This is a genomic window from Flavobacterium sp. LHD-85 (assembly GCF_030929595.1).
Classification (GTDB): Bacteria; Bacteroidota; Bacteroidia; order Flavobacteriales; family Flavobacteriaceae; genus Flavobacterium.
The window spans coordinates 288,358-346,028 of sequence record NZ_JAVFVR010000003.1; the positions used below are offsets into that span (position 1 = coordinate 288,358).

Sequence of the window (57,671 nt, forward strand, 5' to 3'; positions counted from 1 at the left end):
AAGAAAAGTTTAATATTTTTGATTTTCAAATCCAAACCAATCATTAACAGTATGGAAGAACACGAATTAGACCTGCTGGAAGATTTATTTGAGTATTTGGATTTAGATGGCCCTGATAAAGACCAAATGTTTCAGTTGTATGGTATTTTCAAACAAGATATGATTACAGAACCCATTTTCATTGGAAGTCAGCAGGTGGGTTATGATAATCGAAAATCAACACATCCCTTATTTAAAGGTAAACCTGTAGGTTTTGAACATATTTGTACTCGAGAAAGTAAATATTCAGGAAGAAGAAATTTTGATCCTGAACGCACTAATAAAATCCATTGGATAAAACCCGTAATCCATAATCAGGCGGATAATAGAGTTAAATATTTTGAAAGGTTACATTTTAACGGTCAAAACCAACGGTATTTTTGGTTAGAAACCAAGAGTTATGTAGTAATCGTAAGAGAAATAACTCTAAATTTACAATTGGTTACTGCTTTTAAAGTTGATAAAACAAATGAAAACAGCTTTAAAAAATGGTATCAAGAATACAAAAAGGCATAAAAAAACCCCACTTCGTAAGTGAGGCACGTATCTTTAGGCAATACGACTGATGCAACAATTGTGCTAAGCCAAGTCCTTTACCCTTTGGGTATTGACACCACAAATGTAGTACATTTTTATAATAAAAAACAAATATTTTGTTTTTTAAATAGAATAATGCCTAGTTAATCTAACAAAAAACAACAATGAATGGGATTTACAGAAGATAATATTTCGCAACTTCCAGTACTTAAATTACTAATTAATTTAGGGTATCAATACCTTGAATCATCTCAAGCTTTGGCTTTGCGTGACAATCGCGAAAGTAGTGTGATTTTAACTAATGTGCTACGTGAGCGATTGACGCATATTAATGAAATCAAAATAGGGAGTAAGAAGACTAAATTTGATCCATCTAATATTGAAAAGGCAATTCAAAAACTTCAAGATATACAGTTATCCCAAGGTTTAATACAGGCTTGTAATCAAACTTATAATTTATTACTGTTTGGTCTAGCGTTAGAACAATCAATTGAGGGTGATAAAAAAAGTCATACCATTCAGTATATTGATTGGAATAATCCAGCAAACAATCATTTTCATGTTACCGAAGAATTTACAGTATTGCGCACCGGTCGTAAAGACACTTACAGACCAGATGTTGTTTTATTTGTAAATGGTATTCCGTTAGTAGTTATCGAATGTAAAAGCCCAACCATTAAAGAACCAGTCAAACAAGCCATTTCCCAGCATATCCGTAACCAACAAGAAAACGGAATCCGAAATCTCTATGTGTACAGCCAAGTGTTAATTGCTACTTCTTTACTGGAGGCCAAATATGCAACAACCAATACTAAAGAAGAGTTTTGGGCAGTTTGGAAAGAAAAAGAAGCTTCTTATCTCGATAACATTGAAGAATTAGTTAACCGTTCATTAGAGAAAGAAACCGTTTCACTTTTATTTAAAAATTCAGATAGCAGAACGCATGCAGATAAAGTTGCCTTTAATGAAAAGTTTCGGGATCATGTTTCGGTTACGGAACAAGATATTGTAGTATACGGCATCTTAAATCCTGAGCGATTGCTGCCTTTTATTAAAGACTTTGTGTTGTTTGAAGGTGGTCTTATTAAAAAAGTAGCACGTTTTCAGCAATTTTTTTCCATCAACAAAATTATCGATCGAATCAAACCAATCCGTAACGGAAAACGAAAAGGAGGTGTAGTCTGGCATACCCAAGGTAGTGGTAAATCCTTAACCATGGCCATGCTGGCACGCAAAATCCAAAACACGATTAAAAATCCTCAAATTATTCTCGTTACAGATAGAATTGATCTTGACAGGCAAATCACCAATACCTTACGTAAAGTAGAAGTCGATGTAATTAATGCAGCTTCAGGTAAACAGTTAATTAGCCTGCTCAAAGGCAATGGGGATTTAGTGATTACAACCATTATCAACAAATTCGAAGCGGCTGTAAAAAGTTTGTCTGATAATCAATTAGATAGCCCTAATATTTTTGTATTGATTGATGAAGGACATAGAACGCAACATGGGGTATTTAATGTAAACATGGAAAGAGTATTGCCTAATGCCTGTTTTATTGTCTTTACAGGAACTCCATTAATGAAAAAACAAAAAAACACAGCTAGTAAATTTGGGGGTATTATTGATGAATATTCAATTAAGGAAGCAGTTGACGATGGTGCAATTAGACCCATTTTATATGAAGGGCGTTTGGCAGTGCAAGATGTAAACAAATCAGCTCTCGACAAGAGTGTCGATATTGTAATGGAAGAACTACCCGATTACCATAAAGTAGATCTTAAAAAGAAAATGAGTCAGGCTGGTTTAATTACTAAAACAGATCAGAATATTTTTCAGACAGCTTTAGATATTAGTAAACATTTTCAAAGCACCTGGGGTAAAGATGCAACAGGAATCCATTCTGGATTTAGAGGGATGGTGGTTTGTCCCGATAAACTAACCGCTGTTAAATACAAAAAAGCTTTTGACCTTATCGGCAAAGTAACTACCGAAGTGGTAATGTCTGCTCCTGATACCAGAGAGAATAATGAAGATGTGCACAGTTCAGAAGCTCCCGAGGTCAAACAGTATTATGATTTGCTCAAATCAAAGTATGGTAATGAAATCGACAATATGATTATCCAACAATTTGAATATGGAGAAAATATTGAATTGCTAATTGTTATAGATAAACTCTTAACTGGTTTTGATGTGCCTCAAACCATTGTGATGTATTTATGTCGTAAACTTCGTGAACATACTTTACTGCAAGCCATTGCAAGGGTTAACAGGGTGTATCCGGGTAAAGATTTTGGATATATCATTGATTACGCTGGAGTCATGGAAGAATTGCACGAAGCGATTGAAACCTATTCCGGTGCTACAGATAGTTTTGATACCACCGATTTACAAGGTACTATGACGGATATACAGGAAGAAATTAGCAAATTACCGCAAGCGTATGCTGATTTAGTAGCTATTTTTAAAACCGTTAAAAACAAGCAAGATATAGAAGCATATATCCGTGTCTTAGCTGATGAAGCAATTAGAGAAGAATTTTATAATAAGTTTAATGCATTTGCACGTATTTTAAAAATTGCTTTAGCTACAGTATATTTTCATGATAACACGTCTTTATCTGAAATACAACGACATAAAGACGAACTCAAAAAATATGCTGACATACGTGTGGCAGCCAATGCAACATACCTTGATACTATAAGTTTTTCACAGTACGAAAAACAACTTCAAAAATTGCTAGACCAACATGTTATTACCGAAGAAATAATACGTTTGGTAGACCCCGTAAATATTTTAGATGGAGATACTTTTGAAGAAGAAGTCGAAAAGCTAATTGGTCCCAGAGCAAAAGCAGAAAAAATAGCGGCAGCCACCTCAAAATACATCTCAATTAATATCGACACCGATCCTGTATTGTTCAAAAAATTATCAGAACTCATTACGGCAACTATTTCCGATATGCGTGCCAACAGACTTTCGGAATTAGAGGCCTTAAAGAAATTAAAAGCACTTAAAGACCAGGTTTTAAATGGTAATGGCAATAATATCCCTGAAGAATTACAGGACAAAAGGCGCAAAGTCGCTATATATCACTTGTTCCAGAATGAAAAGGATTTACAAGGAAAAAATCTAGAAACAACCTTAGTTTTTGATAAGCTTTTATCAAATTATGAAGTGGTCGATTGGGAAAAACGCTCCGATATCATAAATAAAATCGAGTTAGATTTTGGTGATTATTTGATGGACGAAATGCATTTATCATTGGAACAAGCGGACGAATTAACTAAAAAAGCTATAGAAATTGCTATTGCAAACAAAGGATAAGATGAAAGAGCAAATAGTATTTGGTACACATACTATTGATTTCGACTTAAAATACACCAATCGAAAATCATTAGGCATCAAAGTGCAGCCCGATACTTCAGTAACGGTAACCGCACCTGAGAACGCCCCTATGGCTAAAATTAAAACAGCAGTATCCAAAAAAGCCATGTGGATTTTAAATCAAAAATCCTATTTTCTTTCCATGGACACTATAAGTAATGATGTAATTATAAAATCAGGTTATACTGTTCATTATCTGGGCAGACAGTATAAAGTTGTTGTTGAAGTTACTTCTAAAAATGAAGTTTCCTATAAGGGAAATTTATTTCTTATAAGTGTTACAAAAAAAGAAAAAGCACAACAAGTTTTTGAAACCTGGTTCAATGAAAGAGCTATTCTTAAAATTACAGAAATAGCGCAGCCTATCATTAAAAAATTTACTTTAAAGCACTCTACTTCAGTTGTTGTATTCTTTCAGGACATGCCCACTCGTTGGGGCAGTTGCACTATTAAAAACAAACTGATTTTAAATCCCAAATTAGTCCATACCCCAAAACGATGTATTGAATACGTGGTGATGCACGAATTATGCCACACAATACACAAACACCATAATAGTGATTTTTTCAATCTCCTTACCCTTATGATGCCTGATTGGGAAAAAAGAAAAATGAAGTTAGATACATATTTGTAATCTAGTAATTTAGAATAAAAAAATGATAGGTTTTTTCATTTGTGATTTTTAAACTGTTGTATGAAAAATGACTATCCAAAATAAGCAACATTATGAATACACATTTTGAAATATTAATAGATGCTTCAGGAAGTATGGGGTATATGACAGGGGCTGGTTGCAATAAGTACGACCTCAGTTAAAAAAAATGGCTAATTAATGGAAAAGTAATCCTGTTGCACCATGGCCAAAAGTACCATTGGAAAATTGCGAAATCAGAAAAAGAAAACAAAGCTTTTTTCGTTAAATTAGTAAATTAGCAAGTAACTAAAAAGAACAAACAATGAGCGGAGGAGCTTTTGATTACAAACAATATCATATTCGTGAAATTCATGAAACCATACAAAGTGAACTTGAAAGAATGGGCAAACCTAAACCAAAAGAAAATCTTTGGAGTGATAAAGAATATTACGAAAAACATCCTGAAGAATTAAATTGGCCAATAGAAAGTGACGAGGTTGTGAATACCTATAAAACAGCTATTGCTTTACTCAAAAAAGCAGAAGTTTATGCACAAAGAATTGATTGGTATATATCGGGAGATGATGGTGAAGAAAGTTTTTTGCGAAGATTAAAAGAGGATTTAGAAAAGTTATAAAATTTTACTTTTCATTAGTTCAGATAACCTATCTGAGCTCTATCGACTTAGGTTTTTTGTTTCAGCAAAAAAAAAAACAATTTAGCAGTCTCACTACGGTCGTTTGCTTTGTTCCGTTCGGCTGTTCCAGTCGGTCGTACCTCCCTCCGTTCCACAGACACGGCGCAGCTACAATAAAAACAGCAGCTTGAAAAACAGCAGCTGTTTTTATTGCGCTGCTTGTTCCTCATCTTCACACGCACTCTACCCTTCGTTCGTCGGGGCTACTGCATCCACAATACCGCTTCATTCCGTTTCACTCTGCAAGCTACGTTCCACTGCATTCCAGCCGTATTATGTCTGTCGCCCCTGGTTGTTTCAGCTGTTGCTCCTTCGCAAGGCCATCGGAAAACAAGAGCACCAGTCTTCTAAAAAAAATAAAAAAGAAAGTAAAGGTAAGTTCCGGTTTCAAAAAGTAAAGTTCAAGCCCTCTGGGTTTTTGAAAAAATCTCCACCCTTACATTTTTATAACAACCATCGATTTCACCAACACTTCCGATTCTTAAAAACTATTGGGTAGTATTTTTTCAAAAAAACTTGACTTCTTTTGAAACCTCCACTAATACTGACGACTTTCTTTTTTCTCTTTTTCTTTGTTTTGAAAATTATAAAAAAACGTGGATTGATAATCATCTCGTGTAAAGAAGCCTGTTTATCGGAAACTACTATTATATTGGCAAAAGATGAAGTTTTGTATTTTAAAGTTGAACTAATTTTTAGATTAAATTTTCAAAGGCAATGTTCAATTCTTCTGTACTAAAATCTTCCAAATATGCTTCAGTTGTTTTAATAGATTGATGTCCTAATCCTTGCTTTATCATTACTGTGCTTAATCCTTTCTTTAAAGATAGTGTTGCAAAAGTGTGTCTAGCAGTATAAAAAGTCACTTTTGTTTTAATGCCGCATTCAAGCGATATGGTATTAAGAAGTTTGCCGTAATAATTTAGTACGCTTTTTTTGCGATCTCTGAGTTCTGTCTTAGTATAATGGTTTTTGTCTTTTTCTAAAATTGGGAAAATATAATCAGTATCAAAAGGGCGATAGATTTTAAAGTATTGTAAAATTTCGGTCATGTATTTATTATCCGGAATTTTTACATTTAATTTTACCAGAGTCTTATTTCTAACATATGAAAAACTACTTAAGTCTACATCATTCCATTTTAATTCAGCTAAATCAGTAAAATTCATGCCACGACAGTAGAAACTGAACAAATAAGTGTACAATGCTTTAATGCCCTCTTTATTTGTTGAAAAATCGTAATCCAATAGTAATTGTAAATCTTGTTTGCTTAACGCTTTTTTTACTTTGCTAGATTTCAATTTTGAAATTATGTAGTCTCGGAAGGGATATGTTTCACTTAATGCAATTTTTGATTTAATAGCCGAATTATAAACGGATCTAATATTACGCATATATACTCCAATTCCGCCATCGTGACAACCTCTTGAGCGCAAATGAGCCTCAAAAGCTACTAAGAAAGTATAATTAATTTTTGCGAATGAGTAGGTTGAAAGTTCAGGCTGGAATCGCATAAGAGCAGAAATGGTATCACGATAAGAACAACTAGAACTTATTTTTCCAGACTCTTTGAGCTGTAATTTTCTCTTTTCGAAATAAGCAATGAAATTTATTTTTTCTACTTCTTGCGGTCTAAATAAAGCATCAAATGCTTCAATTGAATATTCGTGCTCTTCTTCAATCAGTTTATTTAAAATTTTAGAAGCATCATGTTTTATCGAATTCAATATCCGATTAGCTTGTAAATAATTTGGGAATTGTGATTTAAATTCACTTGCTTTGTCGTTCCAAAATTTTGGAAATACGTTATAAGGAGTTTTATAGAATTTGGATTTTCTATTAATAGTAATTCTTAAGTTTATTGGATATGTTCCATCACTTAACTCTGTTTTTTTTAGTATAATTTTTAAACTAGCTTTCATTCTTACATATTTTTAAGTACAACATCCGTACAACAAATGCATGTGTTTTATGAAGTTGAATGAAACAAAAGTATTTTTAAAAATTCATAAGTAGTTGATATATAGCTACTTTGAAGCTAAATGCAATTAAGTGCAAAGGCTATTTATCTATCTCATAATCAGGTGGTCCCTGGTTCGAGCCCAGGTGGGACCACTTCTTTTAGAACAGAAGCCTTTGCAGAAATGTAAAGGTTTTTTTGTTTTTAGGCATTTTAAAAATGTAAAAGTTGAAACTTTTGACACTTAATAATTGAATCCCTATTTCTGTAAAATACCTTAACTTTATCCGTCCAAAACAAATTTAATCTTCAGATGGATAGATTGACTCCCGAACAAAGGAGGAGAACTATGCAGGCGATAAAAAGCACTGCTACAAAAGGTGAAGTAAGGCTTGCAAAAGCTTTATGGAAATTGGGTCACAGATACCGAAAAAACAATAAGAAAGTATTTGGGAGGCCTGATCTTACTTTTGCCAAATATAAAATTGCCATTTTTGTTGACAGCGAATTTTTTCATGGAAAAGATTGGGAAACTGAGCAACTAAGAATTAAAACGAATCGCGAATATTGGATTCCGAAAATTGAAAGGAATATTCAACGGGACGAAGAGGTTAATGCTTTTCTTATTTCTGAAAATTGGACGGTTTTGAGGTTTTGGAGTAAAGAAATTGAAAAAAATATGGAAGTTTGTCTTGCCAAGATTGAAGGGGCAATTATGCTTTTAAGTATTTAAAAATTTTCAGCTTTTAGCTGTCTAGCTTCTGCTTTCTCGATGCATTTGGATATTTCGGCAGCAAGTCTTTTGATGACAGGCATGCTTACCGAATTTCCTGCTTGCTTGTAAAGGCTAGAATTGGAAATTTTAGGTAATTTGTAACTGTCAGGAAAACCTTGAAAACGAAAACATTCTCTTGGAGTTAATTTTCTAAAACCAAATTCAGTTGTGATAATTGGAACATTGTGGCCGCCAGTTCCCATATTGGCTGTTAAAGTAGGGCAGACTTCTTTTTTGTTTTCTCGTACATATTGTCTCCTGAATTGATAAATTCTGTCTTCTCTCACAACCGCTTCTTTCAGCATGTTGTACATGTATTTATCTTCGGTGTAATAGAATTTCTTATCGACTTTTTCTTTTGTGATTAAATCGGTGACCTTTTTTGTTAATTCTTCTTTTTCAGGAAAACTGAATTTAAAGCCTTTTTTAACGTAGTCCTTGTCAAAAGCTACCATGAAAATTCGCTCCCGATTGTGCGGAATATTTCCGAAATCTTTAGTATTTAAGATTGCAGAATCAAATGTGTAATTGCGTTTTTTGATTTCGCGCTGAATTACTTTCATGGTATTTCCTTTGTCGTGTCCTTTTAGGTTTTTTACATTTTCAAGAAATACCACTTTTGGCCGCATTTCGTCAATAAAATCTAATATTTTAAAAAAGTGGTTTCCTCGGCTGTCGTTAAACCCTTTTCTATGGCCAGCGAGAGAAAAAGGCTGGCATGGAAATCCTGCGGTAAGGATGTCGATTTTGTTAAGATCTTTTACGTCAAGCTGCATTACATCGCCTTCGATAAGAGTGTGTTCGAAATTGTTTCTATAGGTAATGCAGGCTTTTTTGTCAAATTCATTTGCCCACTCTAATTTAAAACCAGCATTTTCAAATCCTAAGCAAATACCTCCAACACCCGCATATAAACTTCCGACTGTATATTGGTTTTTCATCTTATTAATTGAGGTTGAAAATAGATTTGGGTTTGTATTATCAAATTTAACTATGCAAATATATTAATTTGAGAACATTCTCGTTTATGTAGTTAGTTGGATCCAAGATTCTTTTTTTTAACGTAAATTGTAGTAAGAGAGTTTGTTTGTAATATGCAAAAGATTATTTCCTGTTAAAATCAGGAAATTCTTATAAGCTTCTAGGGCTTGTGAATAGTGGAAAATAAATGATTTTGCGCTCTGGAGCGTTTTGTGAAAAGGATTGACGGAGTCTTAGAAAAAAAATGTTAAAATTTGTCTTGCCTTTTTTAGTTTAAAAGTTGGTTTTGAGCAAAAAACTTATACTTTTGTTCAAGATTTTGGAGGTAGAAATTCATTTGTGTGAAATTTCTATCAAAGAATATTTATCGATAATTATCTAGACTTGCAATTTGCAATAGCTTGAATTTATGAAAAATCTAAAAGCCCCATTTTTAGTAATTGCCTTATTTTTGAATATTTTATTAGTGTCTGCAGAAACTTCTTCGCATCCACCTACTCCAGTAACTGCAGATTCAAGTACTGCAAAAACTATGGCTGATGGTGATTGTGATCCGATATTTCCTGAATGTGAAGATGCTTTTCCAATAAATCAAAATATTATATTTCTAGTTGTTGGAGGTTTGGCTTTAGGTCTTGCCGTCATATATAAAAATCAAATAAAAAAAGCTTCAGTTTAAACTGAAGCTTTTTTTATGGAAATTTATCGGATTTTATTTGTTTATCGAATAAAGTCTAGAAATATACTTTCCTACTACATCAAATTCAAGGTTGATTTTTGTTCCTACTTTGAAATCTTTAAAATTAGTGTGTTCGTAAGTATACGGAATAATCGAAACACTAAATTCGTTTGTTTTCGAATTTACAACCGTAAGACTAACTCCGTTTACTGTAATTGAACCTTTTTCGATTGTGATGTTGTTTTGGTTTTTGTCATACTCAAAAGTATAATTCCAGCTTCCGTTTGCTTCTTCAATTTTAATGCAGGTTCCGGTTTGGTCTACATGACCTTGAACGATATGTCCGTCTAAGCGGTCTCCAAGCTTCATTCCTCTTTCAAGATTTACAATATCGCCTGTTTTCCAATCGCCTATATTGGTTTTTAAAATTGTTTCGTCAATCGCTGTTACGGTGTAAAGAGAATCGTTAATAGCGACTACTGTAAGGCATATTCCGTTGTGCGAAACGCTCTGGTCTATTTTTAATTCGTGAGTTATGGATGAGTCAACTGTTATGTGAAGATTGTTTTGATCTTTTCTGATTTCGTGAACCTTGCCGAGTGTTTCTATAATTCCTGTGAACATTGTGGTTTTATTTTACTAAATTTGCACATCAAAATTAGTAATAAATAAACTGAGCTCATGAATAAAAAAGCAGAAAATATAGTTGTTGGAATTTCAGTTGGAGATTTAAACGGTATTGGAAGCGAAGTTATACTGAAAACATTCGAAGATTCTCGTATGTTGGAATTGTGTACGCCGGTTATTTTTGCAAATGCTAAAATTCTTTCTTTCGTTAGAAAAAATTTTACATCGACAGTTCAATTTCACGGAGTTGATAAATTGGAGCAGATTATTCCTGGAAAAGTAAATGTTCTGAATCTTTGGAGAGAAGGAGTTGATATAAATTTTGGTGTAAATGATCCTAAAATAGGAGAGTATGCCATTAAATCTTTTACAGCGGCTACAAAAGCTTTGAAAGATGGTGAAATTGATGTTTTGGTTACGGCACCTATTAATAAATATAATATACAGTCTGAAGATTTTAAATTTCCAGGACACACCGATTATTTAAATCAGGAATTAGAGGGCGATGCACTTATGATGATGGTTCAAGATAATTTACGAGTAGGTTTAATTACAGATCATGTGCCGCTAAACGAGGTTGCTTCTCATTTAACAGAGGAATTAATTACAAAAAAAATAGAGACTATTAGGAAATCTTTAATTCAGGATTTTAGTATAGTAAAACCGAAAATTGCAGTTTTAGGATTAAATCCGCATGCAGGTGATGGTGGAGTGATAGGAAAAGAAGACGATTTGATTTTAAAACCAGTATTAAAGAAAATATTTGATTCTGGTACAATGGCTTTTGGTCCATTTCCAGCTGATGGTTTTTTTGGTAGCGGTCATTATGAAAAATATGATGCTATCGTAGCAATGTATCACGATCAAGGATTAATTCCGTTTAAGACACTGTCTTTTGGAAAAGGAGTTAATTATACAGCAGGTTTAAACAAGGTTAGAACTTCTCCAGATCACGGTACAGCTTATGATATAGCAGGAAAAGACATGGCAGATTACAATTCGTTTAAAGAAGCAGTCTATCTTGCAATTGATATTTTTCGCTCGCGTAATCAGTATGAGGAGATTAGCCAAAAACCTCTTAAAATAAAAGAAAAACAGTTATAAATAAAAAAAGGTGAATAAGATTATTAGATTTGTAATAATTTTATATCTTTGCACCCCAATTCAGATATCTAGTTTTAGAATCGAATTGATCAAATTGATGTTGAAATGAGCAAAACAAAAGAATTTTTAATTCCTTTCGTAGGATTAAAACTAGGAAAACACCATTTTGAGTATCAAATAAATAACACGTTCTTTAAGAACTTTGAGTACGATGAGTTTCAAAGTTCAGATATTAAAGTCAATTTACTTTTCGATAAGAAAAGTAATATGTTAGAGTTAGAATTCAAGCACAAAGGAACGGTAAACGTGCCTTGTGATCTGACAGGCGAAGATTTTGATTTACCTATAAAAGGGAAAATGAAACTGATTGTTCGTTTTGGAGAAGAATTTAATGATGATAATGAAGAGTTGTTGATTTTACCACATGGTGAGCATGAAGTAGATATTGCACAATATATTTATGAAATGATCGCGCTTTCTGTTCCGCAGAAGAGAATTCATCCAGGTGTTAAAGATGGAAGTCTGCAAACAGAAGCTTTAACAAAACTGAATGAGTTAAGTGTAAAAGAACAAAAGGAAGAGAGTAACAAAGAAGAAGATATTGACCCGCGTTGGGAAAAATTAAAGAAACTATTAACGGATAAATAATATAGTAAAATGGCACATCCTAAGAGAAAAACCTCGAAAACAAGAAGAGATAAGAGAAGAACACATTACAAAGCTACTGTAGCTCAAATCGCTACATGTCCTATTACAGGTGAGGCGCATTTATACCACAGAGCTTACTGGCATGAAGGTAAAATGTACTACAGAGGGCAAGTTGTTATCGATAAATCTGAAGCGGTTGCTTAATACGTTTTTGTAAATTATACTAGAACTCTCACATAGTGAGAGTTTTTTTTGTTGGTTATAATTTTCGTTTTTTAGGAAAATATAGACAAATTCGTTACGTTTTTTTTTGTAATTTTCGGGTCTTTTAAAAATTTTTCAAATTAATCATAATTTGAAAAGAAAATAATAGAATATAATGAATACAATCACAGCCGCAATTACCGCTGTTGGAGCTTATGTTCCTGACTTCGTTCTTTCGAACCAAGTACTAGAAACAATGGTTGATACCAATGATGAGTGGATTACCGCTCGAACAGGAATTAAAGAAAGAAGAATTCTTAAAGATGCTGATAAAGGTACATCTTACCTTGCGATACAAGCAGCAAAGGATTTGATTGCAAAAGCTAATATTGATCCGCTAGAGATTGATATGATTATAATGGCAACTGCAACACCAGATATGATGGTGGCTTCTACAGGAGTCTATGTTGCTACAGAAATTGGAGCAACAAATGCATTTTCATACGATTTGCAGGCTGCATGTTCAAGTTTCTTATACGGAATGTCAACGGCTGCAGCATATGTTCAGTCAGGACGTTACAAAAAAGTACTTTTAATTGGTGCCGATAAAATGTCATCAATTGTAGATTATACAGACAGAGCAACTTGTATTATTTTTGGTGATGGAGCTGGAGCAGTTCTTTTTGAACCAAACTATGAAGGTTTAGGTTTGCAAGATGAATATTTAAGAAGCGATGGTGTAGGACGCGACTTCCTTAAAATTCCTGCAGGAGGTTCTTTGATTCCGCCTTCAGAAGATACTGTAAAAAACAGACAGCACAATATTATGCAAGACGGTAAAACTGTTTTCAAATATGCTGTTACTAATATGGCAGATGCCAGCGAATTGATTTTGCAAAGAAATAATTTGACAAATCAAGATGTTGATTGGTTAGTGCCACACCAAGCTAATAAACGTATTATTGATGCTACTGCTGGAAGATTAGAATTAGACGATTCTAAAGTTCTAGTAAACATCGAAAGATACGGAAATACTACTTCTGGAACTTTACCATTAGTATTGGCTGATTTTGAAAATAAACTTAAAAAGGGAGATAACATTATCTTTGCCGCTTTTGGTGGTGGATTCACTTGGGGATCTATCTATTTAAAATGGGCTTACGATAAGAAATAAATTAAAACTAAAAACGAATCATTATGGATTTAAAAGAAATTCAAAACCTAATCAAATTTGTTGCAAATTCGGGCGTTGCAGAAGTGAAGTTAGAAATGGATGATGTGAAAATCACTATTAGAACAACTTTAGAAACAAATGTAACTGAAGCAACTTATGTACAGCAATTGCCAACTCAGGCAGCTTTACCTCAAGCGGCAGTTCCGCAAGTAACAGCTCCAACAGTTGTAAATGTAACTCCAGAAGCACCAGCTGCTAACGATTCTAAATATATTACTATAAAATCTCCAATCATTGGAACATTCTATAGAAAACCATCTCCAGACAAACCAGTTTTCACTGAAGTAGGAAGTACTGTATCTAAAGGTGATGTTCTTTGTGTAATTGAAGCAATGAAATTATTCAACGAAATCGAATCTGAAGTTTCTGGTAAAATTGTAAAAATTCTAGTTGACGATATGTCTCCAGTAGAATTTGATCAACCTTTATTCTTAGTAGATCCATCATAAATAAATTTAGATTTTAGATTTTAGATTTTAGATTGATCTGACAGAATTAATACATCAGACATCTAAAATTATCTAATTATCAAATTGTCTAATTATCTAATTAAAATAAGATGTTTAAAAAAATATTAATTGCGAATAGAGGAGAAATTGCACTTCGTGTAATTCGTACATGTAAGGAAATGGGAATCAAAACTGTTGCAGTTTACTCTACAGCCGATGCAGAAAGTTTGCATGTTAAATTTGCAGACGAAGCGGTTTGTATAGGTCCTCCTCCGAGTAACTTATCGTATTTGAAAATGTCAAATATTATTGCAGCTGCAGAAATTACAAACGCAGATGCAATTCATCCAGGTTATGGATTTCTTTCTGAGAATGCTAAATTCTCTAAAATCTGTCAAGAGCACGGAATTAAATTTATTGGTGCTGCTCCAGAAATGATCGACCGTATGGGAGATAAAGCTTCTGCAAAAGCTACAATGAAAGCGGCAGGAGTTCCTTGTGTGCCAGGTTCAGATGGATTATTAGAATCTTACGAACATGCACAAAAAGTAGCTAAAGAAATTGGTTATCCAGTTATGATGAAAGCTACTGCTGGTGGTGGTGGAAAAGGTATGCGCGCTATCTGGAAAGAAGAAGAGCTACAAAAAGCTTGGGAAAGCGCACGTCAAGAAGCTGCTGCAGCATTTGGAAATGACGGAATGTACATGGAGAAACTTATTGAAGAGCCACGTCATATCGAAATTCAAGTTGTTGGAGATTCTTACGGAAAAGCATGTCACCTTTCTGAAAGAGATTGTTCTGTTCAAAGACGTCACCAAAAACTTACTGAAGAAACACCTTCACCTTTCATGACAGATGAACTTCGTACACGAATGGGAGAAGCTGCTGTAAAAGCTGCTGAGTTTATTAAATATGAAGGAGCTGGAACTGTAGAGTTTTTAGTGGATAAACACAGAAACTTCTACTTCATGGAAATGAATACTCGTATTCAGGTAGAGCACCCAATCACAGAACAAGTTATCGATTACGATTTGATTCGTGAGCAAATTATGGTTGCTGCTGGAATTCCAATTTCTGGTAAAAACTACCTTCCACAATTACACGCTATTGAGGTTCGTATTAATGCTGAAGATCCTTATAACGATTTTCGTCCTTCACCAGGAAAAATTACTACGCTTCATATGCCAGGAGGACATGGAGTTCGTTTAGATACTCACGTATACTCAGGATATAGCATTCCGCCAAACTACGATTCTATGATTGCTAAGTTAATTACAACGGCACAATCTCGTGAAGAAGCTATCAGCAAAATGCGTAGAGCTTTGGATGAGTTCGTAATCGAAGGTGTGAAAACTACAATCCCTTTCCACAGACAATTAATGGATGATCCAAAATATATTGCAGGAGATTATACAACTGCATTTATGGATACATTTAAAATGAATAGTCCAGAATAACTAGAAGGCTTCCAAATTTGGAAGCCTTTTTCTTTTATAAACCTTTATTAATTCCAATATTCAAATCCCAAATTCCAATATTGGAAACCTAAACTTTAAATTAGGAGTTTAAAATCTCACTGTAAACTTTGGGATTTGGAATTTTAAAAAAAATTGGAATTTCTTCCAAGGTTACACTTTAAGTGTTTACTTATTACACACCATTTTTCTCTTTTACACATCTTCATAGTATTCTCTTTTTTTGCTATATTTGATGTAAGGTCTTTAAAAACAGGTTTTTATGTTCTTTGGCATGGCTCTTTTCTTTTACGGCATAATAATTTCATTACTCTAAGCGTAAACAACTATTAATTTAAATATATACGTTATGAAAAATTTATTTTTATCAGCCGCAATTGTTTTAGGAGGTTTAACTTCATTCGCTTCAACTACGCAAGTAACAAACACAATCGTAAAAACGATTTCTATCGAAGACGAATACACTGAAATCAAATTAGAAGAATTACCTGCTGCAATTACAGACGCTTTGAAAAAAGCATATCCAGAAGCAGTAATTACTAAAGCATACAAAAACGAAAAAGCACAGTATAAACTTGATGTAACTGTTGGCGACAAAGTTGGAAATCTTTTCGCAAATGCAGACGGAACTTGGATCAAACAATAATCTAAATCTTAGATTTTGTGAAAATCCGAATCAAGAATACGAAGATCAAATTAACTATATTAAAAAAGAACTATCATGAAAAATTTATTTTTATCAGCCGCAATCGTTTTGGGAGGTTTAACATCATTTGCTTCAACTTCGCCAATTTCAAATACAATCGTAAAAACAATCTCTATCCAAGATGATTATACAGAAATTAAATTGGAAGAGCTTCCAACAGCTATAACAGACGCTTTGAAAAAAGCATATCCAGATGCTGTGCTTTCTAAAGCATTTAAAAACACAAAATCTGAATACAAACTTGAAGTAACTGTTGGAGATAAAACAGGAAATCTTTTTGCTAATGCAGATGGAACTTGGATTAAAAAATAATTAAGTCTAACCCTTAAAAGCTATTACTATGAAAAAGTTAATCTTATCGGCAGCAATTGTTTTAGGCAGTTTGTCGATGAACGCAGAGACCCCTGTTGCAACCAATCAAATGGTGCAGACAGTAAATGATCAGGATGGATATAAAGAAGTAGATGGAGTTCCGGCAGCCGTAAAAAAAGGCTTAGATGCAGCTTATCCTGGTGTAGTGCTTGAAAAAGCATGGGTAAATGAGAAAAAGGAGTATAAAATTGAGATAACCGTTCGAGGCGAAAAATCGATCGTTTATACAGATGCTTCTGGTAATATTCTTAAAAAATAATTTAAACCACAAATATTATGAAAAAGTTAGTTTTATCAGCAGCGATTGTTTTAGGAAGTCTTTCAGTAAATGCTGCAGTTCTTCCAGCAATCTCAATTACTCAATCAGCAATTTTTCAAGATGCATTTACTGAAGTAGCTGCAGACCAAATACCGGCAGCTGTGAAGTCTACGGTTGAAAAATCGTTTCCGAATACTAAGCTAGAAAAAGCTTATAAAAACGATAAGAACGAGTATAAACTTCAAATTTCAAGCGGAGACAAGAAGTATACTATTTTCACAGATGCTTCTGGTAACATCATCAAGAAATAATTAAAAAATCAGCATTATGAAAAAGTTAATCTTATCGGCAGTAGTTGCTTTAGGAACCATGTCAATTCAAGCAAATGAATTGCCTGTTTCTCAAAAAACTCATGCAGCTGTGGCTATTCAGGCAGAATACACAGAAGTTACTGCAGATGCTGTACCTGCAGCTGTAAAAACAGCCTTGCAGACTGCTTATCCAGGAGCAAAATTGGATAAAGCATTTGTAAACGAAAAAAAAGAGTATAAACTCGAAATATCAGTTGGAGACCAAAAGGCTACTGTATACTCAGATGTCAATGGTAACTGGTTGAAAATATAATTAGGTGAATTTAGATTTATGTTTTTGGTGAAAAAGAGATTGCGTCGTGCAATCTCTTTTTTTTTACATATTTTACATATTTTTATGAAATAACAAGTTTAATAATATTATTTTAGCAAAAAGTCCCTAAAAGCAGATGCCGAAGATATTAGTAATAGAAGATGATATTGCGTTTTGTAAATTATTAGAAAAATTTCTAATCAAAAAAGCGTATGATGTAACGATAGCTTTCTCCGCCGTAGAAGCACGTGAAGCAGTTAAGAACGAATCTTTTGATTTGATTTTGACAGATCTTCGCCTGCCTGATTCTGACGGTATCGGACTTATGTCTGAATTTAAAAATTCCCACCCTCATATTCCTGTTATTTTAATGACTGGATACTCTGATGTAAATACCGCTGTTAAAGCCATTAAAAATGGAGCAGCAGATTATATCTCCAAACCATTTAATCCAGACGAAGTTCTTTTGGTTATTACCAATGCGCTGCAGACTCCAAAAGCCGAAGCTGAAGAACAGTCGGAAACTCCAGAAAAAAAGAAAAAAACAGCTAAAAAGCCAGTTGCGACAGAAAATGAATTTGTTAGAGGAATTTCTGTGGCATCCAAAAAACTTCTAGATCACATTCAGTTGGTGAGCCCAACGGATATGTCTGTTTTAATTATTGGCGAAAGCGGAACAGGAAAAGAAATCATTGCCAAAAGCATTCACCAGCAGAGCAGAAGAAAAGATAATAATTTTATTGCCGTAGATTGCGGTGCAATTCCGAAAGAATTGGCGGCGAGTGAATTTTTCGGCCATTTAAAAGGATCTTTTACAGGAGCAATCAATGATAAAAAAGGATATTTTGAAGCGGCCAATGGAGGAACTTTATTTTTGGATGAAATTGGAAATCTTTCATACGAGAATCAAATACAATTGTTAAGAGCGCTTCAGGAACGAAAAATTAAACCTGTTGGAAGCAATAAAGAAATAAACGTCGATATACGCATTATTACGGCCACCAACGAAGATTTGCGCGAGGCAGTAAAAAACGGCGATTTTAGAGAAGATTTATACCATAGAATCAATGAATTCTCGATTCAGTCACCATCTCTAAAAGATCGCGGTGAAGATTTAATGGTTTTTGCCGATTATTTCCTAGAAAAAGCCAATCAGCAGTTGGATAAAGATGTCATCGGATTTTCTCCAGAAGTGGTTTCTATTTTTCAGAACTACAGCTGGCCAGGAAATTTACGAGAATTGCAAAACTGTGTAAAACGTGCAACACTTTTAACTCGTGGCGAATTTATAGAAAGCGATGTGCTTCCGGCAGAATTTTTTCAGATTCAAAAACAAGAATCTTCAGCAAATGAAGTTTTTTCATTATCTGAAAATGAAAAAGAAACAATTATTAGTGCTCTATCAAAAACGCAGAATAATAAATCTGAAGCGGCAAAACTGCTTAAAATTACGAGAAAAACACTTTACAATAAATTGAAACAATATAATATTGAGTAAAAAAGTACTTTTCTAGAAAGCAGCATTTTAAATTTCTTGTTTCAATTTCTTAAAAAGAATTTTTATTTTTCCGTCTAAATCAGAAAATGTAGCTTTAAGATCAATCGTGTTTAGATCTTCTTTTTCCAAATCTTTTAAAAGTTCACCAATTTCGTTCGACTGGATTTGTTTGAACATGGGAGCAATACGATGCGCTATAGATTTTATTTCATCATGATTTTGCTCTCGTACAGCAGTTTTCAAAAGCTCGATATTTTCTACAGTGGTTTCTATAAAAGATTTTAATACTTCTTTCAAGGCAGATTCGTCCTGGCCTAAAAAGTCTCTCAAAGTTTCTAAAGAATACAATTGAGAACTGTTTTTGTTTACAGTCTCTGTAGATTCGGTTACAGGAACTTCTTCATGATCTAAAATATGCTGAATAGTTTCCAGTAAAATTTTTGGCGAATAAGGTTTTTTTATAACTGTAGTAAAACCAGCATTTTTATAAACTGAAAGATCCAAATCGGTACGGCCAGTCAAGGCGATTACAGGCTGATTTTTAAAAACTGTTTCTGGAAGCTCGCGAAGTTTTTCTAAAAATAGAAATCCGTCTACTTCTGGCATTTGAATATCGGTAATAACAAAATCAAAAGGAGTGGTTTGAATTGTTTCTAAGGCCTTCACAGGATTAGTAAACGAAAATACTTGATGTTGTTCTTGTTTTAAAACACCGCTCGTCAGATTCAAAAGATTGATGTCATCGTCTACAACAATAAAAGTTTGTTTTTTTGTGCTTTTTGATGGTTTGTTTTTAGCATCATTTAAAGCAATATTTCCCTGACTGCTATCAAACAATAATGGCAGCTGAATTGTAAATGTACTTCCTTTTCCAAAAATACTTTCTAAGCTTAAACTTCCACCAAGAATAGAAATAATCTTTTGGCAGATTGATAAACCTAAACCTGTTCCACCATATTTTTTTTCAATCCCTTCATTGGCTTGAGCAAATTCTTCAAAAACCAATTTCTGATTGGCTTTTTCTATCCCAATTCCAGTATCTTGAATAGAAATGGTAAAAAACTGCTCGTCATTTGCGTAAGCAGCAATCCGAATATGACCTTCTTCGGTAAACTTATAAGCATTTCCAATAATGTTGGTTAGGATTTGCTTTAAGCGAAAAGGATCGCCAACAATTCGTTTCTGAAACTGGTCGTCTACATTGATAATAAGATCAATGTCTTTTTGTTTGTAAACCGTTTGAATATTTCGGGCAACATCTTCAATAATCTCAGGTAAAGAAAACGGAACTTTTTCTATAGAGATTTTTCCCGCTTCGATTTGAGAGAAGTCTAATAAATCTTGAACAAGCTGCGTAATATATTCAGAAGAATTTTTAATGTTTTTAACGAAATAAGATTGCTTGGTATTAACGTCTGAATTGCCTAAAAGTTCGGAATAACCCACGATAGTGCTCAAAGGTGTTTTCAAATCGTGACTTACGGTCGAAATCAATTGTTCACGGCTTTTGAGCAGATTTTTGGTTTTAAAATTAGCAATTTCAAGCTGTTTCTTATACAGTTGAGATTTTGAATAATCGCTGACAATTAGAATCGAGAAAAATACCGTAAGTAACAAACCGATCACAGCAGAAGCCGTTACAATTTCGTTAACTCTTTTTAATGATTTTTCTTTTAATGAGTTGTTTTTTATCGAATTAATGATAATCTCTCGTTCAATAATTCGAAGTATTTTTCTAAGCTGATCAGAAATCGCAATTTCATTTTGAAGCAGTTTGTTTTCTTCAAAATTCAAAGATTCTTTCTTCTTTTCGGCTTTTAATTTTACGGAACTCAGAAGTTTTTTTGAATTTGCTAAAATCGAATCAGATGCTTTTTTACTCAGCGTATTGGTGCTGTCATCAGGAATATTCGAATTCAAATAATCCACGTATCGTTGTAAAACACTTCGCTGGTAACTTCCAAGCTGATTTGGGTTTCTGGTGAAATCCTGAAGTTCGAGTTTCCTTAGGTTAAACTCCATTTTTGTGATTTCATCAATAGCGTTATTTACAGAAGTTTCATCGTCTGCTTTATTCTTTATTTCTCGCAACTGCTTGATGTTTTCTGTTTTTTCTGCTAAGAAATAAGTAACACTATCCAAAAGTGTTTTCTGGTATTCTGTTGTAACTATTTGTTTTAGAGTGTCGATTCGTTTACGAAGCGAATCGGTTTCGATCAGATAATTTTTAAAATCTTTTTCGGAGTTATTTTGAATCGTTTGTCTGGCAAGACTTTCAGTCTTGTAAACATTAGAGTATAATCTGCTGACTCTTATGATTTTGGTTTTTTCTAAAGCAATTTTGTCTTCTAGCTTATTGTAAACGACATTTTCAGAATAAAGAAACCACCCAACTGTAACAACCAAAGCCAATAATGCAACATAGCTGAATAAAACTTTGATTGCGGTGTAACTTCTTTTGGTCTCCATATTTTGCTGAAAGATTTGAGGGAATTGGGGTATTATTAAAACATTGCAATTTATCTAAAAAAATCTGTTTTACGAAGAGTAAAACTGCCCAATATGTTACATAATTGTAAGGTCTACAAAGAAAAACAGCCGTAGATTATGTAAATCTACGGCTGTCAAAATATCATTTTATGAATTACAAAGTCTCATCTAACCATTTGAAGAATTCACCTTGCCAAACTTGAGCGTTCTGTGGTTTTAAAACCCAGTGATTTTCGTCTGGGAAATAAACAAAACGGCTTTTGATTCCTCTTAACTGAGCAGCCTGAAAAGCTTCTTGTCCTTGTCCAATTGGCACACGGAAATCTTTTCCTCCTTGGAAAATTAAAATTGGCTTATTCCAGTTTTGTACCAAAGTTGCAGGGTTGAAAGTAGTATACGCTTTTTGCGCTACTGCGTTATCTTTTTCCCAGTAAGGTCCACCGAAATCCCAGTTGTTGAAGAAAACTTCCTCGGTAGTTCCTAACATAGAAACGGTATTGAAAACTCCATCATGAGCGATAAAAGTTTTAAAACGGTTTTTGTGAATTCCTGCTAAATAAAATACAGAATATCCTCCATAACTAGCACCAACGCATCCTAAACGGCTTTTGTCAACATAGCTTTCTTTTGCTACATCATCAATTGCAGAAAGGTAATCGTCCATAACTTGTCCGCCCCAATCTTTACTGATTTGTTCGTTCCACTCAACTCCGTGTCCTGGCATTCCGCGACGGTTTGGAGCTACTACTACATAACCTTTGGCAGCCATTAAAGAGAAATTCCAACGGAAAGAATATGATTGTGTCAACGCACTTTGAGGGCCACCTTGGCAGAATAATAAAGTTGGATATTTTTTCGAAGCATCAAAGTTTGGAGGAAGAATTACCCAAACCAACATTTTTTTACCGTCAGTCGTCGTAACATAACGTTTTTCGGTTTTGCTTAATGCTAAAGTTTTATAAGTATCTGTATTTACATTTGATAATTGTTTCCAAGTATTTTTCTTCAAATTGAAAGAATAAATCTCACCAGCATGATTCATGTCTGTTCTTGTAACGATAATATCATCACTAGAGAAACCAATTAAATCATTTACATCAAAATCTCCATTTGTCAATTGACGAACATTGATTGCGATTTTAGTTAAACCTGGAAAATTAACAGAGAAAAGTTGTTTTGTTCCGTCAATTGGAGCCACAAAAAATACCGTTCTTCCGTCTTTGCTCCAGATGAAATTATCTACAGTTCCGTCCCAGTTTGCAGTTAAGTTTGTTTTGATTCCTTTAAACTCAACAATAATGTCGTTTTTATCAGATTCGTAACCGTCACGTTTCATTTGCAACCAAGATAAATTTCCTGTTGGCGAAAATTGCGGAGCAGTATCGTAACCTAAATTACCTTCTGTTTTATTAGTTGTTTTTTGAGTTTCTAAGTTGTACTCATAAATATCTGTGTTGGTAGAAATTGCATAAGCTGTTCCTGCTTTTTTCTTGCACACATAAAAAATGCTTTTGCTGTCTGGAGACCAGATATAATCTTCGTCACCGCCAAAAGGTTTTTGCGGAGAATCGAAAGTTTCACCTTTTAAGATGTCGATTCCTTTTGCTCCTTCTTTATTTTCTTTATAAAAAACGTGATTAAATTTTCCTTCGTTCCAAGTATCCCAGTGACGATAATCCAATCCGTCATAAATTTGAGCATCAGATTTTGTTAGACTCGGATAGAAATCTTTACCTAAAACTTTATCAATTTTTACTTCTTCATTGTAAACGACAAATTTTCCGTCAGGCGAAATATTTTTATCAGCCAAAATTTCTTTAGTGTCTTTAATTTCGGTTGCAGTTCCTCCGTTTACAGGAATCGTGTAGATTTTAGAAGTCGATTTGTTATCGGCCACAGAAGGCGTTGAAACTTTAAAAACGACATTTTTTGCATCTTTAGAAATGCCAAGAGGTGTCACTCTTCCTAATTTCCATAACAATTCTGGAGACATTACATTTTGTCCGATAGCATTTAAACTCATCATTATTAAGGTTGTTAATACTACTTTTTTCATAATCAAATTATTCTATTTTTTGTGGTGCTAAAAATACAACATTTAAATTCCAAGTTGTTAAATTCCAAATCCCAAATTTTGTTAAAGTTTATTACTGTCACCCTAAGCGAAGTCGAAGGGCGCATAGTTGAGAGGCTTCGACTCCGCTCAGCCTGATAAAGATTTTAAATGAACTTTAATTACTTATATGGTTCAAAAAAATTATTATTTTTATAAAAACTCTAAAAGATGGAACTAAGCTATTGGGAACTTAAAAACTGGTTTACAAATGTAGATTATACTATTGTTGGTAGCGGAATTGTTGGTTTGCATTCAGCATTACGCTTACGCGAAAGATTTCCGACTGCTAAAATTCTGGTTCTTGAGCGCGGAATGCTACCACAAGGCGCAAGTACAAAAAATGCAGGTTTTGCCTGTTTTGGAAGTTTGTCTGAAATTATGGATGATTTGAAAACGCATTCAGAAGATGATGTTGTGGCACTTATCGAAAAACGTTGGAAAGGTTTACAATTGCTTCGTAAAAGACTTGGAGATTCGGCAATCGACTTTAAACCGCACGGTGGATATGAATTGTTTTTGAAAGAAGATGAATTTGGATTTAATGAGTGTGTTTCTAAAATTCCGTTTATCAATGAAGTTTTAAGACCACTTTTTAAAGCCGATGTTTTTTCGAAAGAAGTAGATCGATTTGGATTTGAAAATATTCATGACTATTTAATTTTTAATCCTTTTGAAGGACAAATTGATACTGGAAACATGATGCAAGAATTGTTGAAGCAGGCCGTTTCGGCAGATATTTTAATCTTAAATCAGCAAACGGCGACTTCTTATGTCGATGCAGGAAATCATGTCGAAGTAGTTTTAAATGATTTTAGTTTTAAAACACAAAAACTGCTTTTTGCAACTAATGGTTTTGCTGGTTCTTTAACAAACGGAGCTGTAAAACCTGCAAGAGCGCAAGTGCTTATTACAGAGCCAATTCATAATTTAGATATCAAAGGAACGTTTCATTTAGACAGAGGCTATTATTATTTCAGAAATATTAATGATCGTATTTTATTAGGCGGCGGACGAAATCTTGATTTTGAAGGGGAAACAACAACCGAATTTGGACAGACGAAAATTATTCAAAATAGATTGGAAGATTTACTGAAAAATGTAATTTTACCAAATCAGGATTTTCAGATTGCGCACCGATGGAGCGGTATCATGGGAATCGGAAATAGTAAGAATCCTGTCGTAACTCAGCTTTCTGAAAATGTGTTCTGCGGAGTGCGTTTAGGCGGAATGGGAGTCGCGATAGGAAGTTTAATAGGAACAGAATTAGCAGATTTAATATAATGGCAACAACCAAAAAACCGGCACCAAAATCAACTACAAACAAACCAAAGCCGAAGACTTCATCTTCTAAAAAATCGAATCGTTCTTTTGGCGAAAAAGTAAAATGGTTTTTTATTAAAGCGGCTTTATGGTTTTTTGGAATCTCAATCGGGTCGGTTATATTTTTTAAATATGTTCCGGTGCCGTTTACACCATTAATGCTTATTCGTGCTATCGAAAATAAAATGGCTGGAAAAGAAGTTTATTTTGACCACGATTGGGAACCGATTGATAAAATCTCAATGAATTTGCAAAAAGCGGTTATTGCCAGCGAAGATGGAACTTTCCTTACGCACAATGGTTTCGATTTTAAAGCACTTCAAAAAGCTTATAAAAGTAACGAACGCGGACGTAGAATTCGTGGTGGAAGTACGATCTCGCAGCAAACGGCCAAAAATGTCTTTTTATGGCAAGGAAAAAGTTATTTCCGTAAAGGTCTAGAAGCATATTTTACTATTTTAATTGAAGTTATCTGGGGTAAAGAGCGCATTATGGAAGTGTACTTAAACAGTATCGAAATGGGAGATGGAGTGTATGGGGCTTACGCAGCAACAGAACATTGGTACAGACGAGATGCTTCAAGTTTAACCCCAATGCAGGCAGCAGGAATTGCCGCAATTCTTCCAAATCCGAGAAAATTTAAAGCTACGGGATCTTCAAGTTATATCAATAGAAGAAAAGAACGAATTGTACGCGAGATGCGTTACGTCGGAAAAATTAATTATAATGGAAAAGAGGAGAAGAAGTAAAATAACGCTTTTTGCTTTTCTAATATTGACCGTAACGCTCACTTTTGGACAAGGAAAAACAACAGAAATTGGTTTTATATCGGATAACGATTTATATACATCGTCTAAATACGATATGTATTATACCAACGGTCTGGAACTTTTTTATCGTTTTTTATCAAAAAATAACAATCCAAAAATCAATAAAGAAATTACCGAATTTAGAATTGGGCAATATCTTTATAATCCACGATTTTTAAACAAAGAAGCAGTTACGGTAAACGACAGACCTTTTGCGGGTTATCTTTTTGCCGAAGTAGGAAAAAGTTTTTTTTACCAAAGCGAATCTGTTTTAAAGACCGATTTTCAAATAGGTTTTCTTGGTCCAAATGCTTTTGGCGAGGAATTGCAGGAAGGTTTTCATGATCTTATTGGCTACAAAAAAGTATATGGCTGGGAGAACCAGATTCATAATGCTTTAGGAGTTCAGGTTCACGCGATGTATTCAAAAAAAATGTTTGCGTCTAAACACAGCAATTTTGTAGATCTTCATTGGCAGTCAGAAGGCAATTTGGGGACTATTTTCTCAGGAGTTTCAACAGGATTTATGGTACGATTTGGATTTAAAAAATTGCTTCCAATTTATGATTCTAATATGCATAATGCTTCGGTAAGTGCAAATGCACAGCCAAATATTAGAGAGTTTTATTTCTACGCAGCACCAAGTGCCAACTATCAGTTTTACGATGCAACAATTGAGGGAAGCATGTTTAACGATACAAGTCCGATTACTTTCGATTTGGAACCGCTTCGTTTCAATGCCGAAGCAGGTTTGAAATACCGACACAATAACTTCAACATATCTTATTCTTTCCTTTACCGCGGAAGAGAATTGAATGATCCAGGAATTGATACTAATTCGGGATATTTTTATGGGTCGATAAGGATGGGGTTTTTGCTAAGATAGGCTAGCTATATATTCTATAGTGCCTCTAGTTTTCTAGTGCTGCATAGTGCGTTGCACTATCTTGATGCTGATAGGCTTTCAGCCTATAATAAAGATAGCTCTGAAAGAGCGCAACCATTAGCATAGCGCAACGCGCTATGCTATGAATATGAATGCGAATGAACGTAGTTAACCCAGCCCTGAAAGGGCGAAAGCCTAATCCCACAGATAACGTTCGTCATATTCGACATTATATTTATTTAGAAAAGCCAAAAGTTCTTTTTTGAATGTCTTTTTTCTATGATGTTCCTCTTGGTTTTTAATGTACTTTATTACTATATCTAATTGAGAAGGATTAACAGAGAAAATGCCATAACCGTCCTGCCAGTAAAAGTTTGCATAGCGAGAATCTACTGTTTTTATCCATTTTGATGATTGTTTTTTTACTTCTTCAACCAATTTCATTTGCGTGATTTTTTTCGACAATAGACATAGAATGTGAACATGATCGTCATGTCCTCCTACTTGAATAGGGTTGCATTCTAATCCTTTGCAAACTCCACCAAGATAGGCCCATAATTTCTCTTTTATATTGTCGTCAATAAACGGATAACGTTTTTTTGTGCTAAACACTAGATGCACATATACTTTGTATAATGATTGAGGCATATTTTTTCTTTAACTAATGGTTTGTTATAATTGGATTGTATTTCTTTTTGTTTGCAATACTTAATCGTATTTGTAGTGCGGAGGTATTTGGAAATATTTTGTGAAACCGTACCTGTCTTTTAAATTTATAAGGAAAACACATAAATTAAGAAGACGATTATCAAACTGATTACTATAGAAAATAGAACAATAAGAAGCATCATTTTATTTTCTTTTTTGATAGAGGCTTTATCTATCTGTAAAGAAACGGGATCAAGTTTGTGAAAGCTGTAAATGAATGGGTTTATAGTAATATCTGGTCTAAATGTAGTAATGCCTAATAAAAGCGCTTTGAAGAGATCTGCTTTGTTGGAAAACTTAGCAAACATTAAGGCAAATTTATTAGCAGACCATAACGGTATTTTAGAATCGTTACTTTCCTTAAGACTCCAAAAAAAATAAATTGAAAAGGTTCTATTTCGGGCTTTAAAATAAAAATCAACATCAAATTTTTCGTTTTCTCTTGGCTGAATATTCTTCCATAATATTTTAGCAATTATGGTCTGATTATAACGGTTGAGAAATGTGATTCCGTTGTTCTCAATAATGACTTTATTGTATTCTTTTGTACTTCTTTTGAGATAGTGTTTTTTGTTTTCGCATATCAAAGTATTAAATAGAATAATTAATAAAACTATTGAGATGAGAATTTTTTTCATGGATATCGATACCAGAAAATCAAAATAGAAGATTATCAACAAAGTGTAAATTACTAGTACAATGAAAAGACTAATAATTGTAGTCGTTAGCCAAAGCTTTATATAAGGTACTTCTTTGGATTCTATTTTATGGAAAACAGGTTTTTGAGTCATAAGAAGTAAGATTCATATTGGAGAATCAAAATTCTTTAAAAACTGTTTTTTAAATGGTTAACAAAAGACATAATTGTATCAATATACGTTTAAATCAAAGGTGCGCTATTTGCTTTTTCAATACAAAAAATGTAATAAACGAAAACCGCTCAACTGAGCGGTTTTACTATTATTTATCCAGAATGATCCACATACAAATACCAAACGCCATTTATCTTTCGCATTATTCCCGAAAAGTGACCAGAACTGTTTTTGCCATTCGGAGCATCTACACTAAATTTTGCGCTTACAAAAGCATCTTTTTTTGAAAGTGGTTCAACAACAAAATCGGTCATGGTCAATTTTCCCATTCTTTCTTTTGGCCAGTATTTTTTGAAGAAATCGGCAATATTGTTTTTTCCGTATACCACACCAGCGCTGTAAATCATACGAACCGAATCTACAGGAGCATAAAAATCAAGGTAACCTTCGAGATCACCATTATTCCAACAAGCTTGCTGTGCTTTTAGACGATCAAGTACTTGTTGCGAAATTTTATCTTGACAAATGCCTTTAAAAGAAAGCATTAATAAAGAGGCAAGAAATAGAAGTTTTAAGTGACGCATATAGATAGTTTTAGTAATTATAAAATTAATTGTTTTTTATTGCCGTAATATTTCCTGTCTTTTTATCGAAAGTGACGGTTTTATTTGGTCCGCCATAAAAGAGCGTCAAAGTGAGCGTGCTGTCGGTTTCACTTTTAAAAAGAATATCTTTTGCGGTTCTAATTTTGATATCGAGATTATCATTCATAAGCTGAGAGTCGGTGCATTTTATAATTCTTTTTTCAAATAATCCTTTCTTTTCAATTACTTCCAGCCATGGACGACCCATCGCGCTGTAACCCACTATTTGTGCTCTGTAATTTTCATTCAAATCTTTGTTTTGGTACAAACCCAAAGATGTACTTGAAAGCAATAAGGCAAAAAAAGGCATCATCATAGCCATAATGCTTATTGCAAATGTTACGATTATTGCCATCAAAAAAAGTTTTGCCAAGAGTTTTTTCCAAAAAACAATAATAATTGCAAAACTGCTTAGTAGCCAAAGCCATGATAAAACAACGTCGCTGTAATAACCACGTAGACTGATTTCTTGATAGTAATATAAAAGACAGTCCAGCACAAAAAGCGAACAGATAATAAAATAAACTCGCAATATTATTTTTTTATTTTGACTCATAATTTTTTTAAGATATAATGTAAAGCAACTAGCATTACAGTTGATAAAACTAGAATAGGGAAGAAGGAGAATGAAAGCGTGTACATAATTTCTTCATTAAGGAGATACGTGCTCCATGCAGATTCGCGATCAACAAAAATGCCATAATCCCATAAAAACCAAAGAAAAATTAAGCAGATGAATTCAAGTCCGATTTGTAAATATTTGTTTTTTATGAGTGTCAAGAATAAAAAAACAATGGTCAGGAAAATGGTTGTGAATACTGACATTAAATAAGCATCATCAAAAAAAGAACAATCTAAACAGCCACTCGACATTCTTTCAGAAAAGCTTCCCATTGCCCAATAGATTTCTAAGAAAGTAAAAACGAAAAGAAAAACGGCAATTAGGATGAGTTTCTTTAAGAGTAAAAATATTTTGTGTTTTAAGTTTTGATTCATTTTGACAGGCTTATATAATTATTAGAAATATTCTCTTTCGGATATTTTAAGACGCACAAAAGTAAGAAACAATTTTAAAGAAATATCTTCCAAAATATTTAGTTGTCAGAATAAATTTTGTTTGCAAGTAAAACACTTAACTGTTTGATAACATGAAAGATGTTTTTATTTATTTAATTTTAATTAAAATTTTAATTATGGATGTCAATTGGAACATTATAGCGATTGTAGCAATATTGGTAATTATTCTTGTTGTGCTAACAATCAGAAAAAATCAGCGAGAAAAAAAGAAATTGGAAAAGTTGCTAAACAACGATTTTAAAAAAGCTGAGAAAAAGAGAGTTGATGCAGATGATGCTGCTAATGAGAAATAGATTGAAATTTCAATAATCTAAATAGAGAGTTTGTCATTTCGAATCCTCTTAGAAATAAATATTTATAGTAAACCCGACAGGTTTTTAAAACCTGTCGGGTTTAAATTTTGTGGAGAATACCAGATTCGAACCGGTCACCTTCCCGATGCATCGGGATACTCTAGCCGTTTGTTTCTATCAAGGTTTCAATATATTTTCGGCTTTTCATTTTTTTTATTTGTAATTCTCTTTTGCAGGCTTCACTTCTTGTTAAGAATGTCTCAGAATATTTTAGTTCCCAATCTTTTGCAGCTTTTGTAAATTTACTTCTACTATTTAGATGATCTTTTAAACGCTGTTCAATATTTTGGCAGGAACCAATATAGTATTTGTCTAATGTTTTTGAATATATAATGTAGATATAAAACATAAAATGTGTTTTAAAAAAAATACCCAAGCAGAATCAAATATCTGTTTGGGTATTTTTAAATTATTTGTGGAGAATACCGGATTCGAACCGGTCACCCCTTGCCTGCCAGGCAAGTACTCTAGCCAAATGAGCTAATCCCCCTTTTTTATGCGGTGCTGAAGAATTAAATCCCTCAAAGTGTTAACAAATAAAGTCAATTAATTTTCAAAAAACAAATTTCCAGAAGTTTCGGATGAATTATTTTCAAAAGCGTAACTTTACCTTTAAATCTATTTTTATGAGTTCAGAAAGTATAAAAGGCAGTTTAGAAACTTCTTTTCAAGATACAATTGCGACTATTGAGTTTGGGCATCCGGCTAGTAATTCTTTTCCGCGTCAGTTATTAGATCGTCTCACATCAGAAATTAATTTGCTAAGCAGAGATGAAAATGTTTCGATTATTATTCTAAAAAGTGAAGGAGTGAGAGCTTTTTGTTCTGGCGCTTCTTTTGATGAGCTTTTGCAAGTTGAAAATGAAGAGCAGGGTACAGATTTCTTTTCGGGATTTGCTCATTTGCTTAACGCGATGCGTAATTGCAATAAATTAATTATCGGACGTGTTCAGGGAAAAGCTGTAGGTGGAGGCGTTGGCATTATCGCGGCTTGTGATTATGTTTTTGCAACTCCTGAAAGTGATGTGAAATTGTCAGAACTGGCAATTGGAATTGGGCCTTTTGTTATTGAACCAGCAGTTTCTAGAAAAATAGGTAAAACTGCGATGGCAGAAATGACTTTGGCAGCAAATGAATGGAAATCGGCAGAATGGGCGTGTCAAAAAGGACTTTTCTCTGTGGTTTGCGAATCTTTTAGTCTGGATCTTAAAATTGATGATTTTGCAAAAAGATTAAGTTCGTATAATCCCGAAGCGCTTCACGAAATGAAAAAGATCATTTGGGAAGGAACTGAACAATGGGAATCTCTTTTGTTTGAACGCGCTGCTATTACGGGTAAGTTGGTTTTGTCTGATTTCACGAAAAATGCTTTGCTGCAGTTTAAAAAATAATTTGAACGAGATCCTGCAAGGTTTTCAAAAGCTTGTAGGTTTGATTGATAGAATAGAAAAGAATATTTCGTAAATACCTACAAGGTTTTGAAAACCTTGCAGGATTAAAACATTTTTTAAAATGAAACTCATTTCCTTATTCCAAAAAGTTGACATTGCAGAGAAAATTAAAGATGCTCCAGATAGCGGTTATCAAATTGGCGTTGTCATTGGATCTTTCATTCCGTTTCTAGTTTTGGGCGGAATTGCTTTGTGGATGTATCTTAGAGCTAAAAAAAGAGCTAAAAACGGCAATTAATTTGTAAATTTGCAAGCTTAAAATTAAAAATCGATGAGTAATATCAGAATTACAAAACAATTTAGTTTCGAAACCGGTCACGCTTTGTACGGTTACGACGGAAAATGTAAGAACGTTCACGGACACAGTTATAAATTATCGGTAACGGTTATTGGTTCGCCAATTACAGACCGATCGAATGTAAAGTTCGGAATGGTAATTGATTTTTCTGATCTAAAGAAAATTGTAAAAGAAGAAATCGTCGATCAGTTTGATCATGCAACTGTTTTCAATCAGACCACACCGCATATCGAATTGGCAAATGAATTGAAAAACCGCGGGCATCATGTGATTTTGGTAGATTATCAGCCAACAAGCGAAAATATGGTGGTTGATTTTGCAGAAAGAATTAAAAACCGACTGCCTGCTGGAATTTCGCTTTTCTCATTAAAACTTCAGGAAACAGAATCGTCTTTTGCAGAATGGTATGCATCGGATAATATCTAAAATTCCATTTTTTTTAAATTCCAAATTCCAAAACTCTTCGACTTCGTTCAGAGAGACAAAAGTCTAAAGTTCTAAGAAGTCTAGTAATCTAAAACTCTAAATGAAAAAAATATATTTTGCTTCAGATCAGCATTTTGGTGCGCCAACTCCAGAATTGAGCTTACCGCGCGAAAAGAAATTCGTAGCGTGGCTTGATGAGGTTAAAGAAGATGCCGAAGCAATTTTTTTATTGGGAGATTTATTTGATTTTTGGTTTGAATATAAAACAGTTGTTCCGAAAGGTTTTGTACGCATTTTAGGCAAATTGGCTGAAATTCGCGACAGCGGAATCCCAGTTTATTTTTTTGTCGGAAATCATGATTTGTGGATGAATGATTATTTTGAAACCGAATTGAATATTCCGGTTTATCACGATAACAAAGAATTTACTTTTAACGGAAAAACGTTCCTGATTGGCCATGGAGACGGAAAAGGGCCTGGTGATAAAGGCTATAAAAGAATGAAAAAGGTTTTTACCAATCCGTTTTCAAAATGGCTTTTCCGTTGGTTGCATCCAGATGTTGGCGTGAGTTTAGCTCAATATTTATCGGTGAAAAATAAACTGATTTCTGGTGATGAAGATGTGAAGTTTTTGGGAGAAGAAAACGAATGGCTGGTTTTATATGCTAAACGAAAACTAGAAACCAAACATTATAACTATTTTATCTTCGGACACCGTCATTTGCCAATGATTATTCCAGTTGGAGAAAACTCCGAATATGTAAATCTTGGCGATTGGATCGGATATTTTACTTACGGTGTTTTTGACGGAGAAAAATTCGAGCTTAAAAAATTCGAGAAGTAGTTTAGTCAAAAGTCAAAAGCCGAAAGTTGAAAGTTGAAAAGGATAAATATTATTGTTGAACTTAATTCAAAGTCCTTTGTCAAAAAAATAAAACAAAATTTTTATTTTACGCTTGTTGGATAAATTCCGATTTTATGCGTTCGCAGAATATATTCTGAAAGCTGTTTGCTGTTTGAAAGCTGAAATTTAATTGCTCCAGATGCTTTTTTCGGCATATGGCATTCTACACAATTACTGGCCAATAACTTCTCAGGCATTGTTTTTAAGGTAGTTTCTTTGTGCTTTAAGCCTTGATGACAACTCATGCAGATTTTCGAATAGGAAGCCAAGTTTTTAGAAGCATTTTCATGCGGATTATGACAGCTAATACAATCCATTTTATCGCTTTTGATGAAACATTTGCTCTGCGCCATCAATCGATACTGATTGCCATGAACATCAAAATTGGTTGTATCAGTAATACTTTTGGTCTCACGAAAGAATTCTGATAAATTATCTCCAGGTTTAAATTCAAAACGTGATTTTAGTTTCATTCCGTCATTTCCGGCGTGACATAAAGCGCAAGCATCTAATTTTTGCTGTCTGTTTAGAGTTTTAAAACTTGTAATGCTATTGGCAACTTTTACATTTGGATTTTTTAAATGAAATTCAACATGTTTTTTGGCTGGACCATGACAGCGTTCACAGTCAATTCCGTAAACAATTGTTTCTTTTCGTATGATATCCTCAACATCCATAGACATCATATTTCTTTCTTCAGAATTTTGATTCACGCTTCGGCTGCTGGCATTTGAGGCGTGGCAAGAGTAACAGTCTTTTACCACCATTCTGTCAAAATAAGGTTTGTCGGCAGGAAAACCTGGACTTGTTGCCCAATTGTTTATGGAATGGTAAAAAGAAACCGGCAATTCGTATGTATTATTGTCTTTCCAGTAAACTGAAGTTTGAGCGTGTTTGGTTCCAAAAACAATTTCAAATTTATATTTAGCGGTTTCTTTGCCATTTTTATAAACAACTTGATACAAGCTGTCTCCACGTTTTTCCATAACCAGTTTGGTCTCTTTATCGTAAACGAAAGTATGATTTTTAGAATCGAAATCGCCTGAAACATTTCCTAAAATTGCTGGAGAAGTGGCTTTAAAATGCGAACTTTTAAATGCCATATCAGACTGCACTTTATGGCATTGTATACAGCTTTCTGATCCCGCATAATCAGTTCCGCGCGGATCAATATATTCCTCTGATTTGTTGTTGCAGCTAGCAAAGAGAATTGCTAGAACAGATAAAGTAAGTAGAAATACAGCTTTTTTCATTGCTGTAAATATACTTTTTTTTGAATTGAATCAAAATATATTTCAATAATGAAAAAATGCTGTTAAAATATTTAGAATGTTTCTTAATTCATGCCAACTCCATAAACATATTCATCCAGTTCGATTTTAAATAAAGAACCTTCAACCAAATCTTTAATCGATTTTAATTCGGTCATGTTTACAGCTAGATCTATAGAATTACAAGGGGTTTTCAATAAAAACTTATGGCAAGAATATTTCATTTCGCATGCTTCACAACAAGCATTTTCTATCATGCTGTCTTCAATCAAATCGCAAAAATGATTTAATTCTTGAACTGTAAAGTAAAAGCCAGTTTCCTTAAAAACCAATTGTATTTTATCTGAAATCGTAGTGTTGTGATCTTTCCAGTAAAAAGCTATTCCAAAGTTATTATGATATATCTGTTCAATTTCTCTCATCGTAAATCCTTTTATTTCAACAAATATAAATATTATTTATATTAATTCTAAATAAAAAAATCATAAAAATTTGAAAAAGATATTTTCTTAGCTGACTTTAGTTCATGCCCGAACCGTAAATATATTCGTTGAGATTAAGTCGAAATAAAGAGCCGTCAACCAAGTCTTTTATAGAATTTAATTCCATTGGTGATATTTCTAAATCTATCGCAACGTATGGTGTTCTCAATAAAAATTTATCGAAGGCGCGTTTTATTCCACGAGTATCATAATCAGGATGGTCTGTTACGCAGTCTTCAATTAAATCGTGAAATTCATTTAACTCCTCAACTGAAAAATAAAATCCCATTTGTTTAAAAAGCAACTGAATTTTATCTGATATAATTTCGTTGCCTTCTTTCCAATAAAATGAAATTCCAAAATCGTTTCGGTATATCTGCTCGATGTCTTTCATGGCAATTTTTTTTAGGCCACAAAGATACGCTCTGTTTGTATTAATACTTGATTAAGAAAAGCATAAAAAAAAGCTAAATAATCTTATTAATTGTTGATTTTTAGATATTTATAAGGATTCTTGGATTTGCTTTCTTATGAAATTTGCACCTCTTAATAAAATTATTTCAGCCAATTTTTTAAGTTAGAAAGAAATGCTTTCTGTTGGTCAACAAATAAATAATGAGAACAATTATCAAGAAAAGCGAAATGTTTTTCTCCAGTTATTGATTTAAGAGAATTAATTTGTGCCGATGAAAAAATACCATCATCTTTTCCGTAAATTCCATAAATAGGAATTCCAGCAGATTTGATTTTCTTTAAAACCGGCCTACTATCAATATTATTTTGCTTTTCGTTTTGATAGAAGAGAAGTGGAGCATTTTTATTTCGAATATTAGTTTTATAAAATTCGCCAGCTTCATAATCTGCATATAGTTTTTTAGATGCTGCAGTTGGATTTGGCATTTTAAAAAAGCCATTTTCGCCAGCAAGTTCAAAACATCCTTTTCTATATTCGGCTGAATTTTTGTTTAGATTTTCTACAATGCTGATTTTCTTTAATTGTTCAGAATCGTTGCTGTACTTTTTCTTCAGCGTGTTTAAAATATGATCGTAAGTTTCCTGTTGCGAAAATAATGCGCCAGCCAAAACCAGAGTACTCACATTTTGCGGATATTTATTAGTATATAGTGTCGCCACCAAGCCGCCAAAACTATGACCCAGAATAACAGCCTTCTTTAAATGATATTTTGCATAAATCGAATTTAGATCTTGAAAAGCTTCTTCGTAAGTAAATTTGGCATTGGGATCTGCAGATCTTCCTTCGCCTCTTCGGTCATAAGCAATAACATAAAAACCTAAATCGGCTAGTTTTTGAGCCGTTGTTCCTTCAAATAAGGTTGCATTGCCGCTTGGTCCGCCATGAATAAAAATTAAGGGTTTATTCTTTTCATTTCCGTAAGTTTTGATGTAAAGATTTTGTCCGTTTACTAAAAAGGAAAATGTTAGAAATAAAGAAAGAAAAAGAGGTTTCATCTATTCTAATTTATGATGATCGTCCATATCTTTTTTCAAATCTAAATTTCTAAAAGTTGGAGATTTCAATGCCGTGAAAACTACGGTTAAGAGCGTAACACTTCCTCCAAAAACAACAGAAGTTACAGCGCCCATTAATTTAGCAGTTGCACCACTTTCGAAAGCACCTAATTCATTAGAAGATCCTACAAAAATTGAGTTTACAGCACCAACTCTTCCGCGCATATGATCTGGAGTTTTGAGCTGTAAAATCGTCTGACGGATTACTACCGAAATTCCGTCAGCTAATCCGCTTAAGAATAAAGCAAAAACAGAGAGCCAGAAATAAGTAGAAAGACCAAATAAGATAATCGACAATCCGAAAACAAAGATGGCAATCAAAAGTTTCTTTCCTGCATTTTCATACAAAGGCACGTAAGCCGAAATTAACATTGTAATAAAAGCCCCCACAGCAGGAGCGGCTCTTAAAATTCCGAAACCTTCAGACCCTACTTTTAAGATGTCTTGGGCAAAAACTGGTAATAATGCAACGGCTCCTCCAAAAAGTACGGCAATCATATCAAGCGATAATGCACCAAGGACAATTTTGTTTTTAAATACAAAAGTTAAACCTTCTGTAAGACTATCTTTAATTGATTCTCCAATTTTTGGATTGATGATTGGTTTTTTACTGATTTGCGATAAAGCAATTAAGGAAAGAATCGAGAATCCGAAAACTAAACACATCGACCAGTGAACACCAATCCAGTTGATTGAGAATCCCGCCAATGCAGGTCCCATTACAGCTCCAATCTGCCAAACCGAACTGCTCCAAGTTGCGGCATTTGGATATACTTTTTTAGGAATGATTAAGGATAGAAGAGAGAAAATAGTTGGTCCCATAAAAGCTCGAACCAATCCGCCAAAAAATACCAAAGCGTAAATAGAATACAAAATTACATTTGAAGACCAGCCGCCAACTACTTTAGGCCAAGTCAGTAAAAATAACCCAAAACTTATTATTGAGAACCCGAAAATACATTTTACCAATAATCCTTTCTTTTCTCTTTGATCGACAATATGCCCTGCAAATAAAGCCATTCCGACAGCTGGAATAACTTCCATTAAACCAATAATTCCTAATGAAAGAGGATTTTTAGTTAAGCTATAAACTTCCCATTCGATTACAATAAATTGCATGGACCAGGCAAAAACCATTGCAAAACGCAATAATAAAAATATGTTGAATTCTCTGTATCGAAGTGCCTGATATGGGTCTGGCTTATTGGATTTAATTTCTTCCATTTGTTCTAATGTCTTTCAGCATAAGCTGTGTTGAAACTGTACCGTTCCATTCATTTTCTGCAATGCAATATGCCAGTTGAAACGGATTTTGATTTTTCACAATATTTAATTTTTTTCCTAATCCAAAACCTATTGCTGCGATTCCGTCGGAGTTATTTTGTTTGGCAAAAAGCCTTAAATGTTCTTCTTCTGAACCCAAAGTTTTGGCATAACCTGTATCAATCGCATTTTCAGTCATAAAAACAGGTGTCATATTCTGAGGGCCGAAAGGTTCGAATTGTTTTAAAATTCGAATTAATTTGGGTGTTATATCAGAGAAATTGATTTCGGCATCGATCTCAATTTCTGGAGTAAGCATTTCGGGTAAGATCGTTTCAGAAACTTGCTTCTCAAAAGCATCTTTAAAAGTCTGATAGTTTTCTGCTTTTAAAGTCATTCCTGCAGCGTACATGTGGCCTCCAAATTGTTCCAAATGTTCGGCGCAGGCGTCTAAGGCATTATAAACATCAAATCCTTTAACAGATCGGGCAGAGGCTGCATATTTGTCACCACTTTTTGTGAAAACCAAAGTTGGACGATAATAAGTTTCAATTAATCTTGAAGCTACAATTCCGATTACGCCTTTGTGCCAGTCTTCTTGAAAAACAACGGTCGAAAAACGTTCTTCTTCGTTATTTTCTATTATTTGCTGAAAAGCTTCTTTGGTGATTTTTTTATCTAGATCTTTTCGGTCAGCATTGTATTGCTCAATTTCTGAAGCAAATTGCTGTGCTTGTTCAAAGTTGAATTCAGTCAATAATTCGACAGCATGATTACCATGTTTGATTCTTCCTGCAGCATTAATTCGGGGCGAAATGATAAAAACAACATCTGTAATATCCAGAACTTTCTTTTTTACTTGATGCGTTAAAGCTTTAATTCCAAGTCTTGGTTCGCTATTTATAACTTTCAAGCCAAAATGAGCTAATACACGATTCTCTCCCGTAATCGGAACTATATCGGCAGCAATTGCTGTTGCAACCAAATCTAAATATGGAACTAAATCTTCAATCGTTTCATTTCGGTTTTGACCTAAAGCTTGAATCAATTTAAAACCAACTCCGCAACCACACAATTCATCGTAAGGGTAGGAGCAGTCTTCTCTTTTTGGATCTAAAACAGCAACGGCATCTGGAAGGAATTCTCCAGGACGGTGGTGGTCGCAGACAATAAAGTCTATGTTTTTAGCTTTCGCGTAAGCGATATGATCAATCGATTTGATACCGCAATCGAGAGCAATAATTAAAGAAATTCCGTTGTCGTCTGCGTAATCAATTCCTTTATAGGAGATTCCGTAACCTTCGTCGTATCGATCTGGAATATAAGTGGCAATATGAGGATAATGTGATTTTAAATAGGATGATACCAAAGAAACTGCTGTTGTCCCGTCAACATCATAATCGCCAAAAACTAATATGTTTTCTTGATTTTCAATTGCCAATTCAATTCTAGCAACGGCCTTGTCCATATCTTTCATTAAATACGGATCATGTAAATGTTCTAAAGAGGGACGGAAAAAATGCTTAGCTTCTTCAAAAGTTTCAATACCGCGTTGAATAAGTAATGTTGCTACAAAATCTTCTACATTTAAGGCTTGTGCCAGATGCTTGATTTTATCTTCAGAAGGTTTTGGTTTCAATGTCCAACGCATGTGTTGATTTTGGATTTTAGATTTTAGACTTCAGATTTTTGAAATCGTTTAATCTGATGGGTAATTTTTTTTTGCCACGAATTACACAAATTAACACGAATTTAATTTGTGAATTCGTGGCAGAATATTTTGTTTTACTTCGCTTCTAAAGCATTTCCTTCAAACTGAATTCCGTCCCAACCTAAATTGATGAAATTTCTAATATTTTGGTGGTTCGTCCCGTTTGGATCTCCTAAAACTTCTTCAAAATAAAATGCTCCAAAACAAGCTAAAGTTTCTTCTTTGCTTAGATTCTGCAATTTCGCGAAAGAAAACAATTTACAAGAACCTGAATTTTCGCCTGCAGCATTATGTTGTGTTCCGTTCTGAAAAGCAGTTGGAGTAAAATTGTAATTTTCTTCGATTACGGCAATAGTTTCCGGAAATGTGATTTGTGTTGGATTTTGTTTTACTTTTTCTAAAAAGGCTTGTATGCTCATATTTGTTGTTATTAGTTTTTTTGCCACGAATTACACAAATTTTCACTAATTTAATTCGTGCTAATTGGTGTGATTCGTGGCGAAAATTATTCTTCGTCCTTAGAGTATTTACTTTTCTTGGCTTCTTTTTCTATTGTTTTTCCAGCAACGACAACTACGATTTCGCCTCGTGGTGCTGTTTTTTCGAAATGTGTCAGAACTTCTTTTGCGGTTCCGCGTACATTTTCTTCATGCAATTTTGATAATTCTCTCGAAACGCAAACTTGTCTTTCTTCTCCAAAATACTGCACAAATTCTGCTAAAGTCTTAACGAGTTTATGTGGAGAAACGTATAAAATCATTGTTCTGGTTTCTTCGGCTAAAGCCAAAAATCGAGTTTGACGCCCTTTTTTATCAGGTAGAAAACCTTCAAAAACAAACTTGTCATTTGGAAGTCCGCTGTTTACCAATGCTGGGACAAAAGCAGTTGCGCCGGGAAGACATTCGACTTCGATTTTATTTTCGACGCAAGCGCGAGTCAATAAAAATCCGGGATCTGAAATTGCGGGAGTTCCAGCATCTGAAATTAAAGCGATCGTTTCGCCAGCTTTCAAACGTGCAATTAAGTTTTCGGTTGTTTTATGTTCGTTGTGCATATGATGGCTGTGCATGTGCGTGCCAATTTCAAAATGCTTCAATAATTTTCCGCTTGTGCGAGTATCTTCCGCCAAAATCAAATCGACTTCTTTCAAAACCCGAATGGCTCTAAAAGTCATATCTTCAAGATTGCCAATTGGCGTTGGAACGATATATAATTTTGACATAATTTATTTTAAATATTTAACACGGATTGCACTAATTATCACAGATTTTGGATGCTAATAAAAATTTTATAAAGAAAAAATTCGTGTTAATCTGTGAAATTTGTGTTTTGTTTTACGAAAATTTCTTTTCAATGATTCCCATAAAACGCTCTGCGTAATCGTCTTTTCCTTCCCAGTTATTGTAGTCTGGTTTTACCATGTCTTCGATAAAATTTTTTGCTTCGCTATAAGAATCAAAAGTCATTAATTGGTTTAAAACACGACTGTAATCTTCAGTGCTGTTCCCGAAAAGATTTTTAGTGAAAGCAATTCTGTCATTCAAATCAATATGAAAACCTCTTGCCAGTTTTTCGTTTAAGCTTACCGATTTTGGTTGTGCCGGAGTTTCAAGAATCGCAGTTTCTGCTTTTTTCTCTTCCTTTTTTTCTTCTTTAAAATCGCTAATAGAAGGGGTTTTTACTGGTGGAGCAGCCTCAAAACTATCTACTTTTACAAATTGCGCATCGGCATAATTTATTCCAAAATCTTCAAACAAAATTGTTGGCTGAGCAGAAGTCGCAGCTTTTGGCTCTTCTTTAATTTCTTCTTCTATTGCCTCAGTTTCTAATTCGAAGGCAGGTTTGAAATCCGGAATGGGCTTTAATTCATTTACAGTTGTAAACGAAAGTTCTTCAATGGGATTTTTAGTTTCCTCTATTTCAATTTCTGGTTCAATTACTTTTTCAGAAATTGGTTCTATAGTTTCTTCAATAATTGGTGCTTCTATTTCAGCAGCGATTGGCTCAACAGTTTCTTCGATTACTGGTTCTTCCGCTTCAGTGATTAGTTCAGTAGCTTCAACAATTTCTGCTGGTTTTTCCTCCGAAATTTCAGGTTCGTATGATTCTTCAAGTGCAATAACTTTTTCTTCAGCTGGTGCTTCAAGTTCAATTATAGCGGGAGTTGCATCTTCTTCTTTTTCAAAAATTGTTTCCAATTCAGCTACAATATCATTTTGGCCAATTGTTGGTTTTACAGCATCGAAATTCTCTTCTACAAATTTTAATACCGCTAATTTCTCATATAATTTCTGAGTTTCAAGATACAATTGATTGATATCGGATTTATTTTTAAGTTTTAAAATTCGATGTGCAATGCTAATTAAATCAGCTTCCAATTTTTTTTTCATAACTGTTGAAAATTATAGTGAATAAGGTATTTTAGTGTATTTGATGTCTGAATGTCTCTATTCTCAAGGAAATTCAAAAGATAATTTTTTATTTCTGTTAATACGCTTTCGCGAATCTAAGGTTTGGTAAAAATTTTCTACTTTTGAAAAAATGTAAAACAGTACATTTTTACATCAATTTATTGCCAGTACAAAGTAATAAAAACTATTCATTTTTAAAGGTAGAAAAATACAAAATGTTTCTCGAAAATACAGTAAATCACAAAGAACAATTTGGTTGGATTGAAGTTATTTGTGGATCAATGTTTTCGGGTAAAACCGAAGAGCTGATCCGAAGACTAAAACGTGCCCAATTTGCCAAACAAAGAGTCGAAATCTTTAAACCTGCTATTGATACCCGTTATCATGACGAAATGGTGGTGTCTCACGACGCCAACGAAATTCGTTCTACACCTGTTCCTGCAGCAGCTAACATATTGATTTTAGCTCAAGGATGTGATGTAATCGGTATTGATGAAGCTCAGTTTTTTGATGACGAAATTATCACGGTTTGCAACGATTTGGCAAATCAGGGAATCCGCGTAATTGTTGCAGGATTAGATATGGATTTCAAAGGAAATCCGTTTGGGCCAATGCCAGGTTTGATGGCAACGGCCGAATATGTAACGAAAGTTCATGCCGTTTGTACCAGAACGGGAAATTTAGCTAATTACAGTTTTAGAAAAACCGATAACGATAAATTGGTCATGCTCGGTGAGACAGAAGAATACGAACCGCTTAGCCGTGCAGCGTATTTTAATGCAATGAAGAAAAACGAGGAAAAATAGATTTTATTTTTATTTCAATTTTAAAAGCAATGCAAGAAAGACAAAAGAAAAGAAAACAGAATATTTTATTATTAGTTATTGTTGGAGTTGCTTTAGCTGTTGCTGCGTATTTTCAATTTTTTCTTTCAGAACAAGCCGATGAGGTTAGTGCTGAAATAACAGAATTGGTTGAAAAATATAATAAAAGCTGTCCGTTAAATATTCAGGAAGGTATTCGTTTAGATAGCGTAAACTTGCCTAAAGAAAGAACAGTTCAGTACAATTTAACTTTGATGAATGTTGCTAAAGAAACCGCAGAAATCAATGTGATTCAGGAAGAAATAAAGAAAAGCCTTTTAAGTACGGCAAAAGCAAACCCAGGACTTCAGGTTTTTAGAGAAAATGATTATACGCTGGTTTATAGCTACAGCGATAAAAAGAAAGTTTTTTTGTTTGAAGTAAAAATATTACCAGACGAGTATAAATAATTTAACGTCTTCGTAGATGTTGTTAAACCCGACAGGTTTCAAAAAACCTGTCGGGTTTGTTGTTTTAAAAATATATTTATTCATTCCGTAGGAATGTCTGGTTGGTAGATGTTTTTAATTTGATTCAACAGATACACGTTCCGTAGGAACGTCTGATTGCGATTCAAAATATTCAATCGTTAGAACAGGTGTCCCTACAGGACACAACCTAAATACCGTCAATATTTTTTTTCTACCGACGAGATATTCCTACGGAATATTATTTATTCTAACTAATTGATAAAAATAAAACCCGACAGGTTTTAAAAACCTGTCGGGTTTGCTATTTAAATGAACTTATATTCCTTATATGGTAAAAACGAAAATATTAAATCTTCTTTCTCATTCTCGCCACTGGAATATCCAGTTGTTCGCGATATTTTGCAATAGTTCTTCTCGCGATTGGATATCCTTTTTCTTTTAAAATTTCAGCCAATTGATCGTCAGGAAGTGGTTTCCTTTTATCTTCTTCTTCAATTGTATTTTGAAGAATTTTTTTGATTTCTAAAGTCGAAACATCTTCTCCTTGATCATTTTTCATAGCCTCAGAGAAAAACTCTTTAATCAATTTAGTTCCGTATGGAGTTTCTACATATTTGCTGTTCGCCACACGCGAAATTGTCGAAATATCCAAACCAACCATATCAGCAATATCTTTTAAGATCATTGGTTTCAGTTTGGTTTCGTCGCCGTCTAAGAAATATTCTTCCTGATAATGCATAATCGCATTCATCGTTACAAAAAGAGTTTCCTGACGCTGTCTGATGGCATCAATAAACCATTTTGCCGAATCTAGTTTTTGCTTGATAAACTGAACTGCATCTTTCTGTGCAGTCGATTTATCACGCGATTCCTTGTACGTCTGCATCATTTCCTGATAATCTTTAGAAACGTGCAGAGAAGGAGCATTTCTTCCGTTTAAAGTCAATTCTAATTCGCCATCTACAATTCTGATGGCAAAATCGGGAACAATATTTTCTGTAACTTTATTGTTTCCAGCAAAAGAGCCACCCGGTTTTGGGTTTAATCTTTCAATTTCGTGAATTGCTTTTTTAAGCTGTTCGTTAGAAACACTATATTTCTGTAAAAGTTTATCGTAATGTTTCTTCGTAAAAGCATCAAACTGATTTTCGATTATATCAATTGCTAAATCAACATATTCAGTTGGTGTTTTATGTTTTAACTGAAGTAATAAACATTCCTGTAAATCACGTGCGCCAACTCCAGAAGGTTCCAATTCATGAATTACCGTCAACATTTTTTCAACCATTGCTTCATCAGTGTAAATTCCCTGAGTAAAAGCCATGTCGTCTACAATATCCGGAACGCTTCTGCGGATATAACCCATATCATCAATACTTCCAACAAGGAATTCAGCGATTTCGCGTTCCTCATCATTCAAAATAAAAGTATTGAGCTGATTGATTAAATCCTGATGAAAACTGATTGGAGCTGCAAAAGGAGTTTCGCGCTCTTCGTCGTCACTGTAATTGTTTACCTGAGTTTTGTAATCAGGCGTATCGTCGTCGCTTAGATATTCGTCAATATTAATGTCGTCTGCTTCGATTCTGTCAGATTCTGCATCATCATAATCGTCGTAGTCTTCATTAGCATATTCATCAGCTTCGTAATCGTCTTCTTTTCCAGCTTCAAGAGCTGGATTTTCGTTCATTTCTTCTAATAAACGCTGTTCAAAAGCTTGCGTAGGCAATTGAATTAACTTCATCAGCTGGATTTGCTGTGGAGATAATTTTTGGGATAATTTTAAATTTAAAAATTGCTTTAGCATATTTTGAGTTAAGAGTTATGAGTTATTAGTTATGAGTTTACACCCACAAACTTGCAACCTATAACAGTTAAATATTTCTCTTAAATGATTATGAGTTAAGATTTAACTCTTAACTCATAATTTATAATTCATAACTTTCTATTAAAATTCCGCACTTCCTGGAGTTCTTGGGAAAGGAATTACGTCTCTAATGTTTGTCATACCTGTTACAAACAATACCAAACGCTCAAATCCTAAACCGAAACCTGCGTGAGTTGCCGATCCAAATCTTCTCGTGTCTAAGTACCAGTATAATTCTTCTTTGTCAATTCCAAGTTTTTCCATTTTTTCGACAAGAACATCGTAACGCTCTTCTCTTTCAGAACCACCAACGATTTCTCCAATTCCAGGGAAAAGGATATCCATTGCACGAACCGTTTCTCTTCCTGGCTCAGTGTTGTCGTTCAAACGCATGTAAAATGCTTTGATGTTTGCTGGGTAATCAAATAAAATTACAGGGCATTTAAAGTGTTTTTCAACCAAGAAACGCTCGTGTTCTGACTGTAAATCAGCTCCCCATTCGTTGATTAAATATTGGAATTTCTTCTTTTTATTTGGAGTTGAATCTCTTAAAATGTCAATTGCTTCAGTATAAGAAACACGTTTGAAGTTGTTTTCTAAAACAAAGTTTAGTTTCTCTAACAATGCCATTTCGCTTCTTTCAGCCTGTGGTTTAGATTTTTCTTCTTCTAAAAGTCTTCCTTCTAAGAATTTCAAATCATCTTTACAGTTGTCTAAAGCATATTTAATTACATACTGAATAAAATCTTCAGCCAAATCCATGTTGTCATCAAGGTCGTTGAAAGCAACTTCCGGTTCGATCATCCAGAATTCTGCTAAGTGACGAGAAGTGTTTGAATTCTCCGCTCTAAACGTTGGTCCAAAAGTATAAATCTGACCCAAAGCCATAGCGAAAGTTTCACCTTCTAATTGCCCAGAAACTGTTAAGTTAGTATGTTTTCCAAAGAAATCTTTTTTGAAATCAATGTTTCCTTCTTCATTTTTAGGAAGATTATCCAATGGCAAAGAAGTAACTTGGAACATTTCTCCCGCACCTTCAGCATCAGCTCCAGTGATAATTGGCGTGTTTACATAAACGAAACCTTTGTCCTGAAAGTATTTGTGAACAGCATAAGACAATACCGAACGCACACGCATAATTGCACCAAAAGCATTTGTACGTACACGCAAGTGAGCGTTTTCACGTAAAAATTCTAAAGAGTGTTTTTTAGGCTGCATTGGGAATTTTTCAGCGTCAGAATCTCCAAGGATTTCAAGTTTGTTTACTTGAATTTCATATTTCTGACCCGCACCTTTACTTTCAACCAAAGTTCCAATTACAGAAACCGCAGCTCCAGTAGTGATTCTTTTTAAAGTCTCTTCTGGTGTATTTTCAAAATCAACAACACATTGAATATTATTAATTGTAGAACCGTCATTTAAAGCGATGAACTGATTATTTCTAAAAGTTCTCACCCAACCTTTTGCATTCACTTCCTGTAACGTCGTCGTACTGTTTAATAAGTCTCTAACTTTTGTGTGTTTCATTTTTATATATAATTGATATTAAATAATATTCGTTTTGAACAACTGCAAATATAATCGATAATAATTAATTTTTGAAGCTGTTTCCCGCTCTTCGCTATATCTTTCTATTTTTAAAGAAAAAATAGAAAGGATGCCGCTACGATCGGGGCTAGGACATTTGGTTTCATGAGAACCAATTTGCCTTGTTTTTGTCATTCCGATCGTGACGCTTCGGGAGAGGAATCGCAATAGTAATTCCGCAATTAAGAAAAAATTAATTGATCTTTTATTTCCTTTGGAATTTGATCTTTCTCTTCTATTTTTTCGTAAATACTTAATGCTTTCTTTTTCATTTTGTCATCTTTCTTTTCTTCAGAAACCTTTAAAAGTGACAGAGAATAATAAACTTTAAAATTGAAATCTTTTTTATAAGAAGAATAAACTTTGTCTAAGTTTTCCAAAGCCTCATTATGCCTATTATTCATTGAAAATAAAATTCCTTGTAAATAAATCACATCATCCTTTAATTTTGGATTTATGATTTTGTATTTTTCAACCGCAATATTTATATTTTCTAATCCTTTTTCGTAATCTCCTAAAATAGGTGAAGTAAGTGCAAACCCATAATACCCCTCAGGACTTTCTGGAAATAGTTTGATTATTTCAGTGTATTTTTTTCTAGCAATTTTGATGGTTTTTTCATTGCCATATCTTAAGCATTCTGCTGCTAAGTTGGTTTTAAATTCAAACGATTTATGGTAAGAGCTATCAGCAGCAATATAAAGTGCCAACGCATTTTTGTCGTTTAGTAATCTTAGTGTGTATCCTGCAAAAAACAAAGCATCGCAAAATGTTGTGTCTTTTTTATATGCATCGAAAAAGATATTTGATGTAATCTTAAGATATTTTTTGTCTAAAGATTTATTTAGATAAAGAATTTCAATCCCGCCATTGAAAATTTTCATTGCTTCGGGATTCTCAGATTTGCAGTATAAATTTTTACCCTCAAAATAATTTTGAGTTGATGCTAAGTTTAAATTCGCAACATAATTTTGAGAGAATGTTGAGTTTATACTCAATATAAGAATGACCAATATAATCCTTTTCATACTTGATTGACTTTTGTATTCGTGTGAATTTATAAGCCACGAATTCACGAATTTTTTGTTTTTTATTCGTGAATTCGTGGCGGATATTTTTTATATAGAAAGAAAATTATTTTTCTAAACTCTCCAATTCCTCTTTCCTTGTTTTCTTCTTCTCAAAAGTCAAAACCAACGAAGGCAATACCACCAAGTTAGCAAACATTGCAAAAACCAAAGTGCAAGAAATTAATCCTCCTAAAGCAATAGTTCCGCTGAAGCTTGATAAAGTAAAAGTTGCAAAACCTAAAATCAAAACTACAGAAGTATAGAAAGTACTTACTCCAGTTTCTCTTAAAGCGCTGAAAACTGATTTCTTCACTTTTCCTTTGTTTTGCATCAGGTCATGTTTGTATTTCGCCATAAACTGAATTGCATTATCCACCGAGATTCCGAAAGCGATACTGAATACCAGAATCGTTGAAGGTTTTAGCGGAATTCCAAAATAACCCATTAATCCCGAAGTAATGCAAAGCGGTAAAATATTCGTAATCAAAGAAGCTGCTACCATTTTGAATGAACGGAATAAATACAGCATCAAAATCGCAATAGTTGCAATTGCAAAGAGTAACGATTCTATTAAGTTATGCGCCAAATAAGTTGTTCCTTTTTGGAAAACTAATGCTTTTCCTGTAATCGTAACTTCGTAACGGTCTTTAGGGAAAATCTCGTCAATTTTTTTGCGAAGTTTTCCTTCTACTTTCGCCATTTCATCTGTTCCAATGTCTTTCATAAAAGTCGTGATTCGGGCATATTGTCCAGTCGAATCCACATACGCTTTCATTAAGTTTTCTTTACTGTTTTTGGTTGCATTTTTAGCATAACCCAAAATGAAAGTTTGCTCCTGTGAAGTCGGCAATTGGTAATATTCAGGATTTCCGTTATAGAAAGCCTGTTTTGCATATTTAACCAAGTTTACAACCGAAACCGGTTTTGCCAATTCTGGAATTTCAGAAATGGTATTCTGCAATTCGTCCATTTTACGAATGGTTGAAGACTTCATAACACCTTTCTTCTTTTTGGTGTCAATCATAATTTCAAGAGGCATTACACCGTTGAATTCTTTTTCGTAAAATAAAATATCTTTAAAGAAAGAAGCGCTTTTTGGCATTTCGCCAATCAAACTTCCCGATACTTTCATTTGTCTTACTCCATTCAAACTCACTACAAAAAGTACCGCATAAATAATATAAACGATTGTTTTTTTGCCTTTAACTACAGCTGCAACCGTATTCAACAAGGTCGAAATATACGTTTTGTCCAAATGATATAAGTGCTTTTCTTTTGGCAATGGCATAAAACTGTAAATAATTGGCACGATAAAAAGTGTCAAAGTATAAACAGAAAGCACGTTGATAGAAGTTACTAATCCGAACTCAAAAAGAAGTTCGTTTCCTGTAATCATCAAAGTTGCAAAACCAATTGCAGCGGTCAAATTGGTCATCAAAGTCGAAGATCCAATTTTTGAAATCACACGCTGTAAAGCTTTTGCCTGATTGTTGTGCAGCTTAATTTCCTGCTGGTATTTATTAATCAGGAAAATACAGTTTGTAATTCCGATTACGATAATCAGCGGTGGAATAATTGCTGTTAAAATCGTGATTTTATAACCAAATAATCCAAGCGTTCCAAATGACCAAGTTACTCCGACAATTAAAATGCAGATCGAAATAAAAGTAGCTCTGAACGAACGGAAGAAGAAAAAGAAAATCAAAGAAACCGTCAATAAAGACGCTCCAATGAAAAGTCCGATTTCGCCTTTCATATTATCCGCATTGATTGTACGGATGTATGGCATTCCCGAAACTTTAAGATCGATTCCAGTTGTTTTTTCGAATTTATCGATTTTAGGAACTAAATCATTTAAGATGAAAGTCTTTCTTTCAGCCGTGTTTACCAGCGCTTTGTTCATGTAAATTGCAGAACGAACGCTACCGCTTTCTTTGTTAAACAGCAAACCTTCGTAAAAAGGAAGATTGTGAAACAAATCGTACTGAACACTTTTTAAATAATTGGCGTCAAGTGCTTTGCTTTCGTCAATAAATGGTGCTAAAACAAATTTTTGATTTACCGTATCTTTTTCAAGCTTCTTTAAATCATTCAAAGAAATTACCAAATCAACTTCTTTGGCTTTTTTCAAACCGTTCATTAATTCGGTCCAAGCCGCATAATTTTTAGGCGTAAAGAATTTAGGATCTTTGAAACCAATAACAATTAAGTTTCCTTCTTCGCCAAATTTATCTAAGAATTTTTGATAATCTTTATTTGCAATATGATCTTTAGGAAGCAAGTTGGCTTCAGTATAAGTCATAGAAAGATTCTTCCACTGATAACCAAAGAAAAGAGTTAAAGCAGAAAGTATAACCAGAATCGTAATTCTGTTTTTAAGTATGATTCGGGCTAACTTTTCCCAAAATCCAACTTGGACAGTGTTTTTCATAAAATCTTTAAAAATGGATGCAAATGTAGTGAAAAGTGCTCGAAATCATAAATATTCGAATCTATTTTACTTTATGTTAACACAAATATAGATGATGTTTAAAATAGGATAATTTACTTGCTTTTTGCCAATTAGTCGTTAGCTTTTGCCATATTTGCAATTAATTTTACGATAAAAAATAACTGTATTGTAATTTTTGATTAAAACTAGATAAGCAACAATGCAACAAAATAATACGACAACTTTCATTTTTCTAGCTATTCTTTTGCTTTTAATTGTCATCATTTGTTTTATGATTTATCAATTGAAGCAAACAAAGAAAGCGAAAGACTATGCCGAGAAAAGTTTTTATGCCTTAGAATCTAAAGTCAATGATTTGCAATTGGAGAATTTGGAGTCAAAGCTGAATCCGCATTTGTTTAAGAATATTCTAAATTCGATTCAGTCGCATGCTTATCAGACTTATTTTGCTTTGGATAAATTGGCAAATGTTCTGGATTATATTTTGTACGAAAGCAAAAAGAAGTTTGTAACGCCCAAAGAAGAGATTGATTTTGCAATGAATCTAATCGAAATCAACAAAATTAAAATCAGTCCACTTTTTGAGTTGAAGGTAAAAACAAATATCAACGAAGAAGATAAGTTGTACGATCAGCCTTTGCTGGCACCTTTAATTTCGATTGATTTAATAGAAAATGCTTTCAAGCATGCCGATCTTCAAAGTGCAGATGCTTTTATTTCGGTAGTTTTTGAATTTAAAAACAATGCTTTTTTTATGACGGTTTCAAACAAAATCTCGGATAAAAAAGTACTGAAAAAAGAACGAAGTGGTCTTGGTCATACAACACTTGAGCACCGACTTCGCATTATTTATAAGAATAATTTCAAACTCGATAGGTTTATAGAAAACGATGTTTATATTGCCCATCTAAAAATTGATTTACTTGAATACAAAACTGAAATGCTTGCTTCTGGACGATGAACTTCCGGGATTGACTTACTTAAAAATGCTTTGCGAACAAATTCCGGAACTGGAAATCGTAAAAACTTGTAATGATCCGGAGAAATTGCTGTCTGATTTTTCGAACCTTGATTTTGATCTACTGATTTCGGATATTGAGATGCCCGGAATCGACGGATTGCATCTGGCAGAAAAACTGCAGGACAAATTGGTGATTTTTTGTACCGCGTATAAAGAATATGCTGCCGAAGCGTTTAATATTGATGCTGTAGATTATATTACAAAACCTGTAAAATTAGAGCGTTTGCAAAAAGCAATTACAAAGGCTTTGGAACGTTTTGAAAAATCAAATTCAGATAAAAAATTCATTCAGCTGAATACTGATAAAGGAAAAACACTGCTGTATTTTAACAAAATTCAATATATAAAAACCGCTGCGAGCGATAGCCGTGACAAAGCGGTTCTGCTTACCGATGGAAGTTTTTTGAATTTAAAAAACGTAAAATTCGATACACTTTTAAACGAATTGCCTGATGCCGATTTCTGCCGAATCAATAAGAAGGAAATTGTAGCGGTAAAAGCAATCAAGTTTTTTAACCATAATGAAATTGTCCTTCATCATTTAGAAGAAAACAATAAAAACACTACGCTTATCTTAAGCGAAACCTATCGAGCTGACTTTTTGAAAAAAGTTAAACTCTAAACTTATTACAATTTTTTTCAGACTTGTTACATACTATTGAAATTAACAAGTGAATTACTTTTTCACTAAATTCACAGTGCGGATATTTGCGTTAATTAAATCTAAAGAACGAGTTTATGAATAACATAAAGAACTCTCTATTCTATGTGACAGTTATTGGCGGTTTTACAGCGCTTATTTATTGGGTAATTTCAAAAGGTGCCGCATTAGAAGTGGGTCGTAATATTGTAAAGAAAAGTGTTGAAAGTAATCACTGGAAAGATTTTCTTCATTCGATGGTCGAAAACCTGCAGCATCCTTTGGCCATTTTACTGGCGCAGATCGTTACCATCATTTTAGTTGCCCGTTTGTTTGGATGGTTTTTTAGAAAAATAGGGCAGCCCTCAGTAATTGGAGAAATGATTGCGGGAATTGTTTTAGGGCCTTCTTTGGTCGGAATGTATTTTCCAGAGTTTTCGGCAACTTTATTTCCAAAAGAATCTTTGGGTAATCTACAGTTTTTAAGCCAAATCGGTTTAATTCTTTTCATGTTTGTTATCGGAATGGAGCTGGATTTAAAAGTCCTAAAGAACAAAGCGCACGATGCAGTTGTAATTAGTCATGCCAGTATTGTTATTCCGTTTGCTTTAGGATTATCATTGGCTTATTATATCTATGAAATATATGCTCCTATGGGAGTAGAATTTTCTTCTTTCGGTCTCTTTATGGGAATTGCAATGAGTATTACTGCATTTCCGGTTTTGGCTAGAATTGTTCAGGAACGCGGCATGCAGAAAACAAAACTAGGTACTATTGCCATTACTTGTGCGGCTGCAGACGATATTACGGCTTGGTGTATTTTGGCAGTTGTTATTGCTATTGTAAAAGCAGGTTCGCTTTCTAGTTCATTATATGTAATCGGAATGGCGATTTTGTATGTGATTATCATGCTGAAAATCGTTCGCCCGTTCTTAAAAAGGGTAGGAGATTTAAATGCTACGCGCGAAAGTTTAAACAAACCAGTAGTTGCCATTTTCTTTATTACGCTTTTAATTTCTGCTTATGCATCTGAGTTAATCGGAATTCACGCTTTGTTCGGAGCTTTTCTTGCTGGAGCAATTATGCCTGAAAACAATAAATTTAGAAATATTTTTATCGAAAAAGTTGAGGACGTTTCGATCATTGTTCTTTTGCCCTTATTTTTTGTGTTCACAGGTTTGCGTACCCAAATCGGATTGTTGAATGATCCTGAATTATGGAAAGTTACTGGTCTAATTATTTTAGTTGCCGTAGTTGGTAAATTTTTTGGAAGTGCCCTAGCAGCCAAATTTATGGGGCAAAACTGGAAAGATAGTTTGGCTATTGGCGCCTTGATGAACACTAGAGGTTTAATGGAATTGGTGGTTTTAAATATTGGTTACGATCTTGGAGTATTGTCTACAGAGATTTTTACTATGATGGTGATTATGGCGTTGGTAACTACTTTTATGACAGGGCCAGCCTTAGATTTTATCGGATTTATTTTTAAAGATAAAGAGACCGCTGTACCAGAAGAAATTGGAACCAAGAGCAAGTATAAGATTCTGCTTTCATTTGCCACTCCCGAAAAAGGGAAAAAATTGCTTCAAATCGCAAATAGTTTTGTTAAAAAGCAAGGAGATAATTCTATTGTAACAGCAATGCATTTGTCTTTAAGCACCGAAGTGCATTCTTTTGATATAAAAGAGCATGAACGTAAAATGCTGATTCCAGTAATTGAAGAATCGCAACGTCTGAATCAGAATGTGGTGAGTTTGTTTAAAGTTACTAATGATATTGATTCGGATATTATTGATACGGCAAATCAAGGAGAGTATGATTTACTGCTGGTTGGTTTAGGACAATCTATTTTTGACGGAACATTGCTTGGAAAAATTCTTGGCTTTACGACTAGAATTGTAAATCCAGATCGTTTGATTGATAAGTTTACAGGAAAAGAAGGTTTGTTTGAAAACAATCCATTTGATGAAAGAACGCGACATATTATTGCTAAAGCTAAAATGCCGGTTGGAATTTTTATCGAAAAAAATCTTGAAGAAGTCAACCAAGTTTTTATACCTGTTTTTACTAGAGAAGATGCCTTTTTAATTGATTATGCTAAAAAACTAATCAATAACAACGGTTCTCAAATCACAGTTTTAGATGCTGGAGGAGAAGTGAAAAATACGAGAGAAATTCAGGAAACAATTCGTTCTATTGAGCAAATTGCACCAAATCATATTATGATTATGAATGACAGAACGCTAAAGAAAGAATTTTTAGAAAGCCAGGATTTAATGATTATCAGTTTAGATAGTTGGAAAAAATTAATAGAATCTCAAAGTATCTGGCTGAATAATTCGCCATCGGTTTTGATTCTTAAACCATAGTTGGTGAAAATTTCAAAGTTTTAAATTCCAAATTCCAATTGATTGTTGGAGTTTGGGATTTTTTATTTCGTTCCAATATTCGTAGAGACGCACTGCAGTGCATCTAGCCCATGAGGATATTCGTTGAGTAGACGCACTGCGGTGCGTCTCTACAGATATAGGTCGTGTTAATTTTGCGTTCAACTTGGAATTTGGAATTTCCCAACTTGGAATTTGGAATTTAAAAATATTGGAATTTAACTTTTATAGTCCTAAATCAAGAACATAAGAAATCTTAACTGCAATATTGTCTTCAAACCTCAATAACTGATTTGGTCCGTAACGATAGAATCCGCCTAAACCAAAACCTTTAAAAATTCTGTTCAATTCTAATCCCGATTCATAATAACCTTTATCCAAAGTTTTATAAGCTGGGCCAACGTGCTGTTCTGGGTTTTCCATGCTTCCCCAAGCCATTCTGGTAACTAAGACCAATGATGGACGAACTTTCTTCATGATTCTAATTCGGTCAAAACCGTGTTTAATTTGAAACATCAAATATTGGCTTGAGAAAAATTCGTTAAAAAACATTGTTTCAAAAGAATTTCTTCCGGCAAAAGTAATACGCTGAAAGATCGTTTCTTTTGTTAAGTTATTCGGAGCAGTGTTGTACAAATGTGTAATAGGAACATCGCCCATTGCATAACCTGCCTGCAAAAGCAAACTTGTTTTCTGACGGTTTAAGTACTGTTTTTCGTATTCTGCCTTAAAATCTATTTTACTAAAAGTAAAATCATTTTCAAAAACATTTGGCAGAGACTGAGTGTATTGAAAAGTAAATCTCGGAAACTTTTTATCACTTTCAGTTCTTCCTGTTGGAGTCTGCATGTAATTGCTGAAAGGTGCCCAGACAATAGAAAGCATTGCTGTGGTCATAATATAGTTAGAATACAATTTTCCGTTTAGATTATACAGATAATCAAATTTTGGTTCGATATAATTTCTCGAAAGCTCCAAAACAGCCTCAGTTTTCGGAATAAATTTGGTCTGAACATTGGCACGCCATCCTATATACTCATAAAATGTACTAATGTTAATTGGTCGCGGATCGTAAATTTTAAAAACACGTTTGTCTACAGAAAAAATGGTACTTGCAATTTCTCGCACATCATCTGTATAATAGCCATTAAACCAAGTATTGGTGTGTTTGTCTAATAAAACGCCTCCTCCAATGCTGTATTTAAAAACTCCATCTTTTGTTCCATAAGCGCCATAACCTTCAATACGGAAAAACTTAGACAAACGGTCATTGGTTATTCCGCCTACACCAAGACGAAAACCTTCGTAATTATTGTAGCTTATGATTTTTTTTAAATCCAAATCGATTGGACCAATCGGGTAGAAGCCATTAATGATTTTTCGGCCAATTCCTAAGCGTTTTTCAATTCGATTTCGGATAGAAAGACTATCTAAGAGTAAATACGTTTTTTGGCTTTTTAAATCAAGATTTTCTTTTCGGTAGGCTTCCCAGAAACTTTCAGGCTTTTTGGCTGCGTCATCGTTAATTTCGATATAAAGAGAAGGGTTTTTTATTGGGGTTCCAGTATTGACACGAATATCAAAACTATTACTTTCAGAAAGGAGATAAGTAAAATCGGAAGCTACTTTTTTTCGGGTTTCAAAATTGTCTTCAACATCTCCATCAAATTGAATAGTACCGCCTAAAATTCGAATATCGTCGTCATTCTTTCCTTTTACAATTTTAAAAGTCGTATTGCTCTGAAACCATATTTTTTCTTTAGGGATATACTCAAATTCATGAATGCCGCTGATGTCTAGAACGCCTTTAATTCTCATTACTGCTTTTGCAACAGCATAATTTTCTTTGTCAATGTATAAAACACCTTCTAGGCCAGAGGTTTTTCGGTGTGACTTATTTTTAAAATAAATCATATAAGTGTCACGACCTCGAATGCTTACTGTATCTAATAATTTGTAATTATAGCTTGAAGGAGCATTTTTCGAAATCGGATTTTCATATTTGGTTTCGAATAATTCATAATTAGAATCATAAATCGAAATAGATTGAAGATTGAAGGCCAAAACTTCATAAATAGGCTGTTTGAAACCCGCGATTTTTGTTCCTAAAACAGTTTCTTTCAGTTTGTTGTTTCCGAACTGATATTGAGAAACTTTCTCGGTCTGAAATAAGTGCTGCTTACTTACGATCTCTTTAAACTTGTAATCGGAAGAATCGATGTTAATGATTTTTTTGTTTAAATCTTTATACGACGCCGAAGTATCTATACGGCCATCAATCGAATCGGGATTTGCCGTTACAATAAGTTTGTTGTAGGTTTTATATTCAAAATTATTGAGTTTTTTTTGCGGATCATTTGTCGATTTATTGGCAATAACTTTTTTGATTATGGTTAAAGCCGGATTTTCATTAGAAACAACAACTTCTTTTAAATCATCAGTCTGCTGTAAAAGTGCTACTGAATAATATGTTTTGTTGTTAAGTAAGGCAATAGTTTTGGTTTGGAAACCTATGTATGAAACTGTAAGTGATGTAGCGGAGCTGTTAATTTTAAAAATAAATTTTCCGTCAACGTCTGTAATTGTGTTATTGTTTTCTGAGGTGGTAATAGTAGCAAACGGAAGAGGTTTGTTATTTGAATCAGTTACGATTCCGTTTATTTGAATTTGCGCTTGAAGAGTAAGCGTAAAAAACAAAGTCAAAAAACAAAATAGCTTCATACAGAATGATATAGTTTCAAAAACGAAAAGTATTTACTTTTCGTATGCAAAAATAGCAATAAAAAAATCCGTCTGGTACAATAAACCAAACGGATTTTTTTATTTTATCTCATTCTCAGGTTACACCTTCATGATTTCGGCTTCTTTTGCAGCCAATAACTCATCAATTTTTTTGATGTAAGCGTTTGTTAAGTTTTGAACTTCTTCTTCTGCAGATTTACAGATATCTTCTGAAGTTCCTTCTTTTTCTAATTTTTTGATATCAGTATTAGCATCTTTACGAGAGTTACGAATACCAATTTTAGCATCTTCAGCTTCAGATTTTGCTTGTTTAGCTAAATCACGACGACGCTCTTCAGTTAATGGCGGTACGCTAATGATTACCATATCTCCATTATTCATTGGGTTAAAACCAATGTTAGCGATTAAGATTGCTTTTTCAATTGCTTGCAGCATGTTTTTTTCAAATGGCTGTAATGTAATTGTTCTAGCATCTGGAACACTAATTTTAGATACTTGAGAAAGCGGCGTTGCAGATCCGTAATAATCTACAAAAACACCTCCAAGCATAGCTGGAGAAGCTTTCCCTGCACGAATATTAAGAAATTCTTTCTCTAAGTGTGCAATAGTACCATTCATTGATTCCTCAGTACTTTCTAAAATAAAGTCTATTTCTTCAGTCATTTTGTTTAGATTTTTAGATTCTTAGAAGATAGATTTTTAGACTATAAAAATGGTTTCTTCTAATTTACTAACTAATATTATTTTGTTTTTTGATTGC

58 protein-coding genes and 1 tRNA gene (1 of these 59 running past the window's edge) are annotated in these 57,671 nt (G+C 33.8%); 32 read left to right on the forward strand and 27 right to left on the reverse strand.

The window, feature by feature from the left end; translation table 11 throughout:
- The 5 genes from RB618_RS07135 to RB618_RS07155 form a co-directional block, all read left to right on the forward strand.
- On the forward strand, positions 1-47 hold the end of the coding sequence (locus tag RB618_RS07135; RefSeq protein ID WP_308068121.1) for a DUF3800 domain-containing protein. 673 nt of this gene lie to the left of the window's left edge; the window shows 47 of its 720 coding nt (coding positions 674-720); its start codon lies off the left edge, out of view; its stop codon occupies positions 45-47.
- Positions 48-51: 4 nt separating this feature from the next.
- Positions 52-555: a hypothetical protein gene (locus tag RB618_RS07140; protein WP_308068122.1), complete on the forward strand. Its 504-nt coding sequence runs from the start codon at positions 52-54 to the stop codon at positions 553-555.
- 189 nt (positions 556-744) lie between these two features.
- Complete coding sequence (locus RB618_RS07145; RefSeq protein WP_308068123.1) at positions 745-3,903, forward strand: HsdR family type I site-specific deoxyribonuclease; 3,159 nt, start codon at positions 745-747, stop codon at positions 3,901-3,903.
- Position 3,904: 1 nt separating this feature from the next.
- Positions 3,905-4,597: a SprT family zinc-dependent metalloprotease gene (locus RB618_RS07150; protein WP_308068124.1), complete on the forward strand. Its 693-nt coding sequence runs from the start codon at positions 3,905-3,907 to the stop codon at positions 4,595-4,597.
- Positions 4,598-4,919: 322 nt separating this feature from the next.
- The gene (locus tag RB618_RS07155) at positions 4,920-5,234 is read left to right on the forward strand and encodes a hypothetical protein (protein ID WP_308068125.1); all 315 of its coding nucleotides are present in this window, start codon (positions 4,920-4,922) and stop codon (positions 5,232-5,234) included.
- A 755-nt stretch (positions 5,235-5,989) separates the two neighbouring features.
- Here the strand turns inward: RB618_RS07155 and RB618_RS07160 are convergent.
- Positions 5,990-7,216 carry a site-specific integrase gene (locus tag RB618_RS07160; protein WP_308068126.1) on the reverse strand — a complete coding sequence of 409 codons (1,227 nt, stop codon included), beginning with the start codon at positions 7,214-7,216 and terminating at the stop codon, positions 5,990-5,992.
- Between the two features lie 351 nt (positions 7,217-7,567).
- On the opposite strand from RB618_RS07160, the gene RB618_RS07165 reads away from it, so the two are divergent.
- On the forward strand, positions 7,568-7,987 hold the full coding sequence (locus RB618_RS07165; RefSeq protein WP_308068127.1) for a very short patch repair endonuclease: 420 nt from the start codon (positions 7,568-7,570) through the stop codon (positions 7,985-7,987).
- Here RB618_RS07165 and dcm read toward each other — a convergent pair.
- Positions 7,984-8,970, reverse strand: a complete 987-nt coding sequence (gene dcm / locus RB618_RS07170) for a DNA (cytosine-5-)-methyltransferase (RefSeq protein ID WP_308068128.1) — start codon at positions 8,968-8,970, stop codon at positions 7,984-7,986. The two genes, RB618_RS07165 and dcm, sit on opposite strands and share 4 nt — an antisense overlap.
- 449 nt (positions 8,971-9,419) lie before the next feature.
- Here dcm and RB618_RS07175 point away from each other — a divergent pair, with 449 nt between their 5' ends.
- Positions 9,420-9,689, forward strand: a complete 270-nt coding sequence (locus RB618_RS07175) for a hypothetical protein (protein WP_308068129.1) — start codon at positions 9,420-9,422, stop codon at positions 9,687-9,689.
- Positions 9,690-9,722: 33 nt separating this feature from the next.
- On the opposite strand, the gene RB618_RS07180 is transcribed toward RB618_RS07175, so the two are convergent.
- On the reverse strand, positions 9,723-10,313 hold the full coding sequence (locus RB618_RS07180) for a riboflavin synthase (RefSeq protein ID WP_308068130.1): 591 nt from the start codon (positions 10,311-10,313) through the stop codon (positions 9,723-9,725).
- 57 nt (positions 10,314-10,370) lie between these two features.
- On the opposite strand from RB618_RS07180, the gene pdxA reads away from it, so the two are divergent.
- From pdxA to RB618_RS07240, 12 genes are all read left to right on the forward strand, one after another.
- On the forward strand, positions 10,371-11,420 hold the full coding sequence (gene pdxA, locus RB618_RS07185) for a 4-hydroxythreonine-4-phosphate dehydrogenase PdxA (protein WP_308068131.1): 1,050 nt from the start codon (positions 10,371-10,373) through the stop codon (positions 11,418-11,420).
- 105 nt (positions 11,421-11,525) lie between these two features.
- Positions 11,526-12,068, forward strand: a complete 543-nt coding sequence (locus tag RB618_RS07190; protein ID WP_111377465.1) for a DUF177 domain-containing protein — start codon at positions 11,526-11,528, stop codon at positions 12,066-12,068.
- Positions 12,069-12,077: 9 nt separating this feature from the next.
- Positions 12,078-12,272, forward strand: a complete 195-nt coding sequence (gene rpmF / locus RB618_RS07195; protein WP_008465217.1) for a 50S ribosomal protein L32 — start codon at positions 12,078-12,080, stop codon at positions 12,270-12,272.
- A gap of 175 nt (positions 12,273-12,447) precedes the next feature.
- Entirely contained in the window at positions 12,448-13,446 is a 999-nt protein-coding gene (locus RB618_RS07200; RefSeq protein ID WP_308068135.1) for a beta-ketoacyl-ACP synthase III, read from the forward strand.
- A gap of 23 nt (positions 13,447-13,469) precedes the next feature.
- Entirely contained in the window at positions 13,470-13,955 is a 486-nt protein-coding gene (gene accB, locus RB618_RS07205; protein ID WP_308068136.1) for an acetyl-CoA carboxylase biotin carboxyl carrier protein, read from the forward strand.
- 110 nt (positions 13,956-14,065) lie between these two features.
- The gene (gene accC, locus RB618_RS07210) at positions 14,066-15,412 is read left to right on the forward strand and encodes an acetyl-CoA carboxylase biotin carboxylase subunit (protein ID WP_274254562.1); all 1,347 of its coding nucleotides are present in this window, start codon (positions 14,066-14,068) and stop codon (positions 15,410-15,412) included.
- Positions 15,413-15,779: 367 nt separating this feature from the next.
- Positions 15,780-16,076: a hypothetical protein gene (locus RB618_RS07215; RefSeq protein ID WP_308068137.1), complete on the forward strand. Its 297-nt coding sequence runs from the start codon at positions 15,780-15,782 to the stop codon at positions 16,074-16,076.
- A gap of 75 nt (positions 16,077-16,151) precedes the next feature.
- Entirely contained in the window at positions 16,152-16,448 is a 297-nt protein-coding gene (locus RB618_RS07220; protein ID WP_308068138.1) for a hypothetical protein, read from the forward strand.
- A 28-nt stretch (positions 16,449-16,476) separates the two neighbouring features.
- A complete protein-coding gene (locus RB618_RS07225; RefSeq protein WP_308068139.1) occupies positions 16,477-16,767 on the forward strand; it encodes a hypothetical protein in 291 nt (96 codons plus the stop codon).
- 17 nt (positions 16,768-16,784) lie between these two features.
- Entirely contained in the window at positions 16,785-17,078 is a 294-nt protein-coding gene (locus RB618_RS07230; RefSeq protein ID WP_308068140.1) for a PepSY-like domain-containing protein, read from the forward strand.
- A 16-nt stretch (positions 17,079-17,094) separates the two neighbouring features.
- Positions 17,095-17,391: a hypothetical protein gene (locus tag RB618_RS07235; protein ID WP_308068141.1), complete on the forward strand. Its 297-nt coding sequence runs from the start codon at positions 17,095-17,097 to the stop codon at positions 17,389-17,391.
- 136 nt (positions 17,392-17,527) lie between these two features.
- Positions 17,528-18,889 carry a sigma-54 dependent transcriptional regulator gene (locus RB618_RS07240; protein ID WP_308068142.1) on the forward strand — a complete coding sequence of 454 codons (1,362 nt, stop codon included), beginning with the start codon at positions 17,528-17,530 and terminating at the stop codon, positions 18,887-18,889.
- Between the two features lie 27 nt (positions 18,890-18,916).
- Here RB618_RS07240 and RB618_RS07245 read toward each other — a convergent pair whose 3' ends face one another.
- Positions 18,917-21,358 (reverse strand): ATP-binding protein, encoded by a 2,442-nt coding sequence (locus RB618_RS07245; protein WP_308068143.1) that lies wholly within the window; start codon positions 21,356-21,358, stop codon positions 18,917-18,919.
- Positions 21,359-21,533: 175 nt separating this feature from the next.
- Positions 21,534-23,435 (reverse strand): S9 family peptidase, encoded by a 1,902-nt coding sequence (locus RB618_RS07250; RefSeq protein ID WP_308068144.1) that lies wholly within the window; start codon positions 23,433-23,435, stop codon positions 21,534-21,536.
- Between the two features lie 228 nt (positions 23,436-23,663).
- On the opposite strand from RB618_RS07250, the gene RB618_RS07255 reads away from it, so the two are divergent.
- The 3 genes from RB618_RS07255 to RB618_RS07265 are packed head-to-tail and all read left to right on the forward strand — an operon-like array spanning position 23,664 to position 26,510.
- Positions 23,664-24,776 carry an FAD-dependent oxidoreductase gene (locus RB618_RS07255; protein WP_308068145.1) on the forward strand — a complete coding sequence of 371 codons (1,113 nt, stop codon included), beginning with the start codon at positions 23,664-23,666 and terminating at the stop codon, positions 24,774-24,776.
- Positions 24,776-25,564 carry a monofunctional biosynthetic peptidoglycan transglycosylase gene (gene mtgA, locus RB618_RS07260; protein ID WP_308068146.1) on the forward strand — a complete coding sequence of 263 codons (789 nt, stop codon included), beginning with the start codon at positions 24,776-24,778 and terminating at the stop codon, positions 25,562-25,564. The genes RB618_RS07255 and mtgA overlap by 1 nt, the downstream gene beginning before the upstream one ends.
- Positions 25,542-26,510 carry a lipid A deacylase LpxR family protein gene (locus RB618_RS07265; RefSeq protein ID WP_308068147.1) on the forward strand — a complete coding sequence of 323 codons (969 nt, stop codon included), beginning with the start codon at positions 25,542-25,544 and terminating at the stop codon, positions 26,508-26,510. Before mtgA ends, RB618_RS07265 begins: the two co-directional genes overlap by 23 nt.
- A 195-nt stretch (positions 26,511-26,705) precedes the next feature.
- Here the strand turns inward: RB618_RS07265 and tnpA are convergent, their stop codons facing one another.
- The 5 genes from tnpA to RB618_RS07290 form a co-directional block, all read right to left on the reverse strand.
- Entirely contained in the window at positions 26,706-27,158 is a 453-nt protein-coding gene (gene tnpA, locus RB618_RS07270) for an IS200/IS605 family transposase (protein WP_308068148.1), read from the reverse strand.
- Between the two features lie 125 nt (positions 27,159-27,283).
- Entirely contained in the window at positions 27,284-27,856 is a 573-nt protein-coding gene (locus tag RB618_RS07275) for a hypothetical protein (RefSeq protein WP_308068149.1), read from the reverse strand.
- 326 nt (positions 27,857-28,182) lie between these two features.
- Positions 28,183-28,614, reverse strand: coding sequence for a nuclear transport factor 2 family protein (locus RB618_RS07280; RefSeq protein WP_308068150.1), 432 nt, complete (start codon positions 28,612-28,614; stop codon positions 28,183-28,185).
- A gap of 25 nt (positions 28,615-28,639) precedes the next feature.
- Positions 28,640-29,230, reverse strand: a complete 591-nt coding sequence (locus RB618_RS07285) for a hypothetical protein (RefSeq protein ID WP_308068151.1) — start codon at positions 29,228-29,230, stop codon at positions 28,640-28,642.
- A complete protein-coding gene (locus RB618_RS07290) occupies positions 29,227-29,670 on the reverse strand; it encodes a hypothetical protein (RefSeq protein ID WP_308068152.1) in 444 nt (147 codons plus the stop codon). The genes RB618_RS07285 and RB618_RS07290 overlap by 4 nt, the downstream gene beginning before the upstream one ends.
- 152 nt (positions 29,671-29,822) lie before the next feature.
- Between RB618_RS07290 and RB618_RS07295 the strand changes: the two genes are divergently transcribed.
- On the forward strand, positions 29,823-30,044 hold the full coding sequence (locus RB618_RS07295; RefSeq protein ID WP_308068153.1) for a hypothetical protein: 222 nt from the start codon (positions 29,823-29,825) through the stop codon (positions 30,042-30,044).
- Positions 30,045-30,204: 160 nt separating this feature from the next.
- Here RB618_RS07295 and RB618_RS07300 read toward each other — a convergent pair whose 3' ends face one another.
- Together RB618_RS07300 and RB618_RS07305 are read right to left on the reverse strand one after the other, a co-directional pair.
- The gene (locus RB618_RS07300; RefSeq protein WP_308068154.1) at positions 30,205-30,453 is read right to left on the reverse strand and encodes a GIY-YIG nuclease family protein; all 249 of its coding nucleotides are present in this window, start codon (positions 30,451-30,453) and stop codon (positions 30,205-30,207) included.
- Between the two features lie 67 nt (positions 30,454-30,520).
- Positions 30,521-30,594, reverse strand: a tRNA-Ala gene (locus tag RB618_RS07305).
- Positions 30,595-30,730: 136 nt separating this feature from the next.
- Between RB618_RS07305 and RB618_RS07310 the strand changes: the two genes are divergently transcribed.
- The 4 genes from RB618_RS07310 (at position 30,731) to RB618_RS07325 (ending at position 33,123) form a co-directional block, all read left to right on the forward strand.
- On the forward strand, positions 30,731-31,495 hold the full coding sequence (locus RB618_RS07310) for an enoyl-CoA hydratase/isomerase family protein (RefSeq protein WP_308068155.1): 765 nt from the start codon (positions 30,731-30,733) through the stop codon (positions 31,493-31,495).
- Positions 31,496-31,616: 121 nt separating this feature from the next.
- The gene (locus RB618_RS07315) at positions 31,617-31,793 is read left to right on the forward strand and encodes a hypothetical protein (protein ID WP_308068156.1); all 177 of its coding nucleotides are present in this window, start codon (positions 31,617-31,619) and stop codon (positions 31,791-31,793) included.
- 33 nt (positions 31,794-31,826) lie between these two features.
- On the forward strand, positions 31,827-32,279 hold the full coding sequence (locus RB618_RS07320; protein WP_201999534.1) for a 6-carboxytetrahydropterin synthase: 453 nt from the start codon (positions 31,827-31,829) through the stop codon (positions 32,277-32,279).
- A 100-nt stretch (positions 32,280-32,379) separates the two neighbouring features.
- On the forward strand, positions 32,380-33,123 hold the full coding sequence (locus tag RB618_RS07325) for a UDP-2,3-diacylglucosamine diphosphatase (protein WP_201999536.1): 744 nt from the start codon (positions 32,380-32,382) through the stop codon (positions 33,121-33,123).
- 101 nt (positions 33,124-33,224) lie between these two features.
- Here the strand turns inward: RB618_RS07325 and RB618_RS07330 are convergent, their stop codons facing one another.
- The 9 genes from RB618_RS07330 to RB618_RS07370 all read right to left on the reverse strand — a co-directional run bounded on the left by RB618_RS07330 (position 33,225) and on the right by RB618_RS07370 (position 41,830).
- Positions 33,225-34,436 (reverse strand): cytochrome c3 family protein, encoded by a 1,212-nt coding sequence (locus RB618_RS07330; RefSeq protein ID WP_308068157.1) that lies wholly within the window; start codon positions 34,434-34,436, stop codon positions 33,225-33,227.
- An 83-nt stretch (positions 34,437-34,519) separates the two neighbouring features.
- The gene (locus RB618_RS07335; RefSeq protein ID WP_308068158.1) at positions 34,520-34,876 is read right to left on the reverse strand and encodes a hypothetical protein; all 357 of its coding nucleotides are present in this window, start codon (positions 34,874-34,876) and stop codon (positions 34,520-34,522) included.
- 97 nt (positions 34,877-34,973) lie between these two features.
- Positions 34,974-35,330, reverse strand: a complete 357-nt coding sequence (locus RB618_RS07340) for a hypothetical protein (RefSeq protein WP_308068159.1) — start codon at positions 35,328-35,330, stop codon at positions 34,974-34,976.
- Positions 35,331-35,491: 161 nt separating this feature from the next.
- Positions 35,492-36,406 carry an alpha/beta fold hydrolase gene (locus RB618_RS07345; RefSeq protein WP_308068160.1) on the reverse strand — a complete coding sequence of 305 codons (915 nt, stop codon included), beginning with the start codon at positions 36,404-36,406 and terminating at the stop codon, positions 35,492-35,494.
- A complete protein-coding gene (locus RB618_RS07350) occupies positions 36,407-37,690 on the reverse strand; it encodes an MFS transporter (protein WP_308068161.1) in 1,284 nt (427 codons plus the stop codon).
- Positions 37,677-39,380 (reverse strand): single-stranded-DNA-specific exonuclease RecJ, encoded by a 1,704-nt coding sequence (gene recJ, locus RB618_RS07355; protein WP_308068162.1) that lies wholly within the window; start codon positions 39,378-39,380, stop codon positions 37,677-37,679. The genes RB618_RS07350 and recJ overlap by 14 nt, the downstream gene beginning before the upstream one ends.
- A 134-nt stretch (positions 39,381-39,514) precedes the next feature.
- Positions 39,515-39,859 (reverse strand): HopJ type III effector protein, encoded by a 345-nt coding sequence (locus RB618_RS07360; protein WP_269233639.1) that lies wholly within the window; start codon positions 39,857-39,859, stop codon positions 39,515-39,517.
- An 86-nt stretch (positions 39,860-39,945) separates the two neighbouring features.
- Positions 39,946-40,662 (reverse strand): 16S rRNA (cytidine(1402)-2'-O)-methyltransferase, encoded by a 717-nt coding sequence (gene rsmI / locus RB618_RS07365; protein ID WP_308068163.1) that lies wholly within the window; start codon positions 40,660-40,662, stop codon positions 39,946-39,948.
- A gap of 112 nt (positions 40,663-40,774) precedes the next feature.
- Positions 40,775-41,830, reverse strand: a complete 1,056-nt coding sequence (locus RB618_RS07370; protein WP_308068164.1) for a hypothetical protein — start codon at positions 41,828-41,830, stop codon at positions 40,775-40,777.
- A 236-nt stretch (positions 41,831-42,066) separates the two neighbouring features.
- Here RB618_RS07370 and RB618_RS07375 point away from each other — a divergent pair, with 236 nt between their 5' ends.
- Positions 42,067-42,657, forward strand: coding sequence for a thymidine kinase (locus tag RB618_RS07375; RefSeq protein WP_177212547.1), 591 nt, complete (start codon positions 42,067-42,069; stop codon positions 42,655-42,657).
- Positions 42,658-42,686: 29 nt separating this feature from the next.
- Positions 42,687-43,124, forward strand: a complete 438-nt coding sequence (locus RB618_RS07380) for a hypothetical protein (protein ID WP_308068165.1) — start codon at positions 42,687-42,689, stop codon at positions 43,122-43,124.
- 367 nt (positions 43,125-43,491) lie between these two features.
- Here RB618_RS07380 and rpoN read toward each other — a convergent pair whose 3' ends face one another.
- From rpoN to RB618_RS07400, 4 genes are all read right to left on the reverse strand, one after another.
- Complete coding sequence (gene rpoN / locus RB618_RS07385; protein WP_308068166.1) at positions 43,492-44,952, reverse strand: RNA polymerase factor sigma-54; 1,461 nt, start codon at positions 44,950-44,952, stop codon at positions 43,492-43,494.
- Positions 44,953-45,093: 141 nt separating this feature from the next.
- The gene (gene asnS / locus RB618_RS07390; RefSeq protein ID WP_308068167.1) at positions 45,094-46,539 is read right to left on the reverse strand and encodes an asparagine--tRNA ligase; all 1,446 of its coding nucleotides are present in this window, start codon (positions 46,537-46,539) and stop codon (positions 45,094-45,096) included.
- A 242-nt stretch (positions 46,540-46,781) separates the two neighbouring features.
- Positions 46,782-47,627, reverse strand: a complete 846-nt coding sequence (locus RB618_RS07395; protein WP_308068168.1) for a hypothetical protein — start codon at positions 47,625-47,627, stop codon at positions 46,782-46,784.
- A gap of 106 nt (positions 47,628-47,733) precedes the next feature.
- Positions 47,734-50,100 (reverse strand): MMPL family transporter, encoded by a 2,367-nt coding sequence (locus RB618_RS07400; protein WP_308068169.1) that lies wholly within the window; start codon positions 50,098-50,100, stop codon positions 47,734-47,736.
- Between the two features lie 220 nt (positions 50,101-50,320).
- Between RB618_RS07400 and RB618_RS07405 the strand changes: the two genes are divergently transcribed.
- The 3 genes from RB618_RS07405 to RB618_RS07415 all read left to right on the forward strand — a co-directional run bounded on the left by RB618_RS07405 (position 50,321) and on the right by RB618_RS07415 (position 54,151).
- A complete protein-coding gene (locus RB618_RS07405; protein ID WP_308068170.1) occupies positions 50,321-51,082 on the forward strand; it encodes a histidine kinase in 762 nt (253 codons plus the stop codon).
- Positions 51,045-51,764 carry a response regulator transcription factor gene (locus RB618_RS07410; RefSeq protein WP_308068171.1) on the forward strand — a complete coding sequence of 240 codons (720 nt, stop codon included), beginning with the start codon at positions 51,045-51,047 and terminating at the stop codon, positions 51,762-51,764. The genes RB618_RS07405 and RB618_RS07410 overlap by 38 nt, the downstream gene beginning before the upstream one ends.
- 116 nt (positions 51,765-51,880) lie before the next feature.
- Entirely contained in the window at positions 51,881-54,151 is a 2,271-nt protein-coding gene (locus tag RB618_RS07415) for a cation:proton antiporter (protein WP_308068172.1), read from the forward strand.
- Positions 54,152-54,394: 243 nt separating this feature from the next.
- Here the strand turns inward: RB618_RS07415 and RB618_RS07420 are convergent, their stop codons facing one another.
- Complete coding sequence (locus tag RB618_RS07420) at positions 54,395-56,890, reverse strand: DUF5686 family protein (RefSeq protein WP_308068173.1); 2,496 nt, start codon at positions 56,888-56,890, stop codon at positions 54,395-54,397.
- A gap of 120 nt (positions 56,891-57,010) precedes the next feature.
- Complete coding sequence (frr, locus tag RB618_RS07425) at positions 57,011-57,574, reverse strand: ribosome recycling factor (RefSeq protein WP_111425131.1); 564 nt, start codon at positions 57,572-57,574, stop codon at positions 57,011-57,013.
- Positions 57,575-57,671 lie beyond the last annotated feature (97 nt).

Coding starts and splice junctions, on each gene's coding strand:
- RB618_RS07165 (WP_308068127.1), top strand. CDS start 7,568: ATGGATAGATTGACTCCCGAACAAAGGAGGAGAACTATGCAGGCGATA.
- RB618_RS07400 (WP_308068169.1), bottom strand. CDS start 50,100: ATGAAAAACACTGTCCAAGTTGGATTTTGGGAAAAGTTAGCCCGAATC.
- RB618_RS07155 (WP_308068125.1), top strand. CDS start 4,920: ATGAGCGGAGGAGCTTTTGATTACAAACAATATCATATTCGTGAAATT.
- dcm (WP_308068128.1), bottom strand. CDS start 8,970: ATGAAAAACCAATATACAGTCGGAAGTTTATATGCGGGTGTTGGAGGT.
- RB618_RS07315 (WP_308068156.1), top strand. CDS start 31,617: ATGAAACTCATTTCCTTATTCCAAAAAGTTGACATTGCAGAGAAAATT.
- RB618_RS07295 (WP_308068153.1), top strand. CDS start 29,823: ATGAAAGATGTTTTTATTTATTTAATTTTAATTAAAATTTTAATTATG.
- RB618_RS07370 (WP_308068164.1), bottom strand. CDS start 41,830: ATGAAAAAAAAATTGGAAGCTGATTTAATTAGCATTGCACATCGAATT.
- RB618_RS07250 (WP_308068144.1), bottom strand. CDS start 23,435: ATGAAAAAAGTAGTATTAACAACCTTAATAATGATGAGTTTAAATGCT.
- RB618_RS07345 (WP_308068160.1), bottom strand. CDS start 36,406: ATGAAACCTCTTTTTCTTTCTTTATTTCTAACATTTTCCTTTTTAGTA.
- tnpA (WP_308068148.1), bottom strand. CDS start 27,158: ATGCCTCAATCATTATACAAAGTATATGTGCATCTAGTGTTTAGCACA.
- RB618_RS07290 (WP_308068152.1), bottom strand. CDS start 29,670: ATGAATCAAAACTTAAAACACAAAATATTTTTACTCTTAAAGAAACTC.
- RB618_RS07285 (WP_308068151.1), bottom strand. CDS start 29,230: ATGAGTCAAAATAAAAAAATAATATTGCGAGTTTATTTTATTATCTGT.
- rsmI (WP_308068163.1), bottom strand. CDS start 40,662: ATGTCAAAATTATATATCGTTCCAACGCCAATTGGCAATCTTGAAGAT.
- rpmF (WP_008465217.1), top strand. CDS start 12,078: ATGGCACATCCTAAGAGAAAAACCTCGAAAACAAGAAGAGATAAGAGA.
- RB618_RS07235 (WP_308068141.1), top strand. CDS start 17,095: ATGAAAAAGTTAATCTTATCGGCAGTAGTTGCTTTAGGAACCATGTCA.
- RB618_RS07380 (WP_308068165.1), top strand. CDS start 42,687: ATGCAAGAAAGACAAAAGAAAAGAAAACAGAATATTTTATTATTAGTT.
- RB618_RS07190 (WP_111377465.1), top strand. CDS start 11,526: ATGAGCAAAACAAAAGAATTTTTAATTCCTTTCGTAGGATTAAAACTA.
- RB618_RS07245 (WP_308068143.1), bottom strand. CDS start 21,358: ATGGAGACCAAAAGAAGTTACACCGCAATCAAAGTTTTATTCAGCTAT.
- RB618_RS07310 (WP_308068155.1), top strand. CDS start 30,731: ATGAGTTCAGAAAGTATAAAAGGCAGTTTAGAAACTTCTTTTCAAGAT.
- RB618_RS07160 (WP_308068126.1), bottom strand. CDS start 7,216: ATGAAAGCTAGTTTAAAAATTATACTAAAAAAAACAGAGTTAAGTGAT.
- mtgA (WP_308068146.1), top strand. CDS start 24,776: ATGGCAACAACCAAAAAACCGGCACCAAAATCAACTACAAACAAACCA.
- RB618_RS07335 (WP_308068158.1), bottom strand. CDS start 34,876: ATGAGAGAAATTGAACAGATATATCATAATAACTTTGGAATAGCTTTT.
- RB618_RS07280 (WP_308068150.1), bottom strand. CDS start 28,614: ATGCGTCACTTAAAACTTCTATTTCTTGCCTCTTTATTAATGCTTTCT.
- RB618_RS07375 (WP_177212547.1), top strand. CDS start 42,067: ATGTTTCTCGAAAATACAGTAAATCACAAAGAACAATTTGGTTGGATT.
- accC (WP_274254562.1), top strand. CDS start 14,066: ATGTTTAAAAAAATATTAATTGCGAATAGAGGAGAAATTGCACTTCGT.
- RB618_RS07395 (WP_308068168.1), bottom strand. CDS start 47,627: ATGAAAAGGATTATATTGGTCATTCTTATATTGAGTATAAACTCAACA.
- RB618_RS07275 (WP_308068149.1), bottom strand. CDS start 27,856: ATGAAAAAAATTCTCATCTCAATAGTTTTATTAATTATTCTATTTAAT.
- RB618_RS07420 (WP_308068173.1), bottom strand. CDS start 56,890: ATGAAGCTATTTTGTTTTTTGACTTTGTTTTTTACGCTTACTCTTCAA.
- RB618_RS07180 (WP_308068130.1), bottom strand. CDS start 10,313: ATGTTCACAGGAATTATAGAAACACTCGGCAAGGTTCACGAAATCAGA.
- frr (WP_111425131.1), bottom strand. CDS start 57,574: ATGACTGAAGAAATAGACTTTATTTTAGAAAGTACTGAGGAATCAATG.
- RB618_RS07360 (WP_269233639.1), bottom strand. CDS start 39,859: ATGAGCATACAAGCCTTTTTAGAAAAAGTAAAACAAAATCCAACACAA.
- RB618_RS07200 (WP_308068135.1), top strand. CDS start 12,448: ATGAATACAATCACAGCCGCAATTACCGCTGTTGGAGCTTATGTTCCT.
- RB618_RS07225 (WP_308068139.1), top strand. CDS start 16,477: ATGAAAAAGTTAATCTTATCGGCAGCAATTGTTTTAGGCAGTTTGTCG.
- recJ (WP_308068162.1), bottom strand. CDS start 39,380: ATGCGTTGGACATTGAAACCAAAACCTTCTGAAGATAAAATCAAGCAT.
- RB618_RS07215 (WP_308068137.1), top strand. CDS start 15,780: ATGAAAAATTTATTTTTATCAGCCGCAATTGTTTTAGGAGGTTTAACT.
- accB (WP_308068136.1), top strand. CDS start 13,470: ATGGATTTAAAAGAAATTCAAAACCTAATCAAATTTGTTGCAAATTCG.
- pdxA (WP_308068131.1), top strand. CDS start 10,371: ATGAATAAAAAAGCAGAAAATATAGTTGTTGGAATTTCAGTTGGAGAT.
- RB618_RS07145 (WP_308068123.1), top strand. CDS start 745: ATGGGATTTACAGAAGATAATATTTCGCAACTTCCAGTACTTAAATTA.
- RB618_RS07265 (WP_308068147.1), top strand. CDS start 25,542: ATGGAAAAGAGGAGAAGAAGTAAAATAACGCTTTTTGCTTTTCTAATA.
- rpoN (WP_308068166.1), bottom strand. CDS start 44,952: ATGCTAAAGCAATTTTTAAATTTAAAATTATCCCAAAAATTATCTCCA.
- RB618_RS07300 (WP_308068154.1), bottom strand. CDS start 30,453: ATGTTTTATATCTACATTATATATTCAAAAACATTAGACAAATACTAT.
- RB618_RS07320 (WP_201999534.1), top strand. CDS start 31,827: ATGAGTAATATCAGAATTACAAAACAATTTAGTTTCGAAACCGGTCAC.
- RB618_RS07175 (WP_308068129.1), top strand. CDS start 9,420: ATGAAAAATCTAAAAGCCCCATTTTTAGTAATTGCCTTATTTTTGAAT.
- RB618_RS07150 (WP_308068124.1), top strand. CDS start 3,905: ATGAAAGAGCAAATAGTATTTGGTACACATACTATTGATTTCGACTTA.
- RB618_RS07330 (WP_308068157.1), bottom strand. CDS start 34,436: ATGAAAAAAGCTGTATTTCTACTTACTTTATCTGTTCTAGCAATTCTC.
- RB618_RS07325 (WP_201999536.1), top strand. CDS start 32,380: ATGAAAAAAATATATTTTGCTTCAGATCAGCATTTTGGTGCGCCAACT.
- RB618_RS07240 (WP_308068142.1), top strand. CDS start 17,528: ATGCCGAAGATATTAGTAATAGAAGATGATATTGCGTTTTGTAAATTA.
- asnS (WP_308068167.1), bottom strand. CDS start 46,539: ATGAAACACACAAAAGTTAGAGACTTATTAAACAGTACGACGACGTTA.
- RB618_RS07220 (WP_308068138.1), top strand. CDS start 16,152: ATGAAAAATTTATTTTTATCAGCCGCAATCGTTTTGGGAGGTTTAACA.
- RB618_RS07415 (WP_308068172.1), top strand. CDS start 51,881: ATGAATAACATAAAGAACTCTCTATTCTATGTGACAGTTATTGGCGGT.
- RB618_RS07230 (WP_308068140.1), top strand. CDS start 16,785: ATGAAAAAGTTAGTTTTATCAGCAGCGATTGTTTTAGGAAGTCTTTCA.
- RB618_RS07140 (WP_308068122.1), top strand. CDS start 52: ATGGAAGAACACGAATTAGACCTGCTGGAAGATTTATTTGAGTATTTG.
- RB618_RS07340 (WP_308068159.1), bottom strand. CDS start 35,330: ATGAAAGACATCGAGCAGATATACCGAAACGATTTTGGAATTTCATTT.
- RB618_RS07405 (WP_308068170.1), top strand. CDS start 50,321: ATGCAACAAAATAATACGACAACTTTCATTTTTCTAGCTATTCTTTTG.
- RB618_RS07350 (WP_308068161.1), bottom strand. CDS start 37,690: ATGGAAGAAATTAAATCCAATAAGCCAGACCCATATCAGGCACTTCGA.
- RB618_RS07255 (WP_308068145.1), top strand. CDS start 23,664: ATGGAACTAAGCTATTGGGAACTTAAAAACTGGTTTACAAATGTAGAT.